This is a genomic window from Sphingomonas faeni, assembly GCF_040407505.1.
GTDB classification, from domain to species: domain Bacteria; phylum Pseudomonadota; class Alphaproteobacteria; order Sphingomonadales; family Sphingomonadaceae; genus Sphingomonas; species Sphingomonas faeni_E.
Map to the genome: position 1 here is coordinate 1 of NZ_JAPZPQ010000007.1, position 57,671 is coordinate 57,671.

The following is a 57,671-nucleotide window of genomic DNA, read 5'->3' on the forward strand; positions in this document are numbered from 1 at the left end:
CCCCCCGCTCTGCCCCCTCTCGCGCCGCCCCCTGTGGGTGTTGTCGGGGGTGTTGGGGGGGGGCCCCCCCCCCCCCGCCCCCCGCCCCCCCCCGGGGGGGGGGGGGGGGGGGGGGGGCCCCCCCCCGCCAAGCAGCGCGGCGCCTGGAACAGCCCCTCACCCCGACCCTCTCCCCGGAGGGGAGAGGGAGCTTGTTGCGCACGGTCACGCCCCTCACGCCAACGTCAGCCCGCTAGTCCGCAACGGCTCGGCCCCCTGCAGGAAATACCGCCGCGCCAGCGCATCCGACACCGCGCCGAGACGCCGCTCGATATCCCCCAGCGTCTCCGCATCCAGCTCCGCCGCGGTCGCGGTCATCACGATCGCCAGCAACCCGGTCGCCTGCGCCTGCTGCGGCTCCGCCATCTCGTCGTCGCTGAGCACCGGCAACTCCGCCAGCCGCGCCGCAATCCGCTCCGCCGAAAACGCCAACGACCGAGGATTGCCCGGATCGAGCGCCACCAGATCCATCACCGGTACGCGCGCGATCCCGGTCGGATAGCGCTGCCGGTAACTGATCTGGCTGTCCGCCAGGTCGAGCAGCACCGACAGGTCGTCCGGCGACGCCCCCGGCATCCCGAACAACCGGATCGCCCGCGCCATCGCCATCGCCCGCTCGATCCGCCGCCCGAGATCGTGGAAGCGCCATGCCGCGGTCCGTCCCATATGCTCCGCCGACAGCCCCGCGATCGCCGCATACCGCCGTTGCAGCGACCCCGCCCGCTCCAGCATTCCGCGATGCGTAGGGAAGGGCGCCTCGAGCAACCGCACCATGTCCGCCGACAACCGGTCGCGCGAGCCCTCCCCGATCTCTCTCGCGTGCCGATTGAGCGTGAGGATCGACTGCCAACGCTCGTCCTCCATCGCGGTGCGGGCGAGCGCGGTCAGGTCGGCGCGGCGCAGCGACGGCGGGTGCGGCGCGCTGCCCGCTCCGACGATCAGCCCGACCAGCTTGCCGACCGTGGTGGGGGACAACACCGCCCCCCCGTCGACGTCGATCGAATTGCCGAGCATCACGCGGATCGCGCCGAGCAGCGCTTCGCCGCGCTCCAGATAGCGCCCGAGCCAGTAGAAATTGTCCGCTACCCGGCTCGGCAGCGTCCCCGGATTGCGCCGCACCTGGAGCGAGTCCGCGGCGGTCAGCAACGACACGGGCGCGACCGGCTCGGCACCATAGATGCAGACGTCGGCGGACCAGATGCCTTCGCCCATCACCGCCGCCCGCGCGTCGGGATGCTCGCCGATCCGCGCGAACCCACCGGGGAGGACGGTCCACTCGCCGTCGCCGTTACGCGCTGCGAACACGCGCAAGGTGAAGGGGCGGGGGACCAGCGCATCGCCGACCACGACCGGCATCGTCGAGAGCTGGACCAGTTCCTGCCCGACATAATCTTGCGGCCTGTTCGCCATATCGGCGAGCAGACGCGTCCGGTCCTCGCCGGTGATGTCGGCCCCCGTAACCGGGCCGCCTGTCATACCGAGAGGCCGCGAGTGGAACGCAGGACCGATCAGCAGGCGATCGAAATTCGCCTCGACCTGCGCGCGCGCGCCGTCCTGCCCACACCACCACGTGGCGATGTTGGGGAGCAGCAGGTCTTGCCCGAGCAGCGACTTCGCGAGCTGCGGCAGGAACGCCGAGAACGCCGGCGCCTCCAGCACGGCCGAGCCCGGCGCGTTCGACAGCACGACGTTGCCGGCCGCGTACGCGTCGATCAGCCCGGGCACGCCGATCTGCGAATGCGTGTCGAACGCCAGCGGATCGAGCAGCCGCGGGTCGAGCCGCCGCCACAGCGCATCGATCCGCTTGAGCCCACCGATGGTGCGGACATACACCTTGTCCTCGAGCGCGGCGAGATCGGCGCCCTCGACGAGCAACAGCCCGAGATAGCGCGCGAGATGCGCCTGTTCGGGATAGCTCGGGTTGAACCGACCGGGCGTGAGCAGCCCGATCCGCGGGTCGGTCCGCTTGCACATCGCCGCGATCCCGGCGCGGAAGGCGGCGAAGAACGGTGCGTGCCGCTGGACGTTGAGCCGATCCTGCAACCCGCCGAGCGTCCGGCTGACCGCGATGCGGTTCTCCAGCGCATAGCCGGCGCCGGCGGGCGCGCGCAGGTGATCGGCGAGGACGCGCCACTCACCGGTCGGCCCTCGCCCGAGGTCGATCGCGATGAAATCGAGATGCCGGCCACCCGGCGGGTCGAGCCCGACCATCGGCCGCAGAAAGAACGGACTGCCGGTGACGAGCGCGGCGGGGATGTGCCCGTCGGCAACCAGCTTTCCCTCGCCGTAGAGGTCGGCGATCACCGTCTCCATCAGCGTCGCGCGCTGGATCACGCCGCGCTCGATGCCGGCCCATTCGCCGGCTTCGATCAGCAAGGGTACGGGCGAGACGGGCCAGGGGCGCTCGTCGGGTTCGTCGGCGATGCGGAAGCCGGTGCCGATGTCGACCGCATGCCGCTGGACGCGTTCGCGGATATGGCCGAGGTCGTCCGAGGCGACCGTCGCCAGCTCGGCGAACATCGCCGCCCAGGCGGGGTCGGCGTCTTCGCAGAGCACGTCCGCGCTGGTGCTGCGCGCGCAATAGTCGGCGATCCAGCGCTCGGCATGGATCATCGCGTCGAAAAGGGGCGCGGTGTGCGTCGCCGTGTCCGCCGTGTTCAATGCCTCAAGCCCCCGAATACAGGCGGCGGTGTTTCACCTTTCGACGCGGCGGTGCAACATAAATTGTCGCGGGGGCCGCGCGTTAGTCCCGTTCCCTCGCGAACGCGGGGGCCCAGGAATCCCAGACGCGGCGCCCCATTACCCTGGACCCCCGCGTTCGTCAGGGAACAGCAAGGGGGCGAGCTGTCGCCTCCACAAAACGCCACCCCGGCGGAGGCCGGGGCCCAATTGGGGGACGGCGATAATGAAGGGCATCGCGCCGTTACGACCACCTTTCCAGTTGGGCCCCGGCCTCCGCCGGGGTGGTGCTGGTGGAGGGGGCCGCTCAAAGATCCGGCAGTACTTGATCCGCCACACCCCAACCCGCCAGCGCCCGCGACCCAGCCCGCGCGATCAACTCAGCCCCATCCTTCACACCCCACCGCGCCGCCGTCTCGATATCCCGCAACTCGGTCCACGACACCGGTGCCGCCACCGGCGCCCCCGCCCGAGCCCGCGCCGAATACGGCATCACCGCGGTCGCCCCGCGCTGGTTCCGCAGCCAGTCGATGAAGATCCGCCCCTTGCGTTTCGCCTTCGCCATCGTCGCGACGAATCGCTCGGGATCCGCCCCCGCCATCGCCCGAGCGAACCGATCCGCGAAGTCCTTCACCGCCGGCCATTCGGCCTGCGGGGTCAGCGGCACGACCACGTGCACGCCCTTGCCCCCCGACAGCATCGGGAAGCTGACCAGCCCGAGTTCGGCGAGCTGGTTCTTCAAATGCTCGGCTGCCTTCTTGGTGTCGCCGAAGTCGAGCCCCTCGTCCGGGTCGAGATCGAATATCAGTCGGTCCGGCTTCTCCAAAGTCGCGTTCGACGAGCCCCAGCCGTGGAACTCGATCGTCCCCATCTGCACGCACGCGACCAGCCCGTCTGCGTCGTCGACATAGAGATAGTCCTCAGTCGAGCCGTCCTTCTCGCGTATCGGAACCTGATGCACGGCGTCGCCGAAGCTCCCCGCGTCGTGTTTCTGGAAGAAGCACGCGCGGGAGCGGCCTTGGGGGCAGCGGACGAGGCTGATCGGGCGGTTGCCCGCGACCGGCAGCATGATCCCCGAGACCGCGACGTAATAGTCCGCGAGATCGCCCTTCGTGACGTCCGACTTGTCGAAGATCACGCGGTCCCGGCTGCTGACCTTTATACTGGTCGCGGGCGCCGCGGCTTCCTCCACATCGGGCAGTGGCGCGGGTGTCTCGGCAACGACGTCCTTCTCCGCCTTGTCCTCGCGCAGGCCGATGAAGCTCGAATGGCGGAGCACGCCATCGGGCGTGACCTCGGCAAACGCGACCTCCGCGACCAGTTTCGGCGTGACCCATTTCGCGCCGCGGACCGCTGCCTTCGGGGCCTCGACCGTCGGTGTCTTGCGATCGAGCGCGTCGAGCTTGTCGCGGATTTCGTCCATCAGCGCCTGGTCGAAACCGGTGCCGACTTTCCCGGCGTACCGATAGCCCTTGCCCTCGCGAACGCCGAGCAGCAGCGACTTGAACCCCCGCTTCTTGTCGGAGGGGAGCCAGCCGACGATCACGAATTCCTGGCGGTGCGTGCATTTGACCTTGAGCCACGCCTTGGTCCGCTTGCCGGCATAGGGCGCGTCGGCGCGTTTCGAGACGATGCCTTCGAGGCCCTCGCGGCACATCGTCTCGAACAGTTGTTCGCCCGCGCCGCTGACGTGGTCGGAATAGCGGAGGCGGTCTTCATCTTCGGGGATCAGCGGTTGCAGTCGCGCCTTGCGGTCGAGGTTGGAGAGGCCGGTCAGGTCTTCGCCGTCGAGCGCGAGCAGGTCGAACGCGAACAACGTCATGTCGCCGCCCAAGGAAATCGCGTCCTTCAGCGTCGAGAAATCGGGATGGCCGTTCTTGAACGCGACGATCTCGCCGTCGATCAGCGCGGATTTTACGGGGAGTTTGGCGGCGGCGGCGGCGATCGCGGCGAACTTGCCGGTCCAGTCGAGGCCGGTGCGGGTGAAGACCTTCGCCTTGCCGTTGGCGACGGAGAGTAGCGCGCGATAGCCGTCGTATTTTACCTCGTGAAGCCAGGCGGAGCCGGTGGGGACGGCGTCGACCAGGGTGCAGAGTTGCAGGTCCTGAAATTCCTGCCCGGCACGGGGAGGGGGACCGCCGCGACCTTTTGCGGGGGTGGAGGGGGGCTTGGCGCTGGCGACACCTTTACGGCTGGCGGTACTCTTGCGGCCCGCCCCCTCCACCAGCTTCGCTGGTCCCCCTCCCCGTGCCGGGGAGGATTTGCCTTCCTCGATTTCGACCATCGTGCGGCCGGTAGAGACGCTGGTCAGCGCTTCTTCCACCAGCGTGTCGGTACCGCCGGCCGCGGCATCGTCGATCTTCCTGAGCAGCCAGTTCTCGCGCTTTTCCTTGGCGCGGGGCTTCAAGCGGATCAGCAGCCATTCGCCCTTCATCCGTTCGCCATCGAGGACGAAGTGGAGGTGGCCCTTGTCGAGGTCCTTGGCCGACTTGCCCTTGATCGGCGACCAGGTGCCGCGGTCCCACAGCATCACCGTGCCGCCGCCATATTCGCCGGCGGGGATCGTGCCTTCGAAGGTGGCGTAGCTTAGCGGGTGGTCCTCGGTGCGGACCGCGAGGCGCTTTTCGTTGGGGTCGAGGCTGGGGCCGCGGGTGACCGCCCAGCTTTTGAGGACGCCGTCGATTTCGAGACGGAAGTCCCAATGGAGGCGGGTCGCGTCGTGCTTCTGGACCATGAACGAATTGCCGTTGCCGGGGACTAGCGTGCCGGCAGGTTCGGCGGTCTTGGTGAAGTTCCGCTTGGAATTGTAGAGGGCGAGGGGGTCTGGGGGCGTGACCATCAATAGCGTCCCGTCTTCGTCATCCCGGCGAAAGCCGGGACCTCGCGCGGCGAGGGGCTGAGCTGCAATGGGGAGATCCCAGCTTGCGCTGGGATGACGGGGGAGGGGGTGGTCGCCCCTATAAGCTTGTTCTCCCGCGAAGGCGGGAGCCCAGACTGGGTCCCCGCCTTCGCGGGGAAACAAGGAAAAGCGTTACGCACGTTTCTTCGCGGGAGCTTTGGCAGCGGTTTTTGCCGGCGGCCGCTTGGCAGGGGCCTTCTTGGCCGGCGCCTTCTCCGCACTCCCGCTCTTCTCCATCGACTTCTTCAACGCAGCCATCAGGTCGACCACGTTAGAGCCGGTCTTCCCGCCGGTGTCCTTGTCCTCGATGATCTTCTTCCCGTTCGACTTGCGCTTGCGCTCGATCAGGTCCTTCAGCGCATCGACATAGCGATCATGGAACTCCTGCGGGTGGAAATCCCCACTCCGTTTCCCGATCAGCGCCTCGGCCAGCTCCAGCAATTCCTCCGAAGGCTTGTCGTCCGGAATCTCGCGGAAATAGCCCTGCGCCTTGTGCACCTCGTCGGCGTACCGAAGCGTCTCCAGCACCATTCCGCGCCCGCACGGCTTCAGGCTCACGACATATTCGCGGCCGCGCATCGCGAGTTGGCCGAGCCCGACCTTCTTCGTCCGCTTCAACGCCTCGCGCAGCACGATGAACGCCTCCTCCGCGAGATCATCCGCGGGCACCACGAAATACGGCTTTTCGTAATAGAGCACGTCGATCTCGCTCGCATCGACGAACTGCGTCAGCTCCAGCGTCTTCTTCGACTCGAGCTTCACCGCATCGATCTCGTCCTGCTCCAGCAGGACGTATTCGCCTTTCGAGACCTCATAGCCCTTCATGATCTCGTCGGCATCGACCGGGCCGACGCCAGTGACGACCTTGTCGTAATGAATCGGCTGGCCCGATGGCTCGTGAATCTGCTTGAACGACACCGCCGCACCGGACTTGGTCGCGGAATAGATCTCGACCGGGATCGAGACGAGGGCCAGCCGGATCTGCCCCTGCCAATATGCGCGCGCTGCCACCCTGGATGTTCCTTCGTTGCGGAAACGATTCGATTACCTGGGTCAATCATCGGCACGGTAGAGTCGTTCCAAAGTTTCGTTCCGCGCCAAATCCCGCTATGGCGCGCGGCATGTCAGACGATCCCTTCACGCTGTTCGATAGCTGGTACGCCGAGGCCAAGCAGTCCGAGCCGAACGACCCGAACGCGGTCGCGCTCGCGACGGCCGATGCCGAGGGGCGGCCGTCGGTGCGCATGGTGCTGTTGAAGGGTCATGGGCCGGACGGCTTCGTGATCTACACCAATCGCGAAAGCCGCAAGGCAGGCGAGCTCGCCGCCAATCCGCAGGGTGCGCTGCTGTTCCACTGGAAGTCGCTGCGCCGTCAGATCCGCATCGAGGGTCCGGTATCATGGGCGACGGACGAAGAGTCCGACGCCTATTTCGCCTCGCGTGGTCGTGATTCGCAGCTTGGCGCCTGGGCGTCGGAGCAGTCCCGGCCGCTCGACAGCCGCGAGACGTTCGAGCAGCGCTTTGCCGAAATGACCGCGAAGTTCGACGGGCAGGACGTGCCAAGGCCGCCGCATTGGGGTGGCTACCGTGTCACGCCGACGCGGATCGAGTTCTGGCAGGACCGTGCGCATCGGCTCCACGAACGGCGGCTGTTCGTTCGCGATGACGGCAACTGGAGCGAAGGGCTGTTGTTCCCATGACTCTGGACGAACGGCGCAGGGTCATACCCCTGGCAACCCGCGCGGCGCTCGCCAGCGTCGCGATGGCGTGTTTCCTGCTGCTGCTGAAGGGCTTTGCGGCATGGTCGACGGGCTCGGTGGCGATGCTCGGCTCGCTCGCCGATACCGCGCTCGACCTGCTCGCGTCGCTGGTCACGTTGTACGGCGTGCGGCTGGCGGCCACGCCGGCGGATCACGATCACCGCTTCGGCCACGGCAAGGCGGAGGCGCTCGCCGCACTGTTCCAGGTCATGCTGATCACCGCGTCTGCGGTCGGCATCGCATGGCGTGCGATCCTCGCATTCGGCGATCCGCAGCCTACCACCGGCGCCGATTTCGGCATCGGCGTGTCGGTGATCGCGATCGTCGCGACGGTGTTCCTGCTGGCCTATCAGCGCAAGATCATCCGCCAGACGGGCTCGGTCGCGATCCTGGCGGACAACGTGCACTACCAGTCGGACGTACTGCTCAACGGCTCGGTGATCGTCGCGCTGGTGCTCGATCAATATGTCGGGTGGAGCGGCGCGGATCCGATCTTCGGCATCGTCATCGCGCTGTGGCTTGCATGGGGCGCATTCCAGGCGTCGTCGAACGCGATCGACCAGCTGATGGACAAGGAATGGCCGGAGGATTTCCGCGCGCAATTCCTCGACGTCGCCGCGCGCCAGCCTGGCATTCGCGGCATTCACGATTTCCGCACGCGCCGTTCGGGGAGCCATGATTTCGCGCAGTTCCACATGGAGGTCGCGCGCGACCTGACCGTGGCGCACGCGCACGACATCGTCGAGGCGGTCGAGCGCAACCTGCGCACCGCGTTCCCCAAGGTCGAAGTGCTGATCCATCTCGATCCCGAGGGGCATGTCGACACCGACAATCCGCTGGTCGAGGCGGACGTGACGCCGCATTGGTTCGGCAAGCGGGTATAGTCCGCTCGAGATTCGGCAAACGCGTTTGAGGATTCAGCCATGAGAATACCGTTTGCGCAGATCGATGCGTTTTCCGACACGCCGTTCGGCGGCAACCAGGCGGCGGTGATGCCGCTGTCGGCTTGGCTCGACGACGACGTGCTGCTGAACATCGCGCAGGAGAACAACCTGAGCGAGACCGCGTTCATCGTTGCTTCGGACGATGAGGGTGTCGATTTCGACCTGCGGTGGTTCACGCCGGGTGCGGAGGTTGCTTTGTGCGGACATGCGACGCTGGCGAGCGGGCATTTCGTGCTGTCGTCGGATACCGCGCTCGACCGGGTGCGATTCCGGACGCGGCAGGCGGGAATGCTGGAGGTCGCGCGGGCGGACAGCGGGTACACGCTGGAACTGCCGGCTTGGGGACCGAGCCCGAAGGCGATTCCGGAGATCATCGCGGCGCTGAACATCGAGGCGCCCGTCGAGACCCTGTGGCACGAGAAGGGCTATGCGCTCGTGATCGTCGACGACGAGCCCATCGTGCGTGACCTCAAGCCGGACTTCGCGGCGTTGGCGAAGTTCCCGATCGTCGCGATCGTCGCGGCTCGGGGCGAGGCGACCGATATCGTCAGCCGCGTGTTCACGCCGTATTACGCAATCAATGAGGATCCGGTGACGGGCTCGGCGCATGCGGTGATGGTGCCGTATTGGGCGCCGACCTTGGGGAACAGCTTCACGGCGTATCAGGCGAGCGCGCGCGGCGGGAAATTGACGTGTCGGCTCGACGGCGACCGGGTGGTGCTCGGCGGATCGTGCGTGACTACGATAGAGGGTACGTTCCTGCTGCCTTGAGTGCTCGGCACCGGAGAACAGGTCGGTGCCTGACCCCTAGAGGCAAAGGAAGTTTGTTTCCCCGCGAAGGCGGGGACCCAGCCTGGGCTCCCGCCTTCGCGGGAGAACAAGGAAGAGTGGGCTGCTGTTCGAATGCGGCCGCATCCGTGCTTCAAGGATAAAAGCACGCATAGGTCCGGTGTGATCAACGCGTCTACCGCTTGCGTCCCTTGGTCATCGGATCGGGCTTCTTCGGCTTCACCCAACCCGGCGGCGGGGTCATGCGTTGCTGGCTAGTGCCGAGACCCATTGCGCCGGGCTGTTGCCGCGTGAGCCCAGCCATGTCCGCCACCTCGCCACCGCCGCGCAACACGCTGATCTGATCACGCAACTTGCCCGCGGTTTCGAAATCCATCGCCGCGGCGGCGGCTTCCATCTGGCGGCGTAGATCTTCGATATCCATCCGCGCTCAACGCGTCAGGCGGCGACGAGTGCCGCTTCGGTGTCCGCAATCCAGCCGCCGCCGAGCACCCGCTCGCCCGCATACAGCACCGCCGCCTGACCCGGCGCCACCCCATATTCGGGCGCATCGAACACCACGCGGTCGCCGACCAGACGGGCAGGGACGGGCTTCGCCATCGATCGCACCTTGGCGGTCAACGGTCCGGTGAAATCGCCACCCAGCCAGTTGATGTCGGTCATCCGCGCCGCCTCGACCGCGAGCGCGCGACGGGGGCCGACGACGACCCGCTTCGTGGCAGGCTCGACTCGCACGACGTAGAGCGGCTCGGGACTGCCGCCGATTTCCAGCCCGCGGCGCTGGCCGACGGTGAAGTGGATCAGTCCGCGATGTTCGCCGAGCTTTGCGCCGCCGAGATCGACGATGTCGCCCGCGGTCTCTGCCGCCTCGGGGCGCAGTTTTTTGACGAGCCCGGCGTAGTCGCCGTCGGGAACAAAGCAGATGTCCTGGCTGTCCGGCTTGGCCGCGACGCCGAGACCGAGTTCGGCCGCGATCTCGCGCACGCGCGCCTTGGGCAGGCCACCGAGCGGAAAGCGGAGGTAATCGAGCTGCGTCTGCGTGGTCGCGAACAGGAAATAGCTCTGGTCGCGCGCCGGATCGGCGCCGCGGTGCAGTTCGTTACCGTGCGCGCCCTCGACTCGCCGGACATAATGCCCGGTCGCGAGGCAATCCGCGCCGAGATCGCGCGCGAGCTTCAACAGGTCTGTGAACTTCGGCCCCATGTTGCACTGGACACACGGGATCGGCGTGCGACCGGCGAGATACTCGTCGGCGAACTTGTCGACGACCTGCTCACGGAAGCTGGTTTCGTGATCGAACACGTAGTGCGCGATGCCGAGGCGATCGCAGACAGCACGGGCGTCGCGGATATCGCGACCGGCGCAGCACGAGCCTGCGCGGCCGACCGCCTCGCCGTGATCGTACAGCTGCAACGTCACGCCTATCGTCTCGGCGCCGGTGGCATGCGCCAGCGCGGCGACGACCGAACTGTCGACGCCGCCCGACATCGCCACGACGATGCGCTTTCCGGCCATGCCCGCACCGGCGGTGGCCCCGAGCTGAAAATCGGTCTGATCCATGCGGCGCTACATAAGCGCGGAGGCATCGCGTTGCAAAAAGATGCGTCGATTAACCTGGATTAGGCCGAAGCGAGGGAAAAATGCGACCGACGCAGGCTGCGGTGCAACAATTCGGGCACTTGGCGATGGGTGTTTTACGCAGTCTTCATCCCCTTGGCCTAGACAGGGGTTCCCGAGAGTGAAGCGAGTATCCCGTTGGACCTGAGTTTTCCCCGTTTCGATCGCGACGCAGAGGTCACCGTTCTTCCGGGTGACTTGGCCGTCCTGATCGTCGGTATCGCCGCCCGACAGGCAGCGAGCCCGACAGCGGCGGTGCAGGCCGGATTTGCTCGCGCCACGATCGATCCGAAGTTGTTCGCGCCGCTCCACGGTGCGTTCAACGGGCCGATGGCCGCGGCGTTGACCCGTTGGAAGGAGGAATGAAGATGCTGTTTACCGCGGCGTTTCAGCCGATCTTCAAGACCTGCGATTACAGGTCGTGTGTGCGTATCGAGAGGGGGCCCCCCGCCCCGATCAGAGGTTTCAAATGATCGAGAACCAGAAAATCCGTCCCGGCAAGGTCATCGGGCCATTGGGCGAGCAGCTGACGCTGGACAGCCTGCCACCGCCCAGCACCACGCGCTGGGTCGTGCGGCGCAAGGCCGAAGTCGTCGCTGCGGTGAATGGCGGACTGTTGAGCGTCGACGATGTCTGTGCGCGTTACGGCCTGACGGTCGAGGAGTTCGCCGGATGGCAGCGGGCGATCGATCGGTCGGGAATGCCCGGACTGCGCGTGACGCGGATCCAGCATTATAAGTCATTGTACGAGCGCCAACAAAAGTATTGAGGGGCAAAACTCAAAACGCGAGCGGAACAAAAAACGCCGTTCGCACGTCTTTCCGCCATCGCCCGGATACGGGTTCAACGGAGGGAAAACATCATGGGTCTCATTCTTTGGCTTATCGTCGGCGGCGTCATCGGCTGGATCGCTAGCATGATCATGCGCACCGATGCGCAGCAGGGTATCTTCCTGAACATTATCGTCGGCATCGTTGGCGCAGCCATCGGCAACCTGATCCTGTCGGGTGGCTCGATCAACAATTCGCCGCTCACGCTGACCTCGTTCCTCGTTTCGCTGCTGGGGGCGGTCATCCTGCTCGCGATCGTGAACCTCGTGCGTCGCGGTAGCGTTCGCTAAGAGTTCGCTTCGTCACGCGAAGACATAGGGCCGTCCGGGCAACCGGGCGGCCCTTTTTCTATGTGCCCGAGCATGCGGCGCTGAAATCCTCCCCCGCCAGGGGGAGGTGTCGCCGAAGGCGACGGAGGGGGTGGAGCGCGCACCAGCCGTTATCCCTTACCTCCCCCTCCGTCTGGCAAGTGTCAGCCACCTCCCCACTGGCGGGGGAGGGTTGTAGAGAGCGTCAGTTCAGCAGGAAGCGTACCGACAGCGTTACGGTCACGTCCTTCTCACCCGGCGCGATCTGCGTGCTGTCCTTGGCCATCGACGCGCGCGCCATCATGAACATCGGTTGTGCCGGACCACCCGCATCCTGACCCGATTCGGCGATCGAGACGATCCGCGACACCCGCAGCCCCGCCGCCTTGGCGTAGAGATCGGCGCGACGCTTGGCCTGCGCGATCGCATCCGTTCGGGCTTCGTCGAGCGCCGCGTCAGGCTTGTCGATCGACAGGTTCGGCCCGTCGATCTGGTTCGCACCCTCAGCCACCAGCGCATCAAGGACCGTCCCCGACTTCGCGACGTCGCGGAAGCGGATCGAGACGGTGTTGGTCGCCTGATACCCCGTGATCACCGGCGGCTGGTTGTCGGCGTAGCGATATTGCGGGGCAAGCTGGACGTTCGAGGTAGCGATGTCGCGCGGTGCAACGCCTGCGCGTTTGAGCGACGCCAGAACCTTCGCCATCCGTTGCGCATTATCTGTGAGTGCCGCCGCTGCTGTCGTCGACTGGGATACGACGCCGGCGCGGATCGTCGCCAGATCGGGCACTCGAGTCGTGCGCCCCTCGGCGGTCACGTCCAGAACGGTCCCGGCGGCGGGCACCATGGGCTCGACGGTCGTCGGCGCGGCTTGGGCGTTGGCAGCGACGGCAGGCAAGCCGATCGCGACGGTAGCGAGGGCGCTCAGGAACGATGCTGTCTTCATTGTTTCTCTCCGGTGGGACACGGCCTGCCTGTCGTCCTACACAGTTCAACGCAAGCTGAACGGCATTGCGGATAGATCGGAATCGAAGCATGTCTGCGGTCCGCATAAGCCAAAGGGCTTGAGCGCGGTGACCTATTCATATAACACAGCCGGTGAATGGCGAAGCGGGTCGAGACAAGACCGGTCGAAATTGGGATTGTGACGCGCATGAACTACGAGACGAAGACCGTCGGCCAGATTGACGGTGGCGAGACCGAAGACCAGCTCGTGCTCCCCGATTACACCGCACCGTCGCACCGCCGCCGCAACATCATCATCGCGGTCGTCGTCATGCTGGCGATCGTCGCCGCCATCTTCGCGTTCAAGGGCGGCAAGAAGGATGTCGCCGCCGGTCCGGTCGTCGAGCAGGTGCCGACCGTCTCGGTCGTGGTGCCGGGCCGCAAGACGGTCGACCGCACGATTTCCGCCACCGGCACGATCGCCGCGCGGCGCGAGATGCCGGTCGGCGTCGCGGGTGAGGGCGGGATGATCACGCGCGTGCTGGTCGAGCCGGGCCAGTGGGTCGCGGCGGGCCAGGTGCTGGCGACGGTCGATCGCTCGGTCCAGACCGAGACGGCCGCCTCGCTCGCCGCCTCGGTGAGCGTCGCACGCTCCGACGAAACGATCGCGCAGGCCGAACTCGATCGCGCCAAGCAGCTCGTCGATCGCGGCTTCATCTCGAAGGCCGATCTCCAGCGCAAGGCCGCGACGCGCGACGCCGCCGCCGCGCGGGTGAAGGTGGCGCAGGCGACGCTCGGCGAAGCACGCGCGCGCAACGGTCGTCTCGATATCCGCGCGCCCGCCGCCGGCCTCGTGCTGACGCGCGGCGTCGAATCAGGGCAGGTCGTCGGCGCGGGGACGGGCGTGCTGTTCCGCATGGCCGCGGACGGCCAGATGGAAATGCGTGCGCAGTTGAGCGAAGCGGATCTCGCCGGGCTCCATGCGGGCGCCCGCGCGACGGTCGTTCCGGTCGGCACCACTCAGGGCTTCCCGGGACAGGTGTGGCAGGTCTCGCCGGTCATCGACCCGCAGAGCCGCCAGGGCATCGCGCGGATCGCTGTCGCCTATGACCCTGCACTGCGCCCGGGCGGATTCGCCGCGGCGACGATCGTCGGCGGTGCGACCCAGGCACCGTTGCTCCCCGATTCGGCGCTGCAAAGCGACGAGAAGGGCAGCTTCGTCTATATCATCGGCGCCGATAACAAGGCCGTGCGCCGCGATATCAAGATCGGTCAGGTCTCCGATGCGGGCGTGACGATCCTGAGCGGACTCGACGGAACCGAGCGAGTAGTGTTGTCTGCAGGCGGGTTCCTGGCGCCCGGGCAGAAGGTGAAGCCGGTCACGAAGAAAGCGAGCTGAGCTCATGAACTTTCGCAACATCTCGGCCTGGGCGATCCGCAACCCGGTGCCGCCGATCGTTCTGTTCATCGCGCTGACCCTGGCGGGCATCGTCAGCTTCATGCGGATGGACGTGAACAACGATCCGGACATCGATTTCCCGATCGCGATCGTCGTCATCAACCAGCCGGGTGCCGCGCCGACCGAGCTCGAGACGCAGGTCACGCAGCGCGTCGAGGCCGCGGTGCGTTCGCTCCAGGGCATCGACGAGATCACCTCGACCGTTACCGAGGGCCAGTCGCAGACCGTTGTCCAGCTTAGCATCGGCACGCCGATCGACCGCGCCGTCACCGACGTCCGCGACGCGATCGCGCAGATCCGCAGCGACCTGCCCGAGGGTATCCTCGAGCCGCAGGTGTTCCGTGCGAACACCACCGACAACGATCTCGCCAGCTATTCCGTGATTGCCAAGGACATGACGGTCGAACAGCTCAGCTGGTACATCGACAACAACGTCGCGAAGGAATTGCTGTCGGTCCCCGGCATGGCCGCGGTCAACCGCAACGGCGGCGTCAGTCGCGAGATCCGCATCATCCTCGATCCGCTCAAGCTGCAAAGCCAGGGGCTGACCGCGAGCCAGGTCAACGCCCAACTCCGGCAGGTCAATCTGAACGCGGCGGGCGGTCGTGCCGAGATCGCTGGGTCCGAACAGTCGGTCCGCGTGCTCGGTAACGCGAAGGACGCGGTCGCACTTGCCCAGACCCAGATCAGCGTCGGCAACGGCCGCACGGTACGATTGGCCGACATCGCGCAGGTCCGCGATCTCTACGCCGAACAACGCAGCCGCGCCGCGATCGACGGTCGCCAGACGATCAGCTTCGATTTCCAGCGTTCCAAGGGTTCGTCCGACGTCACCGTCTTCAATGAGGCGGTGAAGAAGCTCGCGGCGATGGAGAAGCGCAACCCGAACGTGCATTTCGTGCTGCGCTCGAACAGCGTCAAATACACCGAGATGCAGTATGAGAGCGCGATCCACGCGATGATTGAGGGCGCTGTGCTCGCGGTGATCGTGGTGTTCCTGTTCCTGCGCGACTGGCGCGCTACGGTGATCTCGTCGCTGGCGATCCCGCTGTCGGCGATCCCGGCCTTCTGGTTCATGGATCTGCTCGGCTTCAACCTGAACCAGATGACGTTGCTTGCGCTCAGCCTCGTCGCAGGCGTGCTGGTCGACGACGCGATCGTCGAAATCGAGAACATCGTCCGCCACATGCGGATGGGCAAGTCCGCCTATCAGGCCTCGATTGACGCCGCCGACGAGATCGGTCTCGCCGTGCTGGCGACGACTATGGCGATCGTCGCGGTGTTCCTGCCGGTCGGCCTGATGCCGGGTATCTCGGGGCAGTTCTTCAAGAATTTCGGCCTGACGGTCGTTGCGTCGGTGCTGATGAGCCTCGCGGTCGCACGCCTCGTCACGCCGATGCTCGCGGCGTATTTCCTCAAGTCCGCCGGCCCCGCCGTCCACGGCGAGGGCGTCCTGATGGACGGCTATATGGCGACGCTGAAGTGGACGCTGGAGACCGGCAAGGCGAAGGCCTCGGCCGCCCGTGGCGGCTTCCACCGCTTGACCAGCCGCTTCCGCGATCACCGCTTCTGGGTGCTCGGGCTCGGCGTGTTCGCGTTCCTCATGACGATCGTGATGTTCGCGGTGCTGCCGATGACGTTCCAGCCCGCGCAGGACAACGATACGTCGATGGCGGTCATCGACATGGTCCCGGGCACGACGCTGGCGCAGACCGAAGCGGTGGTGACCAAAGTCGCGGCGTTGATCGGATCGCAGCCGGACGTGCAGTCGGTCTATGCGCGCAGCGGCGCCAATGGTTCGGTCAATGCCGGCCGGGTCACCGCGACGCTTAAGGACGACCGCAAGATGAAGAGCACGGAGTTCGAGCGTAGCCTCGCACCCCAGCTTGCGGCGATTCCCGACGCACGCGTCTCGTTCCGCTCGCAGAATGGCTGGGGTGGGAGCACGCGCGACATGAGCGTGACGCTGGGTGGCGACGATCCCAAGCTGCTCGATGCGACCGCGCAGAAGATCGTGACCGAGATGTCGCGCCTGCCGACGCTGGTCGCGCCGCGCGTCGCCGGCAACATGCAGCGCCCGGAAATCGTCATCAAGCCGCGCTTCGATCTCGCCGCCAACCTCGGCGTGACGACGCAGGCGCTATCGTCGGCGATCCGCATCGCGACGCTTGGCGACATCGACCAGAACTCGGCGCGGTTCTCGCTCTCCGATCGCCAGATTCCGATCCGCGTGGCACTCGACCAGGGTGCGCGTAGCGAGTTGTCAACGATCCAGAACCTGCCGGTGTCGACCGCATCCGGTGGGTCGGTGCCGCTGAACCTAGTGGCGGAGATCACGCTCGGCTCCGGCCCGACCAAGATCGACCGCGTCAATCAACAGCGTCAGCTGACGATCGGCGCCGATCTAGCCCCCGGTATCGTCTCGGGCGTCGCGCAGAAGCAGATCGACGCGCTGCCGACGATGGCGAACCTGCCGACCGGCGTGAACAAGCTCGTGCTGGGGCAGTCGAAGTTCCAGGCGGAGATGATCAACAACTTCATCCTCGCGGTGATCGCGGGGACGTTCCTGGTGTTTGCGGTGCTGGTGCTGCTGTATCGCCGCGCGCTGCCGCCGTTCGTCAACATGGGGTCGCTGTTGCTGGCGCCGCTCGGCGGGCTGATCGCGTTGTGGGCGACGGGCAATCCGGTGTCGATGCCGGTGTTCATCGGTATCCTCATGCTGCTCGGCATCGTCGCCAAGAACTCGATCCTGCTGATCGACTTCGCGCTGGAGGAGATGGGCAAGGGCGTCGACGTGTGGACCGCGGTGGTCGATGCCGGGCACAAGCGCGCGCAGCCGATCGTGATGACCACGGTGGCGATGGTCGCGGGCATGATCCCGACCGCGCTGTCGCTCGGCGGCGACGGATCGTGGCGCGCGCCGATGGGCATCGTCGTGATCGGCGGGCTCGTCCTGTCGACCATCCTGACGCTGCTGATCGTCCCCGCGGCGTTCAGCCTAGCGGTCGGGATCGAGCGGTATATCGGCCCACGCCTCGGCCGCAGCCTGCTCACCTATCGCCCCGGCGACGACGGCAGCGAAGTCATCGGGCTCGCCGGACCGTCGGGCCCACGGCTCGGACCGGCAACCCCCAAGCTCGGCGATGGCACACAGCCAGCCGAGTGACGCCATCGCGCCCCTCGTGTTGAACGACGCCGGAGTTCCGCGCGATGGCGGGGCGTCGCGGAATACGGCACGAACGGTGCCTGCACGGGCCATCGGGTCGAGCATGGGGAGGTCGAGCGCGTGCCGGTCGAGCATAGGCCGGTCATGCTGGAGGCAGTCGAAAGTCGGGCGGTCGAGCATGGGCCAGTCGAGCGCGGGCGGGTCAAAAGCATCGCGCGTCGGCCTGGCGTCAAAGAATACGGCACGAACGTCACCAGCGCGAGCCGTGTGGTCGAGCACGGGCGAGCCAAACACGCGGCGGTTGAGCGTGGGCCGGTCAGGCCGGTCAGGCCGGTCATGCCGGCATCGATCGGAAGCCGGGTGGCAGTCGAGCGCGGACCGCTCGGAACCCAGCCAATCACGCGCGGGGGTGGCAAAATTCCACCAGCTGAGCGCACCTGAATCGAGCGCACGTCGGGCGAAAGCCGGCTCGTCGGCGGCGGTCGTGAACTATCCCCGCGCTGGGGGATTGTTTCGGGCATGACAGTTTCAACCCGCGCGCGCCCGGCGAGCGAAGCAACGCCGCCCGCCCTCGTCCGCATGCGGATCGTCGCGACCGGGCTGCTCGTGTTCATGGCCGCGACCTTCTTCGTCAGTCGCGCGCTCGTCCCCGTCCACCCCGCCTTCGCGTTCGTCCGCGCGTTCGCCGAGGCGGCGATGGTCGGCGGCCTCGCGGACTGGTTCGCGGTGACCGCGCTGTTCCGCCATCCGCTCGGCCTGCCGATCCCGCACACAGCCATCGTGCCGCGCAACAAGGACCGCATCGGCGACACGCTCGCGCAGTTCCTCCGCGCGAATTTCCTGATCCCCGTCGTCATCGCCAGGCGCACGCGTCGACTCGACGTGGCGGGCGCGATCGCACGCTGGCTGACCGATCCACCCGAGGGGGCAGGGGGCCGCTTTCGCCAGGGCGCGTCGAAGCTGGTCGCGCAGGTTCTCGAGGGTCTCGATCCGGCGCGGCTCGGCGGGATGGTCAAGGCCGGGATCGGCGCCCGCTTGCGCGCGACGGAGGTGTCGCCGATCCTCGGCCAGCTGCTGAAGGCCGCGATCGCCGAGCGCCGCCACGCGCCGCTGCTCGAAAGCGCGATCCGCTGGGCGGCGAAGACGCTGGCCGCGAACGACCACCTCGTCCGCGCGATGGTCCACGACAAGGCCGGCTCGATCCTGCGCTGGACCGGGCTCGACACGACCGTCGCGGACAAGCTCATCAGCGGCTTCGACAAGCTGCTCGCGGAGATGGCGGAGGACCCCGAACATCCGCTGCGCCTGAAGGCGGAGGAGGGGCTCGATCGGCTCGCCTGGGACCTGCAATATGACCGCCGGATGCGCGAGCGCGTCGAGACGATGAAGAACGACCTGCTCGACAATCCGGCGATGCAGCGCTGGCTCGACGGGCTGTGGGAGCAGGCACGCGGCGCGCTTCTCGCTATCGCGCGCGACCCCGAGCGGGCGATGGCCGGCAAGCTCGGCGACATCCTGCGCCAGCTCGGCGAGACGTTGCAGCACGATCCGCGCATGTCGCGGACGATCAACCGGTTCGTGCGGCGTGCGGCGGTCGGCGCGGCGGCGGACTATGGCGACGGCATCGTCAAGCTGGTGTCGGAAACGGTCCGCAGCTGGGACGCCGACACGATCACCCGCCGCCTGGAAAACGCCGTCGGGAGGGACCTGCAATATATCCGGGTGAACGGGACGATTGTCGGCGGGCTGGTCGGACTGGTGATCCACAGCGTCGATGTGCTGTTGTGATGGGGACGGCGTGTAATCGGTTTGATCTCACGCGGGATGGCAGCATTATCGTCCGGTAGCTTGCGGCTGTCTGGGTGAAGTAAGAGCTGGAGAGGTTGGTTTTGAAAACAGATCGAGACGGAACGGCATGCCGACATCGGATGTCTGGTTTGTGAAGGAAACCGGAATGGCCGCTATGGGCGCATAAGTGGCTAAGCGGCACTTCGTTCAGCCTTAGACGATCAGCCGGTACTCCCCAATGCCGGGTTTGAAGCTGGTGGTCTGGGGACCTGAAGCCGCCATTTGATTAAGCGACTCAGGTTCCGTCATCGGGGGAGATCAGGCGAGCGCGCTCATCCTACGAAGCCATCCTTCGATCTCGCCCTCCGGATCGCGTGCACGAATTTGCGCTGCGGTCATGTGGCTGAAAGCCTTCGACAAATATCCCTTCGCCTTGTCAGCTTTCATTCTTCCGTCAAAATTTCGCTTCGCAGTGAGCGCGATCGCGAAGGCTTCTGGCACGGAGGGTGCGCCGTCGGCAGGGTGATCCACGCAGAGCACATCAACATCGAAGGCAGCTTTAATCGCGTCGGCATTCAGATAGCACTCAATCTCATGCTTCTGGGTTTGGACTGCCCAGGAACCGAGACCGTCTGTGCGCCCGTTCACCTCGGCAACCGATGCCGCATACTTAGCGACGTCGCGATCGTAGATATGTGCCTCAGGTCGATGCATGTTGCGCAAGTAGTTCTCGGTCACCCAGTGCTTGAGCGTCGACCCGCCTGCGGGGATGAAGGCGAAGCGCTCGTCAGTCATTAGGTTCGGTATGCTGTCGTCTTCGGCATGCAATGCAGCACTCAGATACTTCAGAGCGGTCACGTCGGTCGGCCCCTCAACACAGATTAGAACGCGGACGCGACTGTCCGGGGTTAGGCCGAGAGCTTTCGCTACCGTGTCAAACACGTCGACTCCGGCCTCGATCGTGGGCGTCGCTGGCGGACCTTCGCTGGAAACGAACCGGATGCTTTCGATAGGAAGGTCGGCTGCCAACCCTGGGCTGTGAGTCGTAAGGATCACTTGGCAATGGGGCGTCGTCGCTATCTCCTTAAACGCGTCAATGAGGACACGCTGGTTCGCTGGATGCTGCGACGTCTCGGGTTCTTCGATCGCATAAATTAGGTTTCGCTTTGCGGAGCTCGACAATTTGCGCTCGGCTTCCGCCTTGAAGAAGCTGACCAGGATAAGTCTCCGCACACCGCTACCGCGCTTGTTAAGGGGAATGCGGTCATCTGTATCCATGCCGAGCGAGAACAGGCTCATCCACTTAGACGCGGTGGGCGGGACAAACTTTGGCGAGAGGGAGTTTGCGAGCTTGGGGTCGATGCTTTTAAGAGCTTCGTGGGTGAGCTTCGCAATCTCTTCCGCCTTCGCCTGTACCAGATTCTGAATGGACTCGATCTCCTCCTGCGCTTCGGAGATGGCCGCTGCGATGGCGCCCTTCAACGGGTTCTGCACCTCGCCATCAGAATCTCGGCTTTGACGATCGCTCTGAAAGAGCGCGAACATTGGAAGATGTAGTTCCAGCTGTTCCCAGATACGCTTGCTGTCCTCCTTGGGCTTAGATACTGGGATGCGCGCTTCTACCAAGCCTAGTTCGGGGCAGGATCCCCAGAGAGCTCGGCGCATGCCTGGATTACCCTTTAATGCGACGTCTAACGACTGCGCTTTTACAAGGGCCTGAAGATCCTTCTCCTTCAGCTCAAGGAGGTTGTCCAACCCGGAAGCACTCGGATGCTGGGCAACGATAAATGTCTCGCATGTCGGCGACTTCTTCGAGCAGTCGTAGACCCGCGCGATCTTGAGAGTGTCGGTGTCGGTTAGAAGGTATTCGTTGCTGAGCGTTGTGGGCGCCCCCGCGTCCAGCGTAATCTCCCCCGGAAGATCCGAAAACTCAACGGTTATACTTACGAATGGCGAATCACTCAGTACATTTGCGTCGGCCTGTTCGATCTTCACTACATCGCCGTTAAAAAATATTTCCAAGGCCTCCAACAGGCAAGATTTACCGATATCGTTACGCCCGATGATCGTGGTCAACTCAGAGAACTCGATAGTTGTCGTCGTTTGATATGCTCGAAAGTTTTCGAGCGTCAGCGAAACCAGCTTCATTTTGACGTCCCCCTATTTCGAGACTGTCGCGTGTTACGTTGCATGGCAAGCGAATCTGAAACAGGGTTTAGGTTTCTGGGCCATTTTCAAAAAGCTGTGGCGGATCAAATCACGGGCGACGTTCCGAATGCCCGTCCAACAGCGCAACTAGCTCGTCGCGGTCGAGCCGCACGGCTATACCCGCTTTTGCGGGCAATCGATTACAAGCTGCTATTCCTCACTGGCAAATTTCAGGCCGAAATAGGGCTGTGATTGAACGGCAACTTTGGCGGAAATGGAAGGGCTACCTGAGCGTCACATTGCGGCGATAGTTATTGGGCTAGTTTGTTAATCGCGAATTTGTCTCGCTAGGGGAGCTACCGCTCCCAATCCGGCATTGCCCAGCCCTTAGCCTTCGCCAACAACCGCAACGGTCCATGCGCATTCACCGCAAAGGGTTCGTCGGCCCATTCGAAGGTCGGGGCGTCCGAGACGTGGTCGGAATAGAAGCGGATGTGGGCGTGGTCTCGGGCGATGCCTTCGCGGTTCATCCAGGCCTGGATCATGCGCAGTTTTGCCGGGCCGTAGCAATTCTCGCCTTCGATGCCGGCGAGCAGGACGCCGTCGCGGTCGCGCAGGCTCTCGGTGCCGATCACCGCGTCGAAATCCAATCGCTTGGCGATCGCCTCGACGTAGAATCGGTACGACGCGGTCGCCATGACCAGTCGGTAGCCGGCGGCGCGGTCGGCCTCGATCTGCGCGCGGGCGCTGGTGAAGACGCCGTCGCGCATGACGCGGTCGGCGAAGGCTTCGGCCGCTCGGCGTTCCTCGGCGGGCGTCATGCGCTTGCCGAGCATCATGCGCTGCATCAGGTATTTGAGCCGGCCGCGGCTGATCAGCTTGCCGACATAGCCGAGCGCGGCGACTCCGGCGAACGGGATGAGCGCCAGCCGCCACGGCGCGCCGCCTTTCTTCGCGGTGTGGAGCAGGAACGGCGTCCAGGTCGGCGCGTGCGTGATCGTCTTGTCCATGTCGTAGATCGCGAGACGGACGGACGGGGAGGCGGATGGCATTTCGATCATCGTCGTCGCTTACGCCGCATTCATCTTGCCGATCCAGTCACTTTGCCGCAAAGGTGCCCCCGATGAGCGCGATGGCCGATTTCCAGCAGGACGGTGCCGATACCGGCACGCTTCGCTTTACCGGCGATCTGTCGCTCGCAAAGATCGGCAATCTGCCCGATCGGCTCGAGGCGATCGACGCGGCTTCGGTGAAGCATGTCGACCTGAGCGGCGTCGACCGGATCGACACGATCGGCGCGTGGGTCGTCCACCGGTTCGCGGCGCGCAACGATGCGACGATCGATGGCCTCGACGAGAACGACCAGGCGCTGTTCGACCAGGTCGTCGCCTCCGATCAGCCGATCGCCGCCAGGCCTGCGAAGGTCGGCGCGCTGTCCCGCGTGGTCGGCGAGATCGGCGACGCGGTCGTGCTGTCGGGCAAGACGATGCTCGGCCTGCTCGGGTTTCTCGGCGCGACGACGATCGCGTTCGGCAGCGTCATCCGTCACCCGCGCCGCTTCCGGTTCAACGCTGTCGTCCAGCGGTTCGAGGTCGTCGGCGTCGCCGCGCTCGGCATCGTCGGGCTGATGAGCTTCCTGATCGGCATGGTCATCGCGCAACAGGGCGCGGTCCAGTTGCGGCAGTTCGGCGCGGAGGTGTTCACGATCAACCTCGTCGGTCGCCTGACGATCCGCGAACTCGGCTTGCTGATGACCGCGATCATGGTCGCTGGGCGCTCGGGCTCGGCGTTCGCGGCGCAGTTGGGCACGATGAAGCTCACCGAAGAGATCGACGCGATGCGGACGATCGGCGTGTCGCCGATGGAGGCGCTGGTGCTGCCCCGCGTGCTGGCCGCGATCGTGATGATGCCGCTGCTCGGCTTCTATGCGTCGATCATCGCGATCATCGGCGGCGGGCTGCTGTGCTGGGTCCAGCTCGGGATTCCGCCAGTGACGTTCATCGCGCGAATCCGCGAGGTCGTGCCGATCACCGATCTGTATATCTCGCTGATCAAGGCACCGGTGTTCGGCGCGATCATCGCGATCGCTGGCTGTTTCCAGGGGATGCAGGTCGAATCGGACGCCGAGCAGGTCGGCTTGCGCACCACCTCCGCGGTCGTCCAGGGTATCTTCCTGGTGATCGTGCTCGACGCGTTCTTTGCGGTGTTCTTCACCTGGTTAGGTTGGGACTGATGCCCCGCAAGACGGATAACAAGACAGACGATTTCATCATTTCCGTGAAGGGACTGAAGAACGCGTTCGGCGATTCGGTGGTGCACGAGGGGCTCGACCTCGACGTGCGGCGCGGCGAGATCCTCGGCGTGGTCGGCGGGTCGGGTACCGGCAAGTCGGTGCTGATGCGCTCGATCATCGGGCTGCAGACGCCGGTCGCAGGTGAGATCACGGTGTTCGGCGAGCCCAATATCGGCCGCGAGGAAACCGAGGCGACCGAAATTCGCAAGCGGTGGGGCGTGCTGTTCCAGGGCGGCGCGCTGTTCTCGACGCTGACCGTGGCCGAGAACGTGGAAGTGCCGTTGCGCGAATTCTATCCGGATCTGTCGCCGGCGCTGCTCGCGGAGATCGCCTCGTACAAGGTGGTGATGACGGGCCTGCCCGCCGACGCCGCGAACAAGTTTCCCGCCGAGCTGTCGGGTGGCATGAAGAAGCGTGCCGGCCTTGCGCGTGCGCTGGCACTGGACCCGGAGTTGCTGTTCCTCGACGAGCCGACCGCGGGTCTCGATCCGATCGGGGCGGCGGCGTTCGACGGGCTGACGCAGTCGTTGCAGAAGACGCTGGGGCTGACCGTGTTCCTGATCACGCACGATCTCGATACGCTGTATGCGATCTGCGACCGGGTCGCGGTGCTGGCCGACAAGAAGGTCATCGCGGTCGGCACGATCGACGAGCTGATCGCGCTCGATCACCCGTGGATCGAGGAATATTTCAAGGGGCCACGCGGCCGTGCCGCGGTCGCGACGCAGGAGGCGCACGAGCGCGCCGACCAAGAAGCAGCCCAACATCCTACCGAAGTCCAGTCCAAGCAGTCCGCGCCGGACGACGCCGACGCGACATACGCCGAGAAAGAAGCAAGGACGCGCTGATGGAAACCCGTTCGAACCACGTCCTAGTCGGCGCCGTCGTGCTGATCCTGCTGGCCCTACTGGCGCTGTTCACCGTGTGGATCGCGCGGATCGGCGGCAAGGAAGAGAAGCAATACGATATCTTCTTCCGCCAGTCGGTCGATGGGCTCGCGCCCGGCTCTGCCGTGGTGTTCTCCGGCGTGCCGTCGGGGCAGGTGAAGACGATCTCGCTGTGGAAGAACGATCCGCAGTTCGTCCGCGTCCGGATCAGTGTCAAAGACGAGACGCCGGTGCTGCAGGGCACGACCGCGTCGATCTCGGGCGTCGGCTTCACGGGCGTCAGCCAGATCTCGCTGGATGGCGCACGCAAGGGTGCACCGGTGATCGGTTGCCCGGAAGTAAAGACGCCGACCGAATGCCCGTATGGTGTGCCGGTGATTCCGACCAAGATTGGCGGACTGGGCGCGATCCTGAACTCGGCGCCGCAGTTGCTCGAGCGCCTGTCGACGCTGACCGAGCGCCTGACCGGCTTGCTGACCGATCGTAACCAGGCATCGATCGCGGGTATCCTCGAGAACACCAATCGCCTGACCGATGCGCTCGCCGATCGTGGTCCCGAGATCGCCGCGACGCTCGCACAGACGCGGGTTGCGATCCAGCAGGCGGGTGATGCCGCGCAGCAGTTCGGCGTGCTCGCCAAGACCACCAACGGCGTTCTGTCCGAGGACGTGAAGCCGGCGATGGCGAACCTGAACAAGGCGATCGTCTCCGCGCAGCAGAGCGCCGAAACGCTGAATTCGGCGATCGGCGATGCGCGACCGGGGTTGCAGGCCTTCTCCAAGACGACGATCCCTGAGGCCAACCGTCTGGTTCGCGACCTCCGCACGACCGCCGCGGCGCTGTCGTCGGTCGCCGAGAAGGTCGACCAGCAGGGTGCGAGTTCGCTGATCGGGCAGCAGAAGCTCCCGGATTACAAGGGTAAGTGAGGCACGCCATGAAGACACCGCTCATCCTGATCGCGATGCTGCCACTTGCTGGGTGCATCAGTTTCGGCGCGAAGCCGCCCCCCACATTGCTGACGCTGACGAGCGCATCGTCGGTGCCGGTCGGCCAGAACCAGGATTCGGCGACCGCGAAGTCGATCACGATCCAGGTCCCGGTCGTACCGCAGTCGCTGGCCACCGCGCGCGTGCCGGTGCAGGCGACGCCGACCTCGATCGCGTACGTCACCGACGCGCAGTGGGCGGAACCACCGGCGCGGCTGTTCGCGCGACTGGTTTCTGATACGGTTGCGGCGCGGACCGGGCTGGTGGTGCTGTCGACGGCGCAGTCGGTCGGCGATCCCGGCGGGTTGCTAGGTGGCGAGCTGCGGTCGTTCGGTCTCGATGCGACGACGCGCGAGGCGGTCGTGACGTTCGATGCGTCGCTTACCCGCGTCGGCAAGACGACCGTCGAGAAGCATCGCTTCGAAGCGCGCGTGCCGGTCTCGGCGATCGACGCGCCCTCGGCTGCGGCCGGGATCAACCAGGCGGCGAACCAGGTCGCGACGCAGGTGGCGGACTGGATCGGTCGGTGAACGCCCCTTCGTTCTGAACGCCCCTTCGTTCTGAACGCGGCGTCGACCTGAGCGTTGACGCTCTCTGACGAGGAGAGCGACGATGCCACAGGGCGACAAGAGCGCGTACACCGACAAGCAGAAGCGCAAGGCCGCGCATATCGCGGACGGCTATGAAGAGCGCGGCGTCCCCGAGAAGGAAGCCGAGGCGCGGGCCTGGGCTGCGGTGAACAAGGATTCTGGTGGGGGGAATTTGTCGGGCTCGGGCCCCGGCAAGCCCGATACGGATGCGTCTTCGCATGAGGGCGGGAAGCAGGCGGCTGGGCGTAGCGCGGCGGAGAAGTCTGCGGCTGCGAAGAAGGGCTGGGAAACCCGGCGAAAAAACGGCTCTGGCTAATGCCCGGTCGTCTACGTTGCTCGTTGCCGAAGAGATCGCGTTGAAGCGGCGGCCGAGTGGCATTTCCCTTTCCCGCTAGCCCTTTCATTACGAAGGCAAGACCCAGGCCTTCGCTTGCATGATGGGAGATCGCCGGTGACCAGGGTCGCCGACTACGCGTTGCGGTTGTACGAAATGCTGCGATGCGGTTTCGGGAACCTGGTTCGCGCGCGGCGATCGCTGGGCACTAGGATTCACTGCGCGTCTTGATGATGCCTCCGAGGGATTGGTAAAAGCGACGCGCGTGTTCCTGATCGCGGCTGTGGCGAGTTCCATGCCATCGTTGTCGATTTGAGATCGGCGTTGTTCTGGCTAGGCCGGCGGGGGATGCGAGCGCGTTGTCCATCAACACACGCCCGACTTCGACCGATACCGCCCGGGCTATCGTATCCGGTCACGGTGTTGCGCCAGACGAGGTTTTACGGGTCGATCCCCGCCCCGTCTGCGTCGGTCATTTCGACTGGGTAGACCAGGTTGCTTTGGCACCACCTTCTAGCCGTCTGACTGGAGTCCGCCCGAGCGGATCGCCGATGCCGGGAGTCTTGTTTCCAGCGGAAAATGAAGCCGTTCGAGCCGCTATCGTCCGCCGTGAAGAGAGCGGTGCGGTCAGTCGGCCGGTGCCGAGCGATATCGTGATCTACGTACGACATCGGACCGCAGTGGATGCGGGGGCGGGCGTGGAATGGATGTGTTACGGCGCGCAGGTACAGTTGCGTCCGGTGCGGCTGCTTCCGCAGGCGGTGACGCGACTCGCCGCCGCCGTGAAAGGACATGCCCGATCCTGCGCCGGAGCGCAGGATCGGGCGGTCGTCGATCAGAGGACGCGGTTGATGAGGTTCTCGATCCGCTCCTGCTGGCCCGAGACCGGCTTCGGATCGATGCCGCGCTCGATCGCGAGGTCGGCGATGCCGGCGAGGTCTAGCCCGCCGATCGCGCCACCGAATTCGCCGTCCCAGCCGGCATAGCGCTTGGTCTTGATCGCATCGATGCGGCCGTCTTCGATCAGCTTGGCAGCATTGAGCAGCCCCTTCGCGACGACGTCGATCGCGCCGACATGACCGTAGAACAGGTCGGCCGGGTCCATGCTCTGGCGCCGCACCTTGGCGTCGAAGTTGAAGCCGCCGGTGGTGAACCCACCCGCGCGGATGATCTCGAGATTGGCGAGCGTCAATTCCTCGACAGAGTTCGGGAATTGATCGGTATCCCAGCCGTTCTGCGGATCGCCGCGATTAGCGTCGATCGAGCCGAAGATGCCGAGCGCCGCGGCGGTCGCGATCTCATGCTCGAACGTGTGGCTGGCGAGCGTCGCGTGGTTCGCCTCGATGTTGACCTTGACCTCGTTCTCCAGGCCGTAGCGCTTGAGGAAGCCGTACACCGTCGCGGTGTCGAAGTCGTACTGGTGCTTGGTCGGCTCGAACGGCTTGGGCTCGATCAGGATCGTGCCGGTGAAGCCGATCTTGTGCTTGTGCTCGACGACCAGGCTCAGGAAGCGGCCGAAATTGTCCAGTTCGCGCTTCATGTCGGTGTTGAGCAGCGTCTCGTAACCCTCGCGACCGCCCCACAGCACGTAGTTCTGGCCACCGAGACGGTGCGTCGCCTCGAGCGCATCGCGGACCTGCATCGCGCCGAACGCGAACACTTCCGGATCGGGGTTGGTCGCGCCGCCGGCGGCAAAGCGCGGGTGGCTGAACAGGTTGGCGGTGCCCCAGAGGAGCTTGCGACCCGTTGCGGCCTGGAGCTGTTCGAGATGGTCGACCGCTTCGGCGAAGAATTTGCGGTGCTCGGTGATGTTGGCGGCGTCGGCCATCACGTCGACGTCGTGGAAGCAGTAATAGGGCACGTCGAGCGTCTTGAAGAACTCGAACGCGACCTCGCGCTTCATCGCCGCGGCGGCGTTGTCGTTGGCGCCGCGGTGCCACGGGCGATCGAACGTGCCGCCACCGAACACGTCGGAGCCGGGCCAGCAGAACGTGTGCCAGAAGCACGCGGCGAAGCGGAGGTGATCCTCCATGCGCTTGCCGAGGACCATCTTGTCCTTGTCGTAGAAGCGGTACGCCAGCTCGTTGGTGCTGTCGGGGCCCTCATATTTGATCTGGGGGATATCGGCGAAGAAGTCGGACATCAAAGCTTCCTACGATTTTGGGGTGATGCGGGAATAGGCTTGGCGGAACGCGGCCTTCTTCTCGGCGAGCGCCGAGACGAGGGCTAGGTCGGGGACGATGGTGTGCGAGACGGGAGGCGCGACGCAGATCTCGGCGGGATTGCCGCCGTCGACGCCGAGTTGGGCGAGGCGGGCTGCGCCGAGCGCGGGGCCGACTTCGCCGCCCTGGAGATAGACGAGCTCGACCTCCATCGCCGCGGCGATCACCTGGCCCCAATAGCGCGAGCGGGCGCCGCCGCCGATCACCGCGAGGCGCTCGACCGTCGTGCCGGCCTCCCGCAACACGTCGAGACCGTCGGCGAGCGCGAACGCTACGCCCTCCAGCACCGCCTGCGACAGGCGACCGGCATCGGTGTCGTTGTCGAGGCGGAGGAACGCGCCGCGCACTTCCGGATCGTTGTGCGGTGTGCGCTCGCCCGAAAGATAGGGGAGGAAGATCTCGGCGCCACTGGCGGGGCCCGCTGCCTCGGCGCGCGCGAACAGGTCGGCGGCACCGGCGGCACCGGTGATCCGCGCGACCCAGTCGATGCACGACGCCGCCGACAGATGGACCGACATCTGGTGCCACATGCCGGGGAGGGCGTGACAGAAGGCGTGGACTGCGCGCGCCGGGTTGGGGCGGAAGTCGTTGGTCGCGACGAAGATCACGCCCGACGTGCCGAGCGACAGCAACGCATCGCCGTCCTTGACGACACCGACGCCGACCGCGCCCGCCGCATTGTCGCTGCCGCCCGCCGCAACTGGCACCTGCGGCATGCCCCACAGCTCGGCGACCTCAGTGGTAAGCGTGCCGGTGATCTCCGTGCCTTCGTACAACGCCGGCATCTGCACCTGCGTCAGTCCGCATGCGGCGAGGATCTCGTCGCTCCAGCAGCGGCCGCCGACGTCGAGCCACAAGGTGCCGGCGCTGTCGGACAGGTCCGATGCCTTGTCACCGGTCATCAGCAGCCGGACATAGTCCTTGGGCAGCAACACCGTGGCGATCTTCGCGAAGACCTCGGGCTCGTGCTCGCGGACCCACAGCAGTTTCGGCGCGGTGAAGCCTGGCATCGCGATGTTGCCCGATATGGTGCGCAGGTTGGGAACGGCGCGCTCCAGTGCCTCGCACTCGACGAAGCAACGGCCGTCGTTCCAGAGGATCGCCGGGCGCAGCGGCTTGTCGTCGGCGTCGAGTAACGTCGCGCCGTGCATTTGGCCGGCGAGCCCGACGCCGCGTACCGAGCGGCGGACGCTCGGGTCGATCGCCTGCACCGCGGCGATCGTCGCCTTCCACCACGCATCCGGATCCTGTTCGGACCAGAGCGGATGCGGCCGCTGCACGGTCAGCGCGGCTGTGCCCTGGCCCACCACGCTGCCATGCTGGTCGAGCACCACGGCCTTGACACCCGAGGTGCCGATATCGATTCCGAGGAACATCAGTTGACGAACGGATCGATGGTCGGGATCGAGCCGTCGGGCGCGAACTTCAGTTCGGTCACCTTGACGTTGCGCAGGTGGTTCTTGTTGCTCAGCTGCGTATCCGCATAGAACAGCCACCATTTCTTGTCCCATTCGATGATCGAATGGTGGCTGGTCCAGCCCTGTACCGGCTTCAGGATATGACCGCGATAGGTGAACGGACCATAGGGGTTGTCGCCGGTCGCGTAGTTCAGGAAGTGCGTGTCGCCGGTCGAGTAGGTGTAGTAATATTTGCCGCCGCGCTTGAAGACCCACGACGCTTCGAAGAAGCGGCGCTCATGGTCGCCGCCGAGCACGGGCTTGCCGGCTTCGTCGAGGATCTGGACGTCGCGCGGGGTCTCGGCGAAGCTCTTCATGTCGGGATTGAGCTTGGCGATCTTGCCCGACAGCGCGGGCTGATCGTCCTTGCCGAGATCGGTGTCCGAGCCGTTGGCGTCGAACTTGCCATCCTTCCAGCGCTGGAGCTGGCCGCCCCAGATGCCGCCGAAATACATGTAGCTGGCGCCGTTCGCGTCGGTGAACACCGCCGGGTCCATCGAGAAGCTGCCGGCGATCGGCTTGGGATCGGCCTTGAATGGGCCGACCGGGCTCTTCGAGATGGCGACGCCGATCCGGAACGTGCCGAGGCCGTTCTTGTCGAGCTGTTTGTCGCGCGCCGGGAAGTACAGATAATAGGTGCCGTTCTTGTAGGCGGCATCGGGGGCCCACATCTGCTGCGACGCCCAGGGCACGTCCTTCACGTCGAGCGCGACGCCGTTGACCTTCACCGGGCCGCCGATGCGGTCCATGCTCAGGACGCGGTAATCGCGCATCGCATATTGATTGCCGAGGTCGTCGTCGGCGATCTTCACGTCGATGTCGTGGCTTGGATAGACGTAGATCTTGCCGCCGAAGACGTGCGCCGACGGATCGGCGGTGTAGATGCTGGTGACCAGGGGTTGCGACAGATAGCGCTTGCCGTCGGGGCTGCGCGGCTCCTTGCCGGCGGACGTGGTTTTCGCCCCGGGCGTCGAGGGGGCGTTCCCCCCATTGGTCTGGGCAAGGGCGATCGTCCCCGTTGCGGCAAGTGCGGCAATGACGAGCGTAGGCGCGAGGCTGAAACGCATCGGTCCGTGGTCCTTCCTAATGTTCACCATCTGATGTGGTGTCGAGCTTCGATGTGTTTGGGTAGCGCTACCGTACGAAACGTGTCAACTCTTAGCACGCCGGGCGGACGACTGTCGACATGACCTTAGTCGCCTGTGGACCTACGCGGCTCACTTCCTCCACGCATAGGGACCGACCAGCGTGCCGACGAAGCCGCCTGCGGTCCTGGTGCTGAGAATGCGCGCGTCGACGTCGCGTGCGAGGGTCTTCTTGCCGCCGATACTGTCATAGTCGAACGCCATCGTGCCGCCGTTCGCGCGGATCGTCAGCGTGACGGGGCCCGAACTGGTGACGGGTGCGGAGGCGACCAGTTGTTCCTTGCCCTTGTCGGCAGTGTAGAGCGCGACGACGGGCTTGCCGGCAATCCGGGTAATGCCGAAGAAAAGGTAGTTCGCGTCGCTCTGCATCGCGACCAGGCCTGCGCGATCACCATCGGTGTCGGGGCTGAAACGGACCGTCGTCGACATCGTCGCGACATGATGTTGCTGGCGGCGTCCGACGAACGAGGGCACGTGCGAAAGGTCGCCGATGCGTCCGCCGCGGTCGAGGATCAGGTCGCCGTGGTCGAGCCGGTAGAAGGGCGTCTTGGGCGTGCGTACGCCGACCCATTGCATCGCCAGCTTGCTGCCGTCGAAGCTGTCGACATAGCCGAAGTCGCCGCTGGTGGGGATGCGGCTGGGCGGGCTCGCAGGCAGCCTGGGCTTGGTGCCGACGAACGGGACCGGCTGGCCCTTCGGCAGGATGATCGGCCAGCCATCCTTCCATGTTACCGGTAACAAGAACGTTTCGCGGCCGATATTGTAATAGTCGCCCTCGTACGGCCGCACGCCGAGGAAGGTCGCGTACCAGTCGCCGTTCTGCGTCTCGACGAGCTTGGCGTGGCCGGTCGACGTGACCGGGTTGGACCGCGCAGGATCGAGATCGCGCTGCGTCAGGATCGGATTGCCCGCGAACGGGACATAGGGCCCGCGCAGCGACTTCGAGCGCAGCGCGACCTGCGAGTGGTTGACGCTGGTGCCACCCTCGGCTGCGGTCAGGTAGTAATAGCCGTCCTTGCGGAAGATGTGCGGTCCTTCGATCCACACCGGCTTCTTCGAGATGTCGACGCCGCCGTTGATCAGTTGCGTGCTGTCGCCGACCATTTTTCCCGCGCGCCAGTCATATTCCTGGATCCAGATCGCGCGGTGGCCGTCGTAGCGCGGTGGCTCGGCGGGGGCGCGGTTGTTGACGATATACGCCTTGTCACCCTCCCAGTAGATCGACGGGTCGATGCCTTCGAACGGCAGCCATGTCGGGTCCGACCAGGGCCCCGCCGGGTCCTTCGCGGTGATGAGGAAATTGCCTTTGCACTCGACGCACGTGTTGACGATGTAGAAGACGCCGTCGTGATACGAGATGTCGGGCGCGAACACCGCCTGCGACGTGCGCATGCCGGTGAAGTCGAGCTGCTCCGGCCGGTCGATCGCGTTGCCGATCTGCGTCCAGTTCACCAGGTCCTTCGACGTGAAGATCGGCAGGCCAGGATAATGCGCGAACGAGGAGAGGACGAGGTAATAGTCGTCGCCGACGCGCGTTACCGACGGGTCGGGATAATAGCCCGACAGGATCGGATTGCGATATTGGCCGGGGCCGACGCTGACCTTCTCCTGCGTGTGGCCGTCATAGCTGAAGCTGCTGAACCGCGGCGCGTCGCTGGCGAAGGCAGGGGATCCGAGGGCGATACCGGCGAGCAGTGCGAACGTCTGGATTTTCATGGCGGTTCTCACTTGATTGCGCTCGCTGTCTGGTTTGGCCTGGATGCAGCCGCCGCGGCAAGTTCCTGCGCGGCTTGCGCGAGTTCGATCCACATCGCGCCTTCGGGAATGACGTATTCGTTCTCGCCCCAGAAGAACGGCCAGTCCTCATGATTCTCGGGGAAGTCCGGCTTGATGATCAGCACGCCCGGCACGACGCCGCCGGCGATGAACGAGAAGTCGGCGCGGTTGTTGCCGTAGGCGACTTCCTTCGAGACGGTGCCGACGGCGGAGACGAACGACACGTCGGACGCGGGGTGGTTGCCGACCAGGAACTCGAGCCCGCGGAATACGGCGTCGGCAGGCATGATCTCCGGGAACGCCTTGTGCAGCGTGTACGCGTTCATCGCATAGCCGAGCACGGTGCCGCTGCCCGCCCAGCCGCCGGTGGTGATCGGCACGCCGAACGGGTTGGCCTTGGCCGCGGTCTCGGCGGATGCGGCATAGGCGCGCACCGCCGGGATCATCGCCGCGCGATAGGTCGCCGGCATGAACGGGATGGCCGCCACCGCATCGCGCAGGGTGAAGGCGAATGTCTTTTCCATCGTCGGCCACAGCGACTGGACCGCGGCGGCATAGCGCGGATCGCGCGTCGTGCGGAGCAGCTCGACCGCGGCGGAGAAGCGCTCGGCGTCGAGCGGCCCCCCGGTGGTGTTGCCATGCTGGTACAGATCGGGCGCGTGCGACTGTTCCTCCGCCCAGGCCCGCGTCGCAATCCCTAGCACCTTCTTCGACAGCGCCGGATCGACCTCGGCGAGCGCGCGTGATGCGGCGGCGAGGCCGGCGATCGAGCCGTAGTTCAGCGCCGAGGCCTTGGTCGTGAACGCCCAGCGGTCGTCGGGTGTCCCGCTGCGGCCGCTCTTCTCCTCGCCGAGCTTCAGCGCCGGATCGTAGACCAGCCCGTCGGTCTTGGTCGAGGCGTCGCCGAGGTGCGTGTATTGCGCGACGTCGGGCTCGACGATGCCGTGGATCGCGTGGCTGACCGCATCGAACTGCGCGACGAGTTGCAGCGTGCCGTGGCGGATCTGCTGGACGAGATCGGGCGTGCCGTCGGGCACGTGGATCTCGGTCTTGCGCCGCGTCCAGTCGATCGCGGTCGTGTCGCGCATCGGGTGCCAGCGCTCCCAGCTGTCGACCAGCGAGCGGATCACCTGATATTGCGACTGGGTGCGGATGTCATAGTCGCCCGCGTCGAACCAGCCGCCGACCGCGAGGCCGGGGATGTGCTCGCCCGACTTGAACTTGGTGTCGGTGGTCGGCCCCTGCGCATAGAGGTCGATATGCTCGTGGTCGGTCGGCGCCTGGCGCGCATCGTCGCGGTGCGCATCGCCGTGCCAGACGCGGTAGCCTTCGTTGACGAACATATGGTCCATCGCGACCGGGAAATAGACGTCGAGCGTCGGATGCCATGCGCCGGCATAGGCGTCGGCGGCGATCCGGAACGGCGCGGTGCGCGTGGTGCCATAGTCGAGCACATAGGTGCCGGGCTGGCGGACCGCGCTGAAATCCAGTTGCAGATAGCTGTAGCGGAGATACTCGCCCCAGCGCTTGGCGGGCGCGGTCGGCACCGGCGTCATGCTGCCGTCTTCACCGACGCGGAGCAGGCGCGCGGGGAGCATGCGGCGATCGTTGCGGTCGAGTTCGATCGTCGCGACCTTGCGTGCATCGGGCGTATAGCCGAGCTGCGAATGCGCGATCACCGGGGGACGGAGCCAGCCCGGTACGCTGTTTGGCTGGATCGTCCATTCGAGCACGGTGCCGGTGCGCCCGGCCGGCAGCAGCGAACGGAGTACGAACCAGCCATTCTGCGCCTGGTTGCGGCCGTCGAACAGTTGCACCTCGGCGGTCGATCGGATCGTCACGCGGCGTGCCGGATCCTCGGGTGCGAGCACGAAGCGACTGCCCTTGGCGATCGCGGTCGGTTCCGCGCCGGGCCCCTCCGCGCGACCGCTCGCCGCGTTGCGCTGCGGCGTCTGGATCATCGCATCGGCCGGATAGACCGGGAACGCGCCGCTGACGCCGTCAGCCATATAGCTGTGGTGGAAATAGGCGGCGGGCAGGAATTCCAGGTTGAACCCGGCCTTGCCCGCGAGCGCGGCCGGCACGGGTTGGTCGAGGATCACCGACACCGCGACCGCGCCGCCGCGCTTCTCCGAGCGCACGCGGTAGCGCCATTTATAGTCGGGATATTCGAGCGTAACGGTGATCGCGCCGGTCGCGGCATCGATCTTGCGGTCGACCAAGCGTCCGATCGCATCCCACTGCCCGGGCGTGGAGGACAGGCGGACGTCGCCGTTGGTGGCGATCCGTTCGCCCTGCTGGATGATCTCGACGCCGCTGATCTTCGAATCGGCGAACAGGCCGTCATACCAGTTGGGAAAGACGAGGACGTTGGCGGCTGGCGCCTCGTAATAGCCGGCGGCGTTGAGCGTCAAGTCGGTCGACGGCGCGCGCGGGCTTGTCTGAGCGATCGCGGGCGCAGCGCTCGCAAGCAGAGTCGCGATCAGGCAGAATGCGGATTTTGCCGCCATGGTTTTCCTCTCCGGTATCGTCATGCGGCGTTTGATTCGCCTGCTATTCCCGCGACTATAGCGCTAACAATCGCATACGCCACCCGCTGTCACTGTTCTCATATGGACAGGATAGCGGTATCATCCTAATACTCATACAAGGTTGCAAAGGGCACGCGACGGTTCCGGTTTCGGGACGTCGGAGAACAGCCTGCACGCAATCGATAGGGAGAAGAGGATGACCGGGCCAACCGTCGATCGTCGTCGCGCGATGCTTGCATCGATCGCCACCGGGGCGGGGCTGATGCTGCCCGTGATCGGTCGCGCGCGTGCTGCGCCTGGACCCTCCGCATCGCGCACCGGCACCTGCTCGACTCCGCAATCGGCGATCGCGCGGACGCAATACGGTCCGGTCCGCGGCTATGTCTCGGACGGCGTCTATACCTTCAAGGGCGTGCCTTACGGCGCGGATACCGGCGGCGAGAACCGCTGGCTGCCCGCCAAGCCGCCGCAGCGCTGGACCGAGACGCGCGACACGCTGTCCTACGGCGCGAACTGCCCGCAGACGCTGCATGATTTCGGCGCGATCGAGCACACGTTCCTCCAGCAATGGACCGATGGGTTCGTCGGCGAGGACATGCTGAAGCTGAACGTCTGGACGCCGTCGCTCTTGGGAAAGCGGCCGGTGATGGTATATTTCCACGGCGGCGGGTTCGCGTTCGGATCGTCGTACGAACTCGCCTCGCACGACGGCGCGCAGATGGCGCGGCATCACGACGTGGTGCAGGTGTCGATCAACCACCGGCTGAACGTGCTCGGGTTTCTCGACCTGACCGAGGTCGGTGGCGCCGCGTATGATGCATCGGTCAACGTCAGCATGACCGATTGCGTCGCGGCGCTGCGCTGGGTGCAGGAGAATATCGCGCGGTTCGGCGGCGATCCCGACACGGTGATGATCTACGGCCAGTCGGGCGGCGGATCGAAGGTGACGACGTTGCTCGGCATGGCGACCGGCAAGGGCCTGATCCACCGTGCCGCGGTGCAGTCGGGCGGCGGCGGGTCGCTGCCGACCGCCGAACAGTCGCGCGATTTCTCGCGGCGCGTGCTGCGTGAACTGAACATCGGGCCGAAGGATCTGGGCGCGCTCCAGCGGATCGCGTGGAAGCCGCTGTTCGAGGCCGGCAACAAGGTCGCGACCGAGATCAACGGTCCGCGCGGGCCGATGGGGCCGTCGCTGACACCGCGCGTGGGCTGGAACCCGACGCTCGACGGCAAGGTGATCGACGTCCGCTCATACTCGGACATCGCGCCCGATGTGTCGCGCGACGTGCCGGTGATGATCGGCAACGTCAGTGAGGAGGGGATGCGCTGGGGCTATAATCCGAGCGAGGCGCAGTGGCGGACCGATCTCACCACGCAGATGGGGGGCGACAAGGCCGGGCGGCTGATTGCGGCGATGAAGCGGGCGCATCCGGATAAGGCGGTGCGGACGCTCGCATACGGCGTGCAGGGCCTGCAGAACCGCAACCGCGTGCAGGACATAGTGCGGCTGAAACACGCGCAGCGTGGCGCGCCGGTGTACCAATATCTCTTCCAGTGGCAGTCGCCGCAACTCGGCGGCGTCGCAGGCGCATGGCATACCGCCGACCTCGCCTTCTGCTTCGACAACACCGCCCTCTGCGACCAGGGCACCGGTAATTCGCCCGAGGCACAGCGCGTCGCGCGGACCATGTCGACCGCGTGGGCGAACTTCGCGCGGACGGGTAATCCGAGCCAGCCGGGCTTGAGCTGGACGCCGACCGATCCTCAGCGCTGCCAGACGATGGTGTTCGATACGACGAGCCGCATGGTCGACGATCCCGAGGGGGCATCGCGGCGTATCCTGCTGTCGTGAGCGAGGTTTAACGGACAATTTGGGGGAGAAGGCGATGCGTTGGTCGATCGGATTTGGGCTGCTTGCCAGCGCGCTGGCATTGGCGACGCCGGTGCTGGCGCAGGACGCGCGGATGACCGTGACGGCGGCGCCGGCCGAGCCGACCGCGATCCCGCTCAACACCGGCGGCGTGAAGGGACAGGCGGCACCCGAAGCGTGGTTCAGCCAGTACGGCGTCGCGATGACGCGCAACGTCACGTCCGCGACGCTGACGCCGTTCCTGCCCGATCCCGCCAAGGCGACCGGAGCGGCGGTGATCGTCGCGCCGGGCGGCGGTTTCCTGATGCTGTCGATGGAGAATGAAGGCTGGCGCGTGGCGAAGGCGCTGGCCGACAGGGGCATCGCGGCGTTCGTGCTGAAATACCGGTTGAAGCCGACACCGGCGGACATGAGCGGGTTCGAGCAATCGGTCACGGCAATGTTCGCCGGTGCCGCGCAACCGCAGCGGCGGATGAGCCCGGACGATGCGATCGCCGGGCTCGCCGACCAGATCGCCGATGCACGCGCTGCGGTTGCTTTGGTGAGGACGCGCGCGATCGAGTGGAAGGTCGACCCCGCCCGCGTCGGCATGGTCGGCTTTTCGGCGGGGGCGATGACGACGATGGCGACCGCGCTGGCCGCGCCCGACACGCATCTGGCTTTCATCGCGCCGATCTATGGATCGATGGAGGCGGTGAAGGTGCCGGCCGACGCGCCGCCGCTGTTCGCGGTGCTCGCCGCCAACGACCCGCTGTTCGCGAACAAGGGATTCGGCCTGATCGAATCCTGGCAGAAGGCGGGGAAGCCGGTCGAGTTCCACCTTTACCAGGCAGGCGGGCACGGCTTCGGGCTGGGCAAGAAAGGCACGACCAGCACCGGCTGGTTCGAGGATTTCATGCACTGGCTCGACGCCAACGGCATGCTCGTACGGCGATGACAACGATGCAGGGGGAGACGGGTATGATGCGCTTCACAAGGGTTCGGGCGATCGGGCTGCGCGCCGCGCCGCTGCTGGCGTTGGGTGCGTTGGCCGGGCTGTCGTCCGGTGCGAACGGGCAGGATACGGCGCAGGCACCGGCGACCGGTCTTTCGCCGTATTTCCAGCCGGTGACGCAAGGGCCCACTACGCCCGACAGCGACGGGTTCCTGCGTCGCTGGCTGTTGCTCGAGCCGATCGATAAGCCCAACCGCAGCAATACCGGCTTCACCGCCACCTATGTTCGGCAGGCGCTGACCACGCAGTATTTCCCCGGCCAGTTCACTGCGATCCCGCGCGACGGCCAGGTCGTGAAAGCGGCGCAACCGCTACGTTGGCACGCACTCGATTCAGGCGCGTTCGACGTCAAGCTGTTCAGCTTCGCCAAAGGGCGCGGCAAGCCGACCTACGGCGTGATCTTCTGGGCGGTGACGATCGTCGACAGCCCGCGCGAGATGCGCGACGTGCGGCTGGCGGTCGGGTCGAACTCGGCGTCGATCTGGTGGCTGAACGGCAAGGAGACGGCCGGGCTGTTCAACGATCGCCGCATGGTGATGGACGACGTGCTGTCGGACCGCGTGACGCTGCGCAAGGGCCGCAACGTCCTGCGCGGCGCGGTGATCAACGGTCCCGGCCTGAGCGACTTCTGTGTCCGCTTCGTCGACGAGACCGGCCGACCGATCACCGACCTCAAAACCGATGTCCGCTAGCATGGAGACCCTCATGACGCGTCTTGCCGCCGCCGCTTTCGGGCTGTCCGCGATCCTGGCCTCCGGCGCGTCGCCCGCCGCTGCGCAGTTGCAAGGCGAGACGTTCATCCACGATCCGTCGACGGTCACAGAGTCCGACGGCAAATACTACACGTTCGGCACGCGCGGCGGTGGGCTGGTCTCCGACGACGGCTGGACGTGGCGCAGCGGTCCCGAGCGTCCCGGCGGCGGCGTCGCGCCCGACGTAATCAAGATCGGCGATCGCTATTACGTCGCCTATGCGGTCGGTGGCGGCGGCATGTCCGGCGGGCATGCGAGCCAGGTCAAGATCATGTGGACGCTGTCGCTCGATCCGAAATCGCCGCGCTTCAAATATCACGACGTCGGCGTGGTCGCGTCGAGCGACGGAGTGGAGACCGCCGACGCGATCGACCCCGCATTCCTGTACGTCGACGGCCATTTGTGGCTGACTTACGGCACCTATTTCGGCCCGATCCGCATCATCGAACTCGATCCAAAGACCGGCCTGCGCGTCGCAGGCAATCAGCCGGTCGACGTCGCGATCGACATGGAAGCCACCGCGATGATGCACCGCGACGGCTGGTATTATTTGCTCGGCACGCATGGGACGTGCTGCGACGGGCCCAATTCGACCTACCACATCCGCGTCGGCCGATCGCGCAGTCCGCTCGGCCCGTACGTCGATCACATGGGGACACCGCTGCTGCGCGGTGGTGGCAAGCTGGTCCTCGGCGCACGCGGTCGCAACATCGGTCCCGGTCATTTCGGGCTGATCGAACTCGACGGCGGCGTCGAGAAATTCTCGATGCATTACGAGGCGGACATGGATCGCAGCGGTCGCAGCGTGCTGGGGATCGAGCCGCTCCGCTGGACCGATGGCTGGCCGGTCGCGGGGGAGAACATCGTCCCCGGCACCTATGAAGTCGCGTCCGAACGCAGCGGCTACGCGCTCGGCCTCGCCACCGATGTCGTCAGGATCGCGTTCGACCCCCGCCGCAGCTTCATGGCAAAGCCGACCGACCCGGTCAGCCCGATCCCCGACCAGACACTGGCGCAGGATTCGGCGGGTTGGCCGCAGGGCCGCATCCGCGTCGACCTCGCCGACTATATGAACCGGCCTCACCAATTGTGGACGATCGCCCCGGCGGCGGGGGCCGGCGGGTATTTCGGTGCGCCCTATTACACGATCACGATCGCCGGGACCGCGCGCGTACTCGCGGCGACCGGGCAGGGCGAGGTCGAGTCGGTGCCTGCGTTCACGGGCGCGACCGAGCAGTTGTGGCGGATCGACCAACTTACCGACGGCACCTACCGCATCATGCCGAAGTCCGTACCGGGTGGTCGCGCCGGTCTCGCGCTCGTCGCAATCGGCGTGAGTACTCCGACGTTGGCCAAGTTCGATCCAGCCAGCCCTGCCGGGCGCTGGACCTTCAAGCAGCCGCAGCCAATCCCCGGCCAACGTTGACGCCGGCCGAGATTGAACTACTCCTACAAGTGATAAAAAGATGGACCGCTCAACGGCGGCCGAAAGGGAGAGTATGAACCTGTTCACGCACTGCACTTCACAGTCGGGTTCCGGCCTGACGCGCGCGCTTGCCGCGCTGACGTTCGCGCCGCTGATGCTCACGGGCGCAGGTATCGCGACGCCGTCGGTTGCGCAGGATGCCGCGGCACCGACCGTGACGGCTACGTTGCAGGCAGACAAGCCAGGCGCGGTCGTCCACCGCGACGTGTTCGGGCAGTTCGCCGAGCATCTCGGCCACGGCATCTATGGTGGGATCTGGGTCGGCAAGGGCTCGCGCATTCCCAATGACGGCGGCTATCGTCGCGACGTGCTGGACGCGCTGAAGGCGATCAACGTGCCGATGGTGCGCTGGCCCGGCGGGTGCTTTGCAGACGAATATCATTGGCGCGACGGGATCGGCGCGACCAAGAGCCGGCCGACCAGGATCAACACGAACTGGGGTGGCGTCAACGAGGACAACGCGTTCGGTACGCACGAATATTTCGGGCTGATGGAGCGGCTGGGCGCAAGCACCTACGTCTCGGCTAACGTCGGTAGCGCGCCACCCGCCGAGACCGCGCAGTGGATCGAGTACATGACCGCGCCGCAGGGCAGCACGACACTCGCCAATGAAAGGCAGCGCAACGGGCACGCAGCGCCGTGGAAGATTCAGTATCTCGGCATCGGCAACGAGCTGTGGGGCTGTGGCGGCAACATGCGCGCCGAATATGCCGCCGACCTGACCAACCGCTATGCCCAGTTCGCCAAGTCCGCGAACGGCCCGATGCTCAAGATCGCGAGCGGCCCGAGCGACTCGAACTATGAGTGGACCGAGGCGATGATGCGGATCGCCGGCAAGAACATCGATGGGCTGGGGCTGCATTACTACACGCGGCCGCGCGACAAGGACTGGAAGGACAAGGGCGCGGCTATCGGCTTTCCCGAGCGCGAATGGGCGTCCACCATGTCGCACACGCTGGAGATGGAGGAATTCATCACCAAGCATTCGGCGATCATGGACAAGTATGATCCGGCCAAGCGCGTGATGCTCGCGGTCGACGAATGGGGCACGTGGTACGATCCGACGCCGGGCAGCAATCCCGGTTTCCTCGAGCAGCAGAATTCGTTGCGCGATGCGGTGGTTGCCGGGCTCAACCTCAACATCTTCGCGCATCATGCCGACCGGGTCCGGATGGCGGCGATCGCGCAGATGGTGAACGTGTTGCAGGCGATGCTGCTTACCGACGGCGCGAAGATGGTCAAGACGCCGACCTATTGGGTGTTCGACCTCTACAAGCCGTGGCAGGGCGCGACATCATTGCCGATCCAGGTGACCTCGCCCTGGTACCACAAGGACGAAGTGGCGGTGCCGGCAGTCAGCGCGTCTGCGGTGCGCGATGCGGCGGGGCAGGTCCATGTTGCGCTGGTCAACCTCGATCCGAACCGCGCGATGCCGGTGTCGGTATCGCTCGCCGGATTGCAGGCGACGCAGGCAAGCGGGCGGATCATCACCGGCACCGCGATGGACGCGCATAACAGCTTCGACGCGCCGGATACGGTCGTGCCGCAGCCGTTCGCGGGCGCGCAGGTGACGGGCGGCAATCTGACGCTCACCGTACCGGCGAAGTCGGTGCTGGTCCTCGATCTCCGCTGATCGGGCGATGACCGTCGAACCCACGCGTCGTGACATGCTGGAAGGCGCAGCGGCGGTCGCCGTCGCTGCGCTTGCCGGACCCGGTGCCGGACCGAGTCAGGCGTGGGCGGCGGCACCCGCCAATGGCTCGCGGCTCTGGTATCGGCAGCCGGCGGTCGCCTGGACCGAGGCGTTGCCGGTTGGCAATGGCCGGCTCGGCGCGATGGTGTTCGGCGGAACGACGAGCGAGCGGTTGCAGCTGAACGAGGATACGCTGTGGACCGGTGGGCCGTACGATCCGGTCAACCCGGCTGCGCACGCGGCGCTGCCCGAGGTGCGGCGGTTGATCGATGCGGGCAAGTTCGCCGAGGCGCAGGCGCTTGCCAATGCACAGGTCATGGGATTGCCCAAGACCCAGATGGCGTACCAGCCGGTCGGCGACCTGATGCTGGAGATGCCCGGCGTGGCGGGGGCGGCCGGCGACTATGTCCGGCAGCTCGATCTCGATGCGGCGGTGGCGACTACGAGCTTCACGATGGGCGGCACGCGGTTTCGGCGCGACGTGTTCGCGTCGCCCGGGGACCAAGTGATCGCGGTGCACCTTGTTGGGGATCGGCCGTTCGACCTGCTGGTGGGCCTCCAGTCGCCGCAGCTTGGCGCCAGCGTCTCGGTCGACGGTGCGACGGTGACGCTGGCCGGGGATAATGGCGAACGTGCGGGGATTGCGGGGCGGTTGCGGTTCGCGGCGCGGGCGCGCGTTTCGACGGTGGGCGGTTTCGTCTCGCACGATGGCGGCCGGGTTCGCATCACGGGAGCGCGTGCGGTCACGGTGCTGGTGGCGATGGCGACCAGCTATCGCCGGTTCGACGATGTGAGCGGCAACCCGGAAGCGGCGACGCTTGCCACGCTCGATCGTGCCAGCCGGCGCGGTATCGAGCGGATCCGCGCGGAGACGAGCGCCGCGCACCGTGCGCTGTTCCGTCGCGTGACGCTCGATCTCGGACGCACGGCGGCGGCGGACAAGCCGACCGACGAGCGCGTCCGTGCCAATCGCGCCGGCGACGATCCGGCACTGGCGACGCTGTATTTCGAGTATGGCCGCTACCTGCTGATCGCGTCGTCGCGACCGGGGACGCAGCCGGCGAACCTCCAGGGTATCTGGAACGACGCGATCAAGCCGCCGTGGGAATCCAAATACACCGTCAATATCAATACCGAGATGAACTATTGGCCGGCGGAAGTGACCGCGCTGGCCGAGTGCACCGCACCGCTGGTGCAGATGGTCCGCGAACTGGCGATCACGGGTGAGCGCACGGCGCGGACGATGTACGGTGCGCGCGGGTGGGTGTGTCATCACAACACCGATCTGTGGCGCGCGACGGCGCCGATCGACGGGGCGCAATGGGGGCTGTGGCCGGCCGGTGGCGCGTGGCTGTGCACGCATTTGTGGGATCGCTACGATTACGGGCGCGACCTTGCCTATCTGCGCTCGGTCTATCCGCTGATGCGCGGGGCGGCGTTGTTCTTCCTCGATACGCTGCAGACCGATCCGGCGACCGGCGCGCTGGTGACCAATCCGTCGTTGTCGCCCGAGAACATCCATCCGGCGGGCGCGTCGATCTGCGCGGGGCCGGCGATGGACATGCAGATCCTGCGCGATCTGTTCGACCAGGTCGGGCAGGCGGCGGCATTGCTCAAGATCGATGCACCGTTTGCGACGGAGGTGGCGGCGGCGCGCGCGCGGCTCGCACCCGATCATATCGGCGCACAGGGCCAGCTTCAGGAATGGCAGCGCGACTGGGACGCGGCGGCGCCCGAGCCGCATCACCGCCATGTCTCACACCTGTATGGCCTGTTCCCGAGCGACCAGATCGATCTCGACCGAACGCCCGCGCTGGCGCAGGCGGCACGGCGGTCGCTCGAACTGCGTGGTGACGAGTCGACCGGCTGGGCGACCGCGTGGCGTGCGAACCTGTGGGCGCGGCTGCGCGACGGCGATCACGCGCACCGGATCCTCGCGTTCCTGCTCGGTCCCGAGCGGACCTATCCCAATCTGTTCGACGCGCATCCGCCTTTCCAGATCGACGGCAATTTCGGCGGTACGCGCGCGATCGCGGAGATGCTGATGCAGAGCCGGGGCGACGAGATTTTAGTTTTGCCCGCGCTGCCGAGCGCTTGGCCGACCGGGTCCGTCACAGGGTTGCGCGCGCGCGGACGGTGTTCGGTCGACCTGCGCTGGCAGGGCGGCGAACTGGTCGAGGCGGTGGTCCGCGGCGAGATGCCGGGACGGCGTGTGATCCGGCTCGGCACGCGGCGGGCCGAGATCGTGCTGACCCCGGGGAAGGCGGTGAGGCTTCGCGGCAACGCTCTCACGCGCGCGTGAACAAGCAAAAGGGGATGTCCGTGAACAAGCTTCTCGTCGCACTCGGCACTGCGTTGATGCTGTTGGCTGGCCCTGCTTCGGCGCAGGTCAAAACGCCCGGACCGCCGCCGGTTGCCGGTGCGAAGCCGGTCACGATCGAGCGGATCACCGTCCACTCGCCCGCGATCGAGGGCAATCTCGAAGGCGAGAGCCCTGATCGCGCGGTGCTGGTGGTCCTGCCGCCAAGCTACCGCGCCAACCCGACGCGGCGTTATCCGGTGGTCTACGCCCTCCACGGTTATTCGATCGGCGCGGAGCAGTGGATCGGCGAGATCCACGTGCCGCAGACGATCGAGGGTGCGTTCGCGAAGGGCGCGCGCGAGATGATCGTCGTGATTCCCGACAGCAAGACCGCGCACAACGGCTCCTTCTATTCGAGTTCGGTGACGGTCGGCGATTTCGAGACGTTCGTCGCGCGCGATCTGGTCGGTTATGTCGACGGCCATTACCGGACGATCGCGGACCGTCGCAGCCGCGGGCTCGCGGGACATTCGATGGGCGGCTACGGCACCGCGCGGATCGGCATGAAGCATCCGGAAACATTCGGTGCGCTCTACATGATGAGCCCGTGCTGCCTGTCGACGCGCGCACTCGGCACGCCCGATGCGGCGACCGAGACCGCGATCCGCGCGCTGCGTTCGCCCGCGGACAGCGCGACCTTGTCATGGGGACAGCGCGCGCAACTCGCGACCGCCGCGGCATGGTCGCCCAACCCCAAGGCGCCGCCGCTGTACCTCGATCTGCCGGTCAAGGACGGCGTGCCGCAACCCGACGTGCGGGCGCGCTGGGCCGCCAATGCGCCGCTGGCGATGCTCGACCAATATGTCGGCAATCTGCGGCGCTATGCGGCGATCGGGATCGACGTCGGCGACCGCGACGGGCTGAAGGACGATGCCGGCAAGCTGCACGCCGCGCTCGACAGCTACGGGATCGCGAACAGCTTCGAGGTGTATCCGGGCGATCATACCAGCGGCGTCGCCGGCCGCGTGCAGGACAGGATGATGCCGTTCTTCTCGCACGCGCTGGCGTTCGGCAAATGAGGGTCGCGGTGGCGGTCGCGCTGGGGCTGCTGGCGACGGCTGCGTCGGCGCAGGTGTGGCGATCGGACCAGGGCGACGGGAGCTTCCGCAATCCGGTGCTGTTCGCGGATTATCCCGATCCCGACATCATCCGCGTCGGCAGTGATTATTATTTCGCGACGACGACGTTCGCGAACACGCCCGGCATCACGATCCTGCACAGCCGCGATCTGGTCAACTGGACGCTTGCCTCGCACCTCGTCGATCGGCTGGAGGGCAAGCCCGAATACGACCTGAAGGGCGGCAACGCGTACCGGCACGGGCTCTATGCCTCGTCCTTGCGCTATCACGCCGGCACCTATTATCTCGCCAACACGCCGGTCGGGCAGAAGACGCGGATCTGGTACGCCAAGGACGTGCGCGGGCCGTGGCGCTATCACGAACTGGAGCGCGAGGCGTTCGATCCGGGGCTGTTCATCGAGCCGGACGGGCGCGCGTACCTGGCGACCGCGAGTACCGCGGACGGCACGATCACGCTGCTGACGCTCGACAACGATCTGGCGCACGTCACCGCGTCGCAAAAAGTCCATTATATCAAGGGCGCGGAGGGGTCGAAGATCATCCGGCGCGGTGCGTATTACTACCTCTTCAACGCGCTGCCGCCGCGGCTGGGCCTGACCGTGTCGCGGTCGCGCAGCCTGTTCGGGCCATGGGAAACGCGTGACCAGATCGACGACAAGACCGGCGGGCACCAGGGCGCGCTGGTCGACCTGCCCGATGGCCGCTGGTTCGGCTTCGTGATGGAGGATAGCGGCGCGATCGGGCGGATGACGAACCTCAGCCCGGTGTTCTGGCAGGACGACTGGCCGGTATGGGGCACGCGCGAAGCACCCGGTCGCGCGCCGCGGCGTGCGGCCAAGCCGATCCTGGGAGCGCCGTTCGCGGAGCCCGCGACGTCGGACGATTTCGGGAAGCCGACGCTTGGGTTGCAGTGGCAGTGGAACCACAATCCCGAGCCTTCGCGCTGGTCTTTGTCCGAGCGGCCGGGGTGGTTGCGGCTGAAGCCAACGGTCGCGACTGGGTTCTGGAGCGCGCGCAATACGCTGGTGCAGAAGGGGCAGGGGCCGGCGAGCCGGGCCGAGGTAAAGCTCGACATCCGCCATCTGGCACCGGGCGATCGCTGCGGGTTCGGGACGTTCGGGCAGTTCAGCGGGAATCTGACGGTGCAGGGCGCGGCGGGCGGCAAGGCGACGCTGGCGATGGAGGTGACCGAGGACACGGTCGCCGGTGCGCGGACGGAGGTTCGCGCCACCGCGCTGTTGCCGCGGACCGAGGCGCTGTGGTTGCGGACCGACATGGACTTTACGACCGATCGTGCGCGCCTGGCGTATAGTGTGGACGGGCGGCGGTGGACCGGGCTGGGCGGCGACTTTCCGCTCGCGTTTGCGTGGCGGACGGGGACGTTCCAGGGCGAGCAGATTGCGCTGTTCTGCTATGCGCCGACGGCGAGCCGCGGGTGGCTGGATGTCGACCGGTTCACGCTGTCGGCGTTGCCGCCGGGGGCGCCGGAGCGGGTGCGTTAGGATTAAGTGACTAACGTAGCGACCACGCCCAACCCTCCGTCATCCTGACGAAAGTCAGGATCCAGAGTAACGGACGCGAACTCGTGGATCTGGATCCTGACTTTCGTCAGGATGACGGGTCGGGCGTGGTTCGGGCTTGAGACCCGAACCCGAAACCGTTCGCCTATTTCAGTAACGCAGCATCCGCCCAGATCGCAGGTTGAGGCGTCCCAGCATTCGCCGCACCGCTCCCGCGCGCCACCAGTTCGACGATCCGTACACCCACCACCTTCGCCTCCAGCGGTACCACAGCCTCGCCGAACCCCATCGGCCGGGACTTGGCGAGGAGGCGACCATCGCCCCATACCTCGAACACCGTCGTACCCGACCGCGGCTGGCCGGAATCGTTGATGCCGACCTTGGCGGCGAACCGCGCGTAACCCTGGTTGCGGACTTCGAGGCGGGAGTTTGCGAGCACGCCGACGCCCGTGTCGAAGTCGGTGCCGGCCACCCGCAACAGCTTGCCGTAGGGCGCGCGGTCGGCTTCGGCGCCGCCCCAGCCGCCATATTGCGGATGCTCGCCGCCGCCGCGCGTGCCCGTCCAAGGCGTGATCGACTGGTAGATCGTCGGATCCGGCTGCGGCACGACCACGCCGTCGGTTGCCGGATTGACGCGGCCGGTCTGCTCCGAAAGGTATAGCCCGCCCGGCAACCGCCGAGTGCCGGTCGCGCGGAAGATCAGCGTCTCGTGCGGCACTAGCGTCACCGCGATCTCCTTGCGGAAGCTCTGCTCCTTCTTGGTCCAGAGGTCCTTCAGGCGCACGTCGGCGGTCGGCAGCATCTTGAGCTGTTCGGCGGTCAGCACCGCCTTGGCAGGCGAGGCCGTACGGTTGAGCAGTGCGACGCCCTTACTGCCGTCCGCGAGCGTTTTCACGAAGGTCTGCACCTCCGACGAGTCATAGGCCAGCACCGCCTGGTTGCCCGCCGCATCCTGGTTCAGCGCGACGATGTCCGCGTTGCCGAAGATCGCGAGCAGGTCCGACGTCAGTTTCCGGAGATCGTAGCCGATAATCAGCGGCGCGTTGAGCATCGCCCATAACGCGAAGTGCGAGCGCGCCTCCGCGCCGTGCGCCGCGTCGAAATCGCCGGTGCCGACGAACAGCATGTCGGGGTCGTTCCACGATCCCGGATGCGCATAGAGCGCGCGGTGCGTGACGGTGTCGAGGTTGGTGAGCATCCGCGGCCAGACCGGCTGGATGTCGTCGCTGGTGCGCGAGGTGTTGCCGACGTCCTTGCCCCAGGCGCGCACGTCGCCCGCGCCCCACAGGCATAGCGAATAGACGTACGCGCGGTCGCCGGCGTGCGTGTGCAGAGCCGCGCGAACCTGTTCGTAGAGGCGGCGGATGCCGGGGATGTCCGATCCGCCGAGCGACTGCATGTCGACGAGCGGCGTGAGGGCGCGGTACAGGCCGGACTTTACGCGCGGTGCGTCCACCGGCAGGCCACGCGCGCCGCAGCCGTCGACTTTCAGGAAATCGAAGTTCCAGTCGGCGAAGAACAGCGCGATGTCCTGGTCGACATGGCCGTACAGCCCGACCTCGCGCTCGGCGACGCTGCCCTCGGGCTGGTTCTTGAAATCGGGGGTATAGATTTGGCCGCAGGTGTTGCGACCGATATCCGAGTAGATGCCGACCTTGAGGCCCATCGCGTGGAGCCGGTCGGTGAACGGGCGGAAGCTGGTGTCTGCACCGGTCGCGGCGGACGGGAAATGGCTGGTGCGGATCAGCAGCCGGCCGTCGGGCTGGCGACGCTTCAGCCACCAGCCATCGTCGATATTGACGTAGCGATAGCCGATGTCGCGCAATTTGGTATCGATCAGCGCCTGCGCCGAGGCGAGGACCTTCTCCTCGTCGACGTCGCTGTTGAAGGCATTCCACGAACTCCAGCCCATCGGCGGCACCGGGGCCGAGCCATCGGTGTTGGCGCTCCATTTGCCGGTCGGGGTCAGCGGATCCGCCAGTGCCGCGATCGGCGTGCAGAGTGCGGCCAGCGCGGTGCCGAGCGTCGCGAGTGTCCGGACGCGGTTCACTTAGGCAGCTCCGCCGACTGACGCGCGGTGAAGCTCGCCGTTTGCCCTGCGACGCCCGTGCCGGGCTGTCCGGCGCCGACCGTCACGCGGTAGGTGCCGGCGGCGACCGAGCGCCCTCCGTCCAGTGCGACCGAGCTCAGATCGCGTGGCGACAGGTCGAAGGTCACGCTGCGCGCTTCGCCGGGTTTGAGGGCGACGCGCTGGAACCCGCGCAGTGCGATCCGTGGGGTGCCGGGCCGATCGGGAAAGTCGAGATAGAGTTGCGCGACCTCTTCGCCGGGTCGATCGCCTTGGTTGGTCAGTCGCGTGGTGACGCGCAGGCCGTTCTCGGCGCCGCCGCGGGCGGGCGTGACGGTCAGCGGCGCATAGCCGAACTTGGTGTAGCTGAGCCCGTGGCCGAACGGATAGACCGGCGTGCCCGCGAAATAGCGATAGGTGCGGCCCTTCATCGCGTAATCGCCGAACGGCGGCAGGTCGCCGACGCTGCGATAGAAGGTGAGCGGCAGGCGGCCCGACGGGTTGGTGCGCCCGGTCAGGATGTTGGCCGCAGCGGTGCCCCCGGTCTCGCCCGGATACCACGCCTCCAGCACGGCGGCGGCGTTGTCCTTCGCCCAGGCGAGGTTGATCGGGCTGCCGTTCATCGTGACGAGCACGATCGGCTTGCCGGTGGCCTTGGCCTGTTCGAGCATCGCGATCTGGTCCGCGGGGAGGTCTAGCGTGGTCTTGTCGCCGCCCGAGAAGCCCGGCACCGTCACGCCGGTTTCCTCCGCTTCGAGGTCGGAGGTGAGGCCGACCACCGCGACCAGCACGTCGGCGGCAGCGGCCGCGCGACGAAGCTCGGCGGACGGCGCATCCGACACGCGCTTCCACACCAGGTCGATCCCGCTGCCCTCGGCGCGGATCGCATAGCGCCTGCCGCCTTCGAGTTTCAGCGTCGTCATGCCGGGCAGATCGTTCCAGCGTGCCTTGCGTCGGTCTGAAATCATCTTGCCGTCTAGCGTCAGCGTACCGCCCGATCCCGACAGGCCGACGCGGTAGGTGCCGCTTTCGGGGGGCACCAGGAAGCCGGTCCATTCGGTGCGATGGACGTCGGTGACGCGCGCGAGATCGAGGTTGCGATCGCCGACGTCGGGCTCGATCCGCGTGACCACCGGCTGCGCCTGATACTTGGCGGCGGCGACGAGCTTCTCGCGCGTGCCGCGGGCATATTGCGCGGGCATCGGCGTGGTCGGATTATAGTAGCGCGCGAGCAGGCCGGGCTTGCCGTCGGGCGTGAGCAGCGCGGACGTCGGTACGCGGTCGCCGTCGGTTACAGACTCCCCGAACGGCACGAGTGTGACCTGGCTCGCACCGAGCGCGGTCTTCAGCCCCTCCAGCACCGATACCGGCTGGCCCGACAGCGGCGACGAATAATTGCCGCGCAGCACGCGCGTCGCGTCGCCGAGCGGGCCGATCACGGCGAGCTTCACGCCGGGCTTGAGCGGCAGGATGCCGTCGTTCTTCAGCAGCACCATCGACCGTTCGGCCGCCGCCAGCGCCAGTCGCCGATGCTCGGGGGCACCGACGACGCTGGTCGGCAACGCCTTGGGGGCGCCGGCAAGTCCGGGCAGGTCGCCGTTGCGATACCGCGCGGTGAACAGGCGGACGAGGCTCTGGTCGACGTCCGCCTCGGTGATCAGGTCGCGGCCGAGCGCCTCGCGGTACCGGGTCTCCAGGCCCGCGGTATCGCCCAGCGTCTCGCCGTTGCATTCGTTGTCGACGCCCGCGCGCATCGCGGCGGCCACCGCGGCGGCGCTGTCGGGGGCGTATTTATGGTTGTCGGCGATGTCCTTCACCGCGTCGCAATCGGACACGACATAGCCCTTGAAGCCCCACGCCCCGCGCAAATGCTCCTTGAGCAACAGGTCGCTGGCGCAGGCCGGCTGGCCGTCGATGCGGTTGTACGCGCACATCACCGAGCCTGCGTGCCCGTCGACCAGCGCCGCGCGGAAGGCGGGGAGGTAGGTGTCCTCCAGATCGTGTGCGGAGATGTAGACGTTGGCCTGGTGGCGCGTGCCCTCGGGGCCGCTGTGCACCGCGAAGTGCTTGGGCGTGGCGATCACCTGCGGGCGATCAGGGTTGGGGCCCTGCATCCCGGTTACGAACGCGACGCCCATCGTCGCGGTCAGATACGGATCCTCGCCATAGGTCTCCTGCCCGCGGCCCCAGCGCGGATCGCGGAAGATGTTGATGTTGGGCGACCACGTGTCGAGCCCGGTGCCGATATGCCCGTTCCTGCCGGTCTCGCGGCCAAGCGTGTGCAGCCCGCGCACCTCCTCGCTGATCGCGCCCGCGACGTCGTGGACGATCGGCGCGTCGAAGCTTGCGGCGAGGCCGATCGGCTCGGGGAAATTGGTGGTCGCGAGCGGCCCCAGCGCGCCGTGCAGCGACTCCGTCCACCAGTTGTACGCGGGCACGCCGAGCTGCGGTATCGCGGGCGCGACGTTGAGCAACTGCGGCAGCTTTTCGTCGAGCGTCATGCGCGACACCATCGTCCGCGCCATCTGCTCGGCGGGGTCGGTCGCGGTCCGCTGGCTCGGTGCAGCGGCGGGCTCGCGCGCGATTGCGGGGGAGACTGCGAGCGCGAGCCCGGCCGTCGCCAGGGCTTTCGCCTTCATGGTCATGCGCATCGTCAGTCTCTCCCGTTGCGGCGCGCTTTGGCGGCCGTTCTTGTTCTTCGCACTCGTTCGGGGCTTATCGCGCCGGCAACACCGGCACTTCGAACGTGCCGACGGGCAGCGGAGCGTCGTCGGCAAGGTTGGTCGCCGGGGCGTCTGCCCACGCATAGCGGACGCGTGTGACGGGTTGGCCATCGCCGGGCAGCATAACCTCGGACCCCGCGACCTTGCCCGGAGCATAGCGGCAGGTACCGACCGCGGCGCCGCACAGCTCGAAGCCGATCGCCTGCGCGGCACTGCGGGCATGCAGCGCGCCCGTCACGCCGCTGAACCGTACCGCGACGCCGCCATCCGCGGTGCGCCGCGCATCGGCGACGGCAGGGCCGGACGGCGCGATGTTCTCGCCGTACACCGCGGCGCGCATCACACGCGCGAGCCTTTGCCCGACCTCGTGCTTCTCGCCGGGATGGATGTCGAGCGCATCGCCGAGGTCGAGTGCGATGGCGATGCCTGCATGCGGGTCCGCCGCCGCGACGCGTCGCTGCGCATCGCGGACGTCGCCCCAGCCGCTCTCGCTCGGCGCGATCGCCGGGCTGCCGTAATTGGCGAGTTGGACGATGCCGAAGCCGGTCTCGGGTGTGCCGAAGCGGCGGCGCCAGTCGGCGATCAACGCGGTCATCCGGCGGTCGTACCCGGGGATGCCGGTGTCGGACTCGCCCTGGTACCAGGCCATCCCGGCGAACTTCGTAGCACCGAGCGGTGCGATCATCGCGTTGTCGAGCGTGCCCGCGCCGTTGATGTCGTCCCACGGTACGCGCGGTGCGGCGCCCGCCAGCCGCTTGGCGATCGCATAGCGCCAGCCGGTGCCGAGCGGCACACTGGTCCCGTCGGCGAACGACAACCGCATCGAGTCCGCCGGGCCGGTCATCCCGCCATAGGCATAGACGTCGTCGTCGTTGACCGTGATCACGTTGCGCCCGGCCTTCAGGCTGCCGGCGGGCAGCGCGTAGACCCGCGATTGCGACGCGAGGCTGCTGCCACCGACGCCCACGCCGTTGACCCAGGTGCGGTCCGCGTCGTCGACCATGCCGAGCACCAATGTTGCCGGGCCGCGTGCCTGCTCGGCGGTGAGCTGGACCTCGTGCTGGTACCAGATCATGCCGTTATAGTCGGCGAGTGCGGGCACGCCCCAGGTCTCGAAATTGGTCATTGCGGGCACCGGTTGCCAGTCGAGCGCGGCATCCGGCTGCCATGGCTCGCGGCCGGCGGCGTCGCCCGAGCCGTCGTGCCACCAGCTTTCCCAGATCGTCGATGCCTGCCGGTTGGCGGCGGCGGGATCGCGGGCATAGAGCGCGAGCAGGTCGGCGGGGGCGCCGAGCCCGGCCTGGCGCAGCGCAGGATCGCTCATCCACGCGCTGATCCGCGACCCACCCCAGCTCGAATGCACCGCGCCGATCGGCACGCCAGACGTCCGGCGCAGCGCCTGGACCATGTAGAAACACGCGGCCGAGAAGCTGGGTGCCGTGGTCGGACCGGACACTGCCCAGCGGGGCTGTTTGGCAAACCGCGCGACCGATGCGGAGGCGGAGACCTTGGCGATCGTCAGCAGGCGCAGCTTGTCGTCGACCTCCGGGTGCGCGTCGGGGAACAGGCCCTGTCCCTGCTCGACGCGGAGTTCCATGTTGCTCTGGCCCGAACACAGGAACACGTCGCCGACCAGAATATCGCGCAGGACCGCCGCACCGCTCGGGGCCGCGATCGTCAGGTCGTACGGACCGCCGGCGGGGAGCGCGGGCAGGCTCGCCGAAAAGCTACCGTCGCGCGCGGACTTGGCGGTGACGCTGCGCCCCGCCAGCGTGATCATCACGGTCTCGCCCGCTGCGGCCTGTCCGGTCAGGACGATGGGCTGCCCGCGTTGGATCACCGCGTGATCGCCCATCACGCCGTCGAGGCGCGGAGCCGCCGACGCGGCGGTCGCACCGATGGTTAGGATCGCGCCCATGGCCAGGCACGCTGTGACGGTCCGCATGTTGTATTCCCCTGACGGCTAGATCGGCTGGAGGCCGTGGCGCTTGATACGGTCGATGAGATCGCGGTGGCCGGGCAGGCTGCTCACCAGTCGCTGCGTCTGCACTTGGTTGTCGTGCCGCGCGCGCCGAGCCAGCGCGACGTCGTCGTCGATCGACCCCGGGATCACCGCGGTCCGCGCCCCCATGCCGTACAGCACATATTGATAGCTCGCCGACGGGAAGACCTCCTCGGCGCGGTCGAATTCGTCATGCACCCACGGCGACTGGAAGCGCCATAGCTCCATCAGGCCCGCCAGCCGGTCGGGGATCGATTCCGGCCGGACATTGTCGCGCCAGAAATCGGTGTCGGTCCGCTTGGTCAGCGCATAATGCAGCTTGAGGAAGTCGATGATCCGCCCCCAGCGATAATACGCCGTGTCGTTGAAGCGATGCGCGACGACGTCCATCACTTGGCGACACGCGGGCATCTGCTCGGCGATCATCTTCGCCGACAGCTCGATCAGGACGATCGCGGAGGCCTCGAGCGGTTCGAGGAACCCCGCGGCAAGCCCGACCGCGACGCAGTTACGCACCCAGAACTGCTCCCGGTGGCCGGCGCGGATCGCCAGCCGTCGCGCAGTCAGGTCGCGCGCGGCGGGGCCGATATAGTCGCGCAACTCCTGCTCGGCGGCGTCCGCGCTGATGTGGCTGCTCGAAAAGACATGGCCGACTCCACGCCGCGTCGGCAGGCCGATGTCCCAAATCCAGCCAGCCGATTGCGCGGTCGAGATCGTGTGGCTCGCGATCGGTGCGTCGGGCACGTCGTACGGCACCTGCATCGCCAGCGCGGTGTCGCAGAACAATATGTCGGTGCAGCTGCGGAACGGCACCTTCATCGCGCCGCCGATCAGCAGTGCGGCGAACCCGGTGCAGTCGATGAACAGGTCACCCGCGATCGAAACGCCCTGTTCGGTATCGAGGCTGGCGATGTCGCCGCTCTCGTCGAGATGCACCTCGGTAACGTCGGCCTTCACATGGCGGACGCCGAGCGTGTCGCAGCAATGCCGCTGGAGAAAGTGCGAGAACTTCCCCGCGTCGAGGTGATACGCGTAGTTCGCATGGCCGTCATATTCGGGCGTCGCGATCGTCTTGGGGCCTAGCCCTTCGTCGCAGATCCGGCCCTGCGGCGTGACCGTGTCGCAGAACGTCGCGTTGCCCTCGTCCGCAAGCCAGTGCGGCGCGAGGTTCACCTGCCCGAAGTGCTGCGGGAGCATCAGCGGGTGGTAATAGCCATCGTCCGGCGCACCGGTGGTCCAGCGATTGAACCGTGCGCCCTGCTTGAACGACGCGTCGCACTGCCGGAACAGTTCGGTCTCCGATACGCCCATCTTCTTGAGCGTCGAACGCAGCGTCGGCCATGTTCCTTCGCCGACGCCGATCGTCGGGACGTTGGGCGATTCGATCAAAGTGACGGTGAAGCCGTGTTGGCGTCGCGCCTGGTGCTTGGCCGCGATCACGCCCGCGGTCAGCCACCCTGCGGTGCCGCCGCCGACGATAACGATGTTCTGAATTTCGTGCATGGTGCAGCGTAATCAAAAAGGGCGGAGCGCGAACAGGTCGTGCTCCGCCAGGGGGAGAGAGATCAGAAGTGGAAGCGAACGCCTGCGGTGTAGCGGCGGCCGTAATCGAACACGTCGAGCAACTGGTTGTCGTAGCGCCCGTGCGTGCTCTGCTGGTTGTTGTTGACGTTCAACGCTTCGGCAAAGACGCTGAACTGCTTGTTGATGTCGTAGCTCGTCGACAGATCGACCTGGAAGCTTTGGTCGACGAAGGTCGGCTCCGACCCGAATGCCCCGGTGTTCTGATTCTGGCCGAACTGAAGCAGATACTTGTCGCGCCAGTTGAGCGCGGTCCGGAACTGGAACCCACCCTTGTCATAGAAGCCGACGAAGTTCGCCGAATTGGCCAGGCCCGTAACCGCAAATCCGGTCTGCGAGATGTTTTTGTCGTCATACGGCCGGTTGGTGTTGACGAAGGTCGCGTTGGCCTGGAACCCGAAGCCCGAGCTGCCGAACACCTGCTGCCACGCCAGCTCTACGCCGCGAACGGTCGCGTTGGGTCCATTCACCTGCTGCGATACGGCAAAGCTCGCCAGGATGCCCGTCGTCGGATCGATCAGCCCGTTGATCGATTGCCGAGTCACGCCGCCGATGATGAAGTTGCTGACGTTCTTCAGGAAGAAGTCGACCGACAGGTACGAGTTGCGCTGATAATACCATTCGGCCGCAACGTCGAAATTGTCCGCGAGATACGGCTTCAGGTTCGGGTTGCCGCCGCTCGCCGACAGGGCGCCGACACGCTGACCGTTGCCGACGTTCAGCACCGGGTTGAGCACGCTCAGGCTCGGCCGGGTCAGCGTGCGCGACGCGTCGAAGCGCAGCAGCAGCGTGTTGGTGACCTCGAGCTTCGCATCGATGCTGGGCAGGAGATACGAATACGAGCTGTTGGTCGTGTTCGGCACGATGTCGGTATAGGTCGGGATGCCGAGTAGCGTCGGATCGGCGGTGCTCGTCGTGATCGAGGTCGGCAGGCGACCCTGTCCCGTCGCGCGCAGGTTCGTCGTTTCGTTGCGGACGCCCGCGTTGAACGTGAACGGCATGTCGCCGATATCGGCCTTGAAGTTCACGTTGAAGTACAGCGACCAGGTCCGCTCACGCACGTTCAATACGCTGCCCGGATCGACCGCCTCGTCGAACGCACCGCGGAAGCCGAGCAGACCGTCGCCGCTCGTCGGGCTCGGATAATTAAAGCCCGGAATGTTCTTCGCGTACGGATTGCCGAGGCTGGTCAGATAGTTCTGATACGCGGTCGGGCTGAACACGAACACCGATGGTGGCAGGCTGCCGTTGAAGCCGGGGATGAAGTTGTTGAGGCTGATCGAGCCCTGGTAGATGTCCGCAGGGACCGGCGAGATACCCGTCGTCCGCCCCGATGGGCCGCCATAGCCGGCATAGGCCTGCCAGAAGTTGTTGGTGAACGTGCTCTGGTTGCGGAAGTTGAACGTGTCCTGGTAATATTGGCCGCCGGCCTTGATCGTCAGGTCGTCCTGCTTCCACGTGGCGTTGCCCCGGAACTGGATGAGTTCGTCGGTATTTTTCTGCGTCTGATTTACGGTGACGTGCGTACCGATCACCGACTGATCGGCCCAGCGTGCGCCATCGCCGGCGGGACCGAAGTTGCTGATCGTCGGGAAGGCGTCGCTGCTCTTGCCGTCGACCTTGAAGCGCAGCACGTTGCCGAGCGCATTGCCGTACCCGATGTCGCCATTCTTACTGCCGACCACGTTACCGGGATTGAGCCAGCTCTTTGCGTAGGAGCCGTCGGCTTCGAACGTTAGGTGTTCGGTCGCGTCGTATTTGACGTTGAGGCCAGTCTGGTTGGTCTGCAGGATCTGCTTGTTTTCCGCCGCCGTGAAGTCGGTCGGGCTGCCGGCCTGCGTGAAGTCGACCGCTGTGCCGTTCTTGTCGACCGTGACGTTGCGCAGGTCGCCCTGGCTGAACCACACGCCGAACGCGTAATTATCCTGGTCGATCGTCTGGCGCGAGAA

At 66.3% G+C, this 57,671-nt stretch carries 40 protein-coding genes (1 of these 40 running past the window's edge); 22 read left to right on the forward strand and 18 right to left on the reverse strand.

Annotated elements, in window-relative coordinates:
• Positions 1 to 213: 213 nt before the first annotated feature.
• The 3 genes from O6X71_RS17535 to O6X71_RS17545 all read right to left on the reverse strand — a co-directional run bounded on the left by O6X71_RS17535 (position 214) and on the right by O6X71_RS17545 (position 6,628).
• Complete coding sequence (locus O6X71_RS17535; RefSeq protein WP_353467146.1) at positions 214 to 2,652, reverse strand: circularly permuted type 2 ATP-grasp protein; 2,439 nt, start codon at positions 2,650 to 2,652, stop codon at positions 214 to 216.
• Between the two features lie 373 nt (positions 2,653 to 3,025).
• Positions 3,026 to 5,557, reverse strand: coding sequence for a DNA ligase D (ligD, locus tag O6X71_RS17540; protein ID WP_353467028.1), 2,532 nt, complete (start codon positions 5,555 to 5,557; stop codon positions 3,026 to 3,028).
• Between the two features lie 192 nt (positions 5,558 to 5,749).
• The gene (locus O6X71_RS17545; RefSeq protein ID WP_353467029.1) at positions 5,750 to 6,628 is read right to left on the reverse strand and encodes a Ku protein; all 879 of its coding nucleotides are present in this window, start codon (positions 6,626 to 6,628) and stop codon (positions 5,750 to 5,752) included.
• Between the two features lie 110 nt (positions 6,629 to 6,738).
• On the opposite strand from O6X71_RS17545, the gene pdxH reads away from it, so the two are divergent.
• From pdxH to O6X71_RS17560, 3 genes are read left to right on the forward strand one after another with little or no spacing between them, the layout of a single operon-like run.
• Positions 6,739 to 7,317 carry a pyridoxamine 5'-phosphate oxidase gene (pdxH, locus tag O6X71_RS17550; RefSeq protein ID WP_353467030.1) on the forward strand — a complete coding sequence of 193 codons (579 nt, stop codon included), beginning with the start codon at positions 6,739 to 6,741 and terminating at the stop codon, positions 7,315 to 7,317.
• A complete protein-coding gene (locus tag O6X71_RS17555; protein ID WP_353467031.1) occupies positions 7,314 to 8,261 on the forward strand; it encodes a cation diffusion facilitator family transporter in 948 nt (315 codons plus the stop codon). The genes pdxH and O6X71_RS17555 overlap by 4 nt, the downstream gene beginning before the upstream one ends.
• Before the next feature lie 39 nt (positions 8,262 to 8,300).
• Positions 8,301 to 9,092, forward strand: coding sequence for a PhzF family phenazine biosynthesis protein (locus tag O6X71_RS17560; RefSeq protein WP_353467032.1), 792 nt, complete (start codon positions 8,301 to 8,303; stop codon positions 9,090 to 9,092).
• Positions 9,093 to 9,285: 193 nt separating this feature from the next.
• Here the strand turns inward: O6X71_RS17560 and O6X71_RS17565 are convergent, their stop codons facing one another.
• A complete protein-coding gene (locus tag O6X71_RS17565; protein WP_353467033.1) occupies positions 9,286 to 9,534 on the reverse strand; it encodes a UvrB/UvrC motif-containing protein in 249 nt (82 codons plus the stop codon).
• Between the two features lie 14 nt (positions 9,535 to 9,548).
• Entirely contained in the window at positions 9,549 to 10,670 is a 1,122-nt protein-coding gene (gene mnmA, locus O6X71_RS17570) for a tRNA 2-thiouridine(34) synthase MnmA (protein ID WP_353467034.1), read from the reverse strand.
• A 195-nt stretch (positions 10,671 to 10,865) separates the two neighbouring features.
• Between mnmA and O6X71_RS17575 the strand changes: the two genes are divergently transcribed.
• The 3 genes from O6X71_RS17575 to O6X71_RS17585 all read left to right on the forward strand — a co-directional run bounded on the left by O6X71_RS17575 (position 10,866) and on the right by O6X71_RS17585 (position 11,847).
• On the forward strand, positions 10,866 to 11,093 hold the full coding sequence (locus O6X71_RS17575) for a hypothetical protein (protein ID WP_056061089.1): 228 nt from the start codon (positions 10,866 to 10,868) through the stop codon (positions 11,091 to 11,093).
• A gap of 103 nt (positions 11,094 to 11,196) precedes the next feature.
• Positions 11,197 to 11,496: a DUF1153 domain-containing protein gene (locus O6X71_RS17580; protein ID WP_056061087.1), complete on the forward strand. Its 300-nt coding sequence runs from the start codon at positions 11,197 to 11,199 to the stop codon at positions 11,494 to 11,496.
• A gap of 93 nt (positions 11,497 to 11,589) precedes the next feature.
• Entirely contained in the window at positions 11,590 to 11,847 is a 258-nt protein-coding gene (locus O6X71_RS17585; RefSeq protein ID WP_353467035.1) for a GlsB/YeaQ/YmgE family stress response membrane protein, read from the forward strand.
• A 223-nt stretch (positions 11,848 to 12,070) separates the two neighbouring features.
• Here O6X71_RS17585 and O6X71_RS17590 read toward each other — a convergent pair whose 3' ends face one another.
• A complete protein-coding gene (locus O6X71_RS17590; protein WP_353467036.1) occupies positions 12,071 to 12,811 on the reverse strand; it encodes an SIMPL domain-containing protein in 741 nt (246 codons plus the stop codon).
• Between the two features lie 207 nt (positions 12,812 to 13,018).
• Between O6X71_RS17590 and O6X71_RS17595 the strand changes: the two genes are divergently transcribed.
• The 3 genes from O6X71_RS17595 to O6X71_RS17605 all read left to right on the forward strand — a co-directional run bounded on the left by O6X71_RS17595 (position 13,019) and on the right by O6X71_RS17605 (position 19,223).
• A complete protein-coding gene (locus O6X71_RS17595; RefSeq protein ID WP_353467037.1) occupies positions 13,019 to 14,209 on the forward strand; it encodes an efflux RND transporter periplasmic adaptor subunit in 1,191 nt (396 codons plus the stop codon).
• Positions 14,210 to 14,213: 4 nt separating this feature from the next.
• Positions 14,214 to 17,435, forward strand: a complete 3,222-nt coding sequence (locus tag O6X71_RS17600; RefSeq protein WP_056484794.1) for an efflux RND transporter permease subunit — start codon at positions 14,214 to 14,216, stop codon at positions 17,433 to 17,435.
• Between the two features lie 519 nt (positions 17,436 to 17,954).
• The gene (locus O6X71_RS17605; RefSeq protein ID WP_353467038.1) at positions 17,955 to 19,223 is read left to right on the forward strand and encodes a DUF445 domain-containing protein; all 1,269 of its coding nucleotides are present in this window, start codon (positions 17,955 to 17,957) and stop codon (positions 19,221 to 19,223) included.
• A 318-nt stretch (positions 19,224 to 19,541) separates the two neighbouring features.
• Here the strand turns inward: O6X71_RS17605 and O6X71_RS17610 are convergent, their stop codons facing one another.
• Both O6X71_RS17610 and O6X71_RS17615 read right to left on the reverse strand, forming a co-directional pair.
• Positions 19,542 to 21,371, reverse strand: a complete 1,830-nt coding sequence (locus tag O6X71_RS17610) for an ATP-binding protein (protein WP_353467039.1) — start codon at positions 21,369 to 21,371, stop codon at positions 19,542 to 19,544.
• Between the two features lie 356 nt (positions 21,372 to 21,727).
• Positions 21,728 to 22,432 (reverse strand): HAD family hydrolase, encoded by a 705-nt coding sequence (locus O6X71_RS17615; RefSeq protein WP_353467040.1) that lies wholly within the window; start codon positions 22,430 to 22,432, stop codon positions 21,728 to 21,730.
• A 62-nt stretch (positions 22,433 to 22,494) separates the two neighbouring features.
• Between O6X71_RS17615 and O6X71_RS17620 the strand changes: the two genes are divergently transcribed.
• From O6X71_RS17620 to O6X71_RS17640, 5 genes are all read left to right on the forward strand, one after another.
• Entirely contained in the window at positions 22,495 to 23,604 is a 1,110-nt protein-coding gene (locus tag O6X71_RS17620) for an ABC transporter permease (RefSeq protein ID WP_056061063.1), read from the forward strand.
• Positions 23,604 to 24,512, forward strand: a complete 909-nt coding sequence (locus O6X71_RS17625; RefSeq protein WP_353467041.1) for an ABC transporter ATP-binding protein — start codon at positions 23,604 to 23,606, stop codon at positions 24,510 to 24,512. Before O6X71_RS17620 ends, O6X71_RS17625 begins: the two co-directional genes overlap by 1 nt.
• Positions 24,512 to 25,477: an MlaD family protein gene (locus O6X71_RS17630; RefSeq protein ID WP_353467042.1), complete on the forward strand. Its 966-nt coding sequence runs from the start codon at positions 24,512 to 24,514 to the stop codon at positions 25,475 to 25,477. Before O6X71_RS17625 ends, O6X71_RS17630 begins: the two co-directional genes overlap by 1 nt.
• An 8-nt stretch (positions 25,478 to 25,485) precedes the next feature.
• Positions 25,486 to 26,067 (forward strand): ABC-type transport auxiliary lipoprotein family protein, encoded by a 582-nt coding sequence (locus O6X71_RS17635; protein ID WP_133018557.1) that lies wholly within the window; start codon positions 25,486 to 25,488, stop codon positions 26,065 to 26,067.
• A gap of 82 nt (positions 26,068 to 26,149) precedes the next feature.
• A complete protein-coding gene (locus O6X71_RS17640; RefSeq protein WP_353467044.1) occupies positions 26,150 to 26,443 on the forward strand; it encodes a plasmid stabilization protein in 294 nt (97 codons plus the stop codon).
• 853 nt (positions 26,444 to 27,296) lie between these two features.
• Here the strand turns inward: O6X71_RS17640 and xylA are convergent.
• From xylA to O6X71_RS17665, 5 genes are all read right to left on the reverse strand, one after another.
• Complete coding sequence (gene xylA, locus O6X71_RS17645; protein WP_353467045.1) at positions 27,297 to 28,607, reverse strand: xylose isomerase; 1,311 nt, start codon at positions 28,605 to 28,607, stop codon at positions 27,297 to 27,299.
• Positions 28,608 to 28,613: 6 nt separating this feature from the next.
• Positions 28,614 to 30,059, reverse strand: a complete 1,446-nt coding sequence (gene xylB / locus O6X71_RS17650) for a xylulokinase (RefSeq protein WP_353467046.1) — start codon at positions 30,057 to 30,059, stop codon at positions 28,614 to 28,616.
• Complete coding sequence (locus tag O6X71_RS17655; RefSeq protein WP_353467047.1) at positions 30,059 to 31,207, reverse strand: glycoside hydrolase family 43 protein; 1,149 nt, start codon at positions 31,205 to 31,207, stop codon at positions 30,059 to 30,061. Before O6X71_RS17655 ends, xylB begins: the two co-directional genes overlap by 1 nt.
• Positions 31,208 to 31,357: 150 nt before the next feature.
• Positions 31,358 to 33,001, reverse strand: coding sequence for a glycoside hydrolase family 43 protein (locus O6X71_RS17660; protein ID WP_353467048.1), 1,644 nt, complete (start codon positions 32,999 to 33,001; stop codon positions 31,358 to 31,360).
• 8 nt (positions 33,002 to 33,009) lie between these two features.
• A complete protein-coding gene (locus O6X71_RS17665; RefSeq protein ID WP_353467049.1) occupies positions 33,010 to 35,571 on the reverse strand; it encodes a glycoside hydrolase family 9 protein in 2,562 nt (853 codons plus the stop codon).
• Positions 35,572 to 35,788: 217 nt separating this feature from the next.
• On the opposite strand from O6X71_RS17665, the gene O6X71_RS17670 reads away from it, so the two are divergent.
• The 8 genes from O6X71_RS17670 (at position 35,789) to O6X71_RS17705 (ending at position 47,330) form a co-directional block, all read left to right on the forward strand.
• On the forward strand, positions 35,789 to 37,444 hold the full coding sequence (locus O6X71_RS17670) for a carboxylesterase/lipase family protein (RefSeq protein WP_353467050.1): 1,656 nt from the start codon (positions 35,789 to 35,791) through the stop codon (positions 37,442 to 37,444).
• A 34-nt stretch (positions 37,445 to 37,478) separates the two neighbouring features.
• Positions 37,479 to 38,399, forward strand: a complete 921-nt coding sequence (locus O6X71_RS17675; protein WP_353467051.1) for an alpha/beta hydrolase — start codon at positions 37,479 to 37,481, stop codon at positions 38,397 to 38,399.
• Between the two features lie 23 nt (positions 38,400 to 38,422).
• The gene (locus O6X71_RS17680) at positions 38,423 to 39,148 is read left to right on the forward strand and encodes an acetylxylan esterase (protein ID WP_353467052.1); all 726 of its coding nucleotides are present in this window, start codon (positions 38,423 to 38,425) and stop codon (positions 39,146 to 39,148) included.
• Positions 39,149 to 39,161: 13 nt separating this feature from the next.
• Positions 39,162 to 40,634 carry a family 43 glycosylhydrolase gene (locus O6X71_RS17685; protein ID WP_353467053.1) on the forward strand — a complete coding sequence of 491 codons (1,473 nt, stop codon included), beginning with the start codon at positions 39,162 to 39,164 and terminating at the stop codon, positions 40,632 to 40,634.
• A 154-nt stretch (positions 40,635 to 40,788) separates the two neighbouring features.
• Positions 40,789 to 42,327, forward strand: coding sequence for an alpha-N-arabinofuranosidase (locus tag O6X71_RS17690; RefSeq protein ID WP_353467147.1), 1,539 nt, complete (start codon positions 40,789 to 40,791; stop codon positions 42,325 to 42,327).
• Between the two features lie 7 nt (positions 42,328 to 42,334).
• Positions 42,335 to 44,689: a glycoside hydrolase family 95 protein gene (locus O6X71_RS17695; RefSeq protein WP_353467054.1), complete on the forward strand. Its 2,355-nt coding sequence runs from the start codon at positions 42,335 to 42,337 to the stop codon at positions 44,687 to 44,689.
• 56 nt (positions 44,690 to 44,745) lie between these two features.
• Positions 44,746 to 45,768 carry an alpha/beta hydrolase gene (locus O6X71_RS17700; RefSeq protein WP_435368511.1) on the forward strand — a complete coding sequence of 341 codons (1,023 nt, stop codon included), beginning with the start codon at positions 44,746 to 44,748 and terminating at the stop codon, positions 45,766 to 45,768.
• Positions 45,765 to 47,330, forward strand: coding sequence for a glycoside hydrolase family 43 protein (locus O6X71_RS17705; RefSeq protein WP_353467056.1), 1,566 nt, complete (start codon positions 45,765 to 45,767; stop codon positions 47,328 to 47,330). Before O6X71_RS17700 ends, O6X71_RS17705 begins: the two co-directional genes overlap by 4 nt.
• 163 nt (positions 47,331 to 47,493) lie before the next feature.
• Here O6X71_RS17705 and O6X71_RS17710 read toward each other — a convergent pair whose 3' ends face one another.
• The 5 genes from O6X71_RS17710 to O6X71_RS17730 form a co-directional block, all read right to left on the reverse strand.
• Positions 47,494 to 49,398: an NPCBM/NEW2 domain-containing protein gene (locus O6X71_RS17710; protein ID WP_353467057.1), complete on the reverse strand. Its 1,905-nt coding sequence runs from the start codon at positions 49,396 to 49,398 to the stop codon at positions 47,494 to 47,496.
• The gene (locus O6X71_RS17715; RefSeq protein WP_353467058.1) at positions 49,395 to 52,055 is read right to left on the reverse strand and encodes a glycoside hydrolase family 3 C-terminal domain-containing protein; all 2,661 of its coding nucleotides are present in this window, start codon (positions 52,053 to 52,055) and stop codon (positions 49,395 to 49,397) included. The genes O6X71_RS17710 and O6X71_RS17715 overlap by 4 nt, the downstream gene beginning before the upstream one ends.
• 76 nt (positions 52,056 to 52,131) lie before the next feature.
• Positions 52,132 to 54,084, reverse strand: coding sequence for a sialate O-acetylesterase (locus O6X71_RS17720; protein WP_353467059.1), 1,953 nt, complete (start codon positions 54,082 to 54,084; stop codon positions 52,132 to 52,134).
• Between the two features lie 18 nt (positions 54,085 to 54,102).
• Positions 54,103 to 55,644 (reverse strand): tryptophan halogenase family protein, encoded by a 1,542-nt coding sequence (locus tag O6X71_RS17725; RefSeq protein WP_353467060.1) that lies wholly within the window; start codon positions 55,642 to 55,644, stop codon positions 54,103 to 54,105.
• A 62-nt stretch (positions 55,645 to 55,706) separates the two neighbouring features.
• A protein-coding gene (locus tag O6X71_RS17730) for a TonB-dependent receptor (protein WP_353467148.1) crosses the window boundary here: on the reverse strand, positions 55,707 to 57,671 show its 3' portion. The gene runs 1,029 nt beyond the window's last position; the window shows 1,965 of its 2,994 coding nt (coding positions 1,030-2,994); its start codon lies beyond the right edge, outside the window; it ends in the stop codon at positions 55,707 to 55,709.

Bases quoted from the DNA above. Each gene is read 5' to 3' on its own strand.
- O6X71_RS17675 (WP_353467051.1), top strand. From the start codon at position 37,479: ATGCGTTGGTCGATCGGATTTGGGCTGCTTGCCAGCGCGCTGGCATTG.
- mnmA (WP_353467034.1), bottom strand. From the start codon at position 10,670: ATGGATCAGACCGATTTTCAGCTCGGGGCCACCGCCGGTGCGGGCATG.
- O6X71_RS17640 (WP_353467044.1), top strand. From the start codon at position 26,150: ATGCCACAGGGCGACAAGAGCGCGTACACCGACAAGCAGAAGCGCAAG.
- O6X71_RS17690 (WP_353467147.1), top strand. From the start codon at position 40,789: ATGCTCACGGGCGCAGGTATCGCGACGCCGTCGGTTGCGCAGGATGCC.
- O6X71_RS17635 (WP_133018557.1), top strand. From the start codon at position 25,486: ATGAAGACACCGCTCATCCTGATCGCGATGCTGCCACTTGCTGGGTGC.
- O6X71_RS17580 (WP_056061087.1), top strand. From the start codon at position 11,197: ATGATCGAGAACCAGAAAATCCGTCCCGGCAAGGTCATCGGGCCATTG.
- O6X71_RS17585 (WP_353467035.1), top strand. From the start codon at position 11,590: ATGGGTCTCATTCTTTGGCTTATCGTCGGCGGCGTCATCGGCTGGATC.
- O6X71_RS17665 (WP_353467049.1), bottom strand. From the start codon at position 35,571: ATGGCGGCAAAATCCGCATTCTGCCTGATCGCGACTCTGCTTGCGAGC.
- O6X71_RS17620 (WP_056061063.1), top strand. From the start codon at position 22,495: ATGAGCGCGATGGCCGATTTCCAGCAGGACGGTGCCGATACCGGCACG.
- O6X71_RS17700 (WP_435368511.1), top strand. From the start codon at position 44,746: ATGCTGTTGGCTGGCCCTGCTTCGGCGCAGGTCAAAACGCCCGGACCG.
- O6X71_RS17670 (WP_353467050.1), top strand. From the start codon at position 35,789: ATGACCGGGCCAACCGTCGATCGTCGTCGCGCGATGCTTGCATCGATC.
- O6X71_RS17685 (WP_353467053.1), top strand. From the start codon at position 39,162: ATGACGCGTCTTGCCGCCGCCGCTTTCGGGCTGTCCGCGATCCTGGCC.
- O6X71_RS17680 (WP_353467052.1), top strand. From the start codon at position 38,423: ATGATGCGCTTCACAAGGGTTCGGGCGATCGGGCTGCGCGCCGCGCCG.
- O6X71_RS17720 (WP_353467059.1), bottom strand. From the start codon at position 54,084: ATGCGGACCGTCACAGCGTGCCTGGCCATGGGCGCGATCCTAACCATC.
- ligD (WP_353467028.1), bottom strand. From the start codon at position 5,557: ATGGTCACGCCCCCAGACCCCCTCGCCCTCTACAATTCCAAGCGGAAC.
- O6X71_RS17565 (WP_353467033.1), bottom strand. From the start codon at position 9,534: ATGGATATCGAAGATCTACGCCGCCAGATGGAAGCCGCCGCCGCGGCG.
- xylB (WP_353467046.1), bottom strand. From the start codon at position 30,059: ATGTTCCTCGGAATCGATATCGGCACCTCGGGTGTCAAGGCCGTGGTG.
- O6X71_RS17695 (WP_353467054.1), top strand. From the start codon at position 42,335: ATGACCGTCGAACCCACGCGTCGTGACATGCTGGAAGGCGCAGCGGCG.
- O6X71_RS17725 (WP_353467060.1), bottom strand. From the start codon at position 55,644: ATGCACGAAATTCAGAACATCGTTATCGTCGGCGGCGGCACCGCAGGG.
- O6X71_RS17625 (WP_353467041.1), top strand. From the start codon at position 23,604: ATGCCCCGCAAGACGGATAACAAGACAGACGATTTCATCATTTCCGTG.
- O6X71_RS17590 (WP_353467036.1), bottom strand. From the start codon at position 12,811: ATGAAGACAGCATCGTTCCTGAGCGCCCTCGCTACCGTCGCGATCGGC.
- O6X71_RS17605 (WP_353467038.1), top strand. From the start codon at position 17,955: ATGACAGTTTCAACCCGCGCGCGCCCGGCGAGCGAAGCAACGCCGCCC.
- pdxH (WP_353467030.1), top strand. From the start codon at position 6,739: ATGTCAGACGATCCCTTCACGCTGTTCGATAGCTGGTACGCCGAGGCC.
- O6X71_RS17715 (WP_353467058.1), bottom strand. From the start codon at position 52,055: ATGAAGGCGAAAGCCCTGGCGACGGCCGGGCTCGCGCTCGCAGTCTCC.
- O6X71_RS17535 (WP_353467146.1), bottom strand. From the start codon at position 2,652: ATGATCCATGCCGAGCGCTGGATCGCCGACTATTGCGCGCGCAGCACC.
- O6X71_RS17555 (WP_353467031.1), top strand. From the start codon at position 7,314: ATGACTCTGGACGAACGGCGCAGGGTCATACCCCTGGCAACCCGCGCG.
- O6X71_RS17630 (WP_353467042.1), top strand. From the start codon at position 24,512: ATGGAAACCCGTTCGAACCACGTCCTAGTCGGCGCCGTCGTGCTGATC.
- O6X71_RS17595 (WP_353467037.1), top strand. From the start codon at position 13,019: ATGAACTACGAGACGAAGACCGTCGGCCAGATTGACGGTGGCGAGACC.
- O6X71_RS17660 (WP_353467048.1), bottom strand. From the start codon at position 33,001: ATGAAAATCCAGACGTTCGCACTGCTCGCCGGTATCGCCCTCGGATCC.
- O6X71_RS17560 (WP_353467032.1), top strand. From the start codon at position 8,301: ATGAGAATACCGTTTGCGCAGATCGATGCGTTTTCCGACACGCCGTTC.
- O6X71_RS17615 (WP_353467040.1), bottom strand. From the start codon at position 22,432: ATGATCGAAATGCCATCCGCCTCCCCGTCCGTCCGTCTCGCGATCTAC.
- O6X71_RS17705 (WP_353467056.1), top strand. From the start codon at position 45,765: ATGAGGGTCGCGGTGGCGGTCGCGCTGGGGCTGCTGGCGACGGCTGCG.
- O6X71_RS17655 (WP_353467047.1), bottom strand. From the start codon at position 31,207: ATGCGTTTCAGCCTCGCGCCTACGCTCGTCATTGCCGCACTTGCCGCA.
- O6X71_RS17600 (WP_056484794.1), top strand. From the start codon at position 14,214: ATGAACTTTCGCAACATCTCGGCCTGGGCGATCCGCAACCCGGTGCCG.
- O6X71_RS17610 (WP_353467039.1), bottom strand. From the start codon at position 21,371: ATGAAGCTGGTTTCGCTGACGCTCGAAAACTTTCGAGCATATCAAACG.